The organism is Streptosporangium sp. NPDC006007 (genome assembly GCF_040614315.1).
Lineage (GTDB): Bacteria > Actinomycetota > Actinomycetes > Streptosporangiales > Streptosporangiaceae > Streptosporangium.
Genome location: NZ_JBEXUG010000002.1, coordinates 275,317 through 316,445, shown reverse-complemented (window position 1 = coordinate 316,445; position 41,129 = coordinate 275,317). Strand labels below are relative to the sequence as shown.

Here is a 41,129-nt window from a genome sequence, read left to right as displayed (position 1 = left end):
CGGTCAGATCAGAGGGATAGAAAGGGTCGTCGTGTCATACCCGCACTCCTACCCCACCGCAGGGCGGCCTCACGATCAGCTCTCAAACACCTTCTGAGGGCGCTCCACTGTGGAGGGGCGCTGACGAGGGCTACGACGACAATCGGGCGATCTTCTCCGGGCATCCGTTCTCAGTGCCTCAGGACAATTTCACCATGGGCAAACCCGATTCCCCGAACTATGGCGTGAACTATTGCAAGTACTATTCCCAAAAGGTCTACATGGATTACGGTTATAGAAATGTTCAGTGCGACGAATACCCTTTCGCCTCCACCCAAGAAGGAGCTGCAAAAGACAAGATCAACTACTCTGTCCAGGGAGTTCGAAAAGAACACAACTGGCTGCACGGAGCCGCGCTCAAGGCGTTCTATGGCCATTACCGACTCCTCACTTACGACCCTGTCAACACCATCACCAGGGTCAGCGACAGTCCGTTCTGGGTGAAGATCGTGGATTAACGGCAATTAAATGCGGGGCTGCCGAGTTCAGCCCCGCATTTCCCGTCAGGTGTGAGGATGCAGAGAATGATGAATACGGAGCAGGCGCTTCCCCCGGAGAACCAGTGGGACCTGCTGGTCGAGTACGGGCACTGGCTCGAGCTCGGATTCCACGCGCTCTGGGTGGAAAGCGATGATCAAGAGGAGCTGGCCCGGCTGCTCAGGGTGGATCCGGGCTCGCGCCTGGAGTGCGACCTGGAAACGCTGGCCGGGATGGATGAGAGCCCAGGTGAGAAGGGCGTCTGGATGGGCCCGCACGCGCCCGGCTGGACACACATCTTCGTCTTCGGCATGTACTCGTTCCATCCCGCGATCCGCAATCTGGGAAAGCGGCGCGTCTTCGAGGTCTACTTCGCGGGAGAAGTGGGCGAGGGGATTGAGCCGCTGTACCTCAACTACGACGGGGAACCACTCGGTGATGTCACCCCGCCTTTCGAGGAAGGCGGAAACATGTACCTCTCCGATTACCGGCCCTATACGGCAGGACTGGAACTCGGTATGAAGAGAAACTCTAAGCGAGATATGCATCTCTTCTTCTGCATGCTTGGCCGGATCACGGGACGCTTCGCTGACCGGGAATGGTGGGCGGCGACCCGCACCTTCTACCGCATCCCCGACGGGTCCTGGGAGAACTGAATATGGAGCAGGCGCTTCCCCTGAAGAACCAATGGGACCTGCTGGTCGAGGGCGTGGGCGGCACCGTTCGCGCGCCGTTCAAGCGCCATCGCCACCGTCCGCGGCTGTCGCGCGGGCAGCAGGATGTCACCGCGCCCTCGGCGAGCGCGCCGTCGCGACCCTGAAGATCTGGAAGGTGCTGACCAAGCTGCGCTGCTGCCTATGCCGCACCACCCCGAAGGAGGACGGCGAAGGACAAGGTTCGGGTTGGCTCCTGCCGGTTCAGGTGAGCCTCCGCTGGATCACTGCGGGTGCTGTAAACCGCTGAGCCCAGGCGGCTGTCCTTCTATGGCATGCGTCGTGACGGGCACACAGTCGAGGAGGACATCCACGATGGAGTACCGGTTCAACTCGCCTCCCGGATGGCCGGTTCCGCCCGTGGGCTGGCGGCCTCCTCAAGGGTGGCAGCCGGATCCGGCGTGGCCGCCGGCGCCGCCCGGCTGGCAGTTCTGGGTGCCCGTACAGGCGCCGCCTCCTGCTCCCGTGCCTCAGGTGCCGCCACAACCCGTTCCCGCCCCGGCGCCTGTGCTGCCGGAGCGGAGCGGCGGAGGGTTGTTCGGCGGGAAGAAGAGGCTGGAGGCGGAGAACGCCGAGCTTCGGGCCTGGATCGAGCGGCTGGGCGGCATGGACGCCATGGGCGTCTCCGCGCTGACCGAGGAGTTGCGTGCCGAGCAGGGGCGGTTGCGGGCGGCCGTCGCGGACGCCACACGGCGGCTGCACGAGGTCGAACAGCGGGTCGTGCAGACCGAGGAGACCGTGCTGTTGCAGGAGGCCGGGGTCTACGACTACCGGCATCCGTTGAGCGACGCGGTGGCCTACAAGGAGCGGCTGGCGGAGGTCAAGGCTCGGATCAAGGCGATGGCCAGGGACGGCAAGGCGGTGCTGGGTTCCACGGGCTGGCAGGTCAACGGGTCGGCGGCCGAGGGGCGCCGGATGGTGCGTGACTTCTCCAAGCTGATGTTGCGTGCCTACAACGCCGAGGCCGACAACTGTGTGCGCACGATGCGTCCGTACAAGCTGCAGTCGGCCGTCGACCGGTTGGAGAAGGCCGTGGAGATGATCGTCAAGCTTGGTAAGACGATGGACATCCACGTCGGTGGCGACTATCACCGGCTGCGGGTTTATGAGCTGGAGCTGACCGCCGATTATCTGGCCAAGCAGGAGGAGGAGAAGGAGCGTACCCGTGCCCAGCGCGAGCAGCAGCGTGAGGAGGAGGCCGCGCGGCGGGAGTTCGAGCGGGAGAAGGCCAGGCTCCGTAAGGAGGAGGCCCATTACCGTTCTGCGCTGTCCAAGCTGATTGCCAAGGGCGATGAGGCCGGGGCGGAGGAGCTGAAGACGAAGCTGGAGGAGATCGGCGCCGCGGTCAGTGATGTCGAGGCGCGCGAGGCCAACGTCCGGGCCGGCTACGTGTACGTCATCTCCAATGTGGGCGCGTTCGGTGAGGACGTCGTCAAGATCGGCATGACCCGCCGCCTGGAACCCGAGGATCGGGTGCGGGAGCTGGGGGATGCCTCGGTGCCGTTCAGGTTCGACACGCACGCGCTGATCTTCAGTGACGACGCGGTCGGGCTGGAGGGGCGGTTGCACGCCGCGTTGAACGACCGGCGGGTCAACCGGGTCAACCTGCGGCGGGAGTTCTTCCGTGCCACGCCCGCGGAGGTCAGGGATCTGCTGGAGCAGATCGCGGGCCAGCATTTGCTGGAGTACCGGGACACTCCCGAGGCGCTGGAGTGGCGTCAGTCGGTTCACGCGACGGCGGCAGTGGGGGATGGGGAGTCGCACGTCTGACGGCATGGGGCCCGGGGGCACATTGGGGGAACATGGCGTAGGACGGTGGAGAGCAGCGGCAGAGGGCGGCAGTGTTCTCGCAGGTCAGGGGTGGGCGGGATTAGAACCCGGCCTACAGGCCGAACGGCGAGCTTGCCCTGGAGTACCTGGCCCGCACTCGGCCCGAGAACCGGCGACCGGTGAAGGGCGTCGAGGTCTCCGGACCGCAGGGCGGCGCGATGGCGGTCGGCTATGACCTTGCGGCGATCCAGCGCATCGTCGACCGGATCGCCGAGGTCAAGGCCCGCCGTGCCGAGTGGCAGAAGCGCAAACCGTGACAAGTCCATTCTTGTTGGGCGAGAGTTCGCCGAGGACAGCTTCGGGTTCATAACGATCGGCATGTCTGGCGTAACTTCGGCCTATCTCGGCGCTGATATAACGGTCATGCGCCTCTCCGCATGGTTACGTCGTCGGCGCCTCGGATCCCGCCTTCTCAAGCAGCCACTCTGTCTGGTTGCGGCTGCGGCGCCAGCTAGATGTGGAGGGCTACGCATATCTGTTAACGCTGTCAATTAAAAGTATGTATTCGATTTTCTGAATGTTGTGTACTCTGCTGGAGATAGTAAGGCTTTGCCTAGCTATGGCATGGGGGCCGGCCAATTGTCGATGGATCTCGCTTCCAGCCCAGAACGTGGGGAGAACAAGGGAGTGCCGGTGGACCTGGACCGGGTGGCGAGCCGGTTCCGTCTCCTGGGGGCCATCGGCAAGGGCAACATGGGAGAGGTTCACCGCGCCGAGGATCTGTGGGCGGCAGAAGGCGCCAAGGACCGTGTGGTCGCGGTGAAGCTGATCCTGCGCAGCCGCTCCGGCGCGAGCGCCAACTCGCATGCCGACGTCAAGGCGGTCCAGCGGTTCGACCGCGAGGTGCGCATCATGCGCAGGCTCGATCACCCCAACCTCCCCCGCACCGTCGACGGCGGTGTGGACGACACCGGCCTGCCCTACCTCGCCATGGAGTTTCTCGACGGGGAAACCTTGAGAGACCTGGTGAACGAGCATCCGCAACTGCCCGTCGCCTGGGTCGCGGCGCTGGGCGCGCAGATCGCGAACGGTCTGTCCGCGGCGCACACCGCCGGTGTCATTCACCGCGATCTCAAGCCCTCCAACGCGATGCTGCTGCGTGGAGGAGTGATCAAGGTCCTCGACTTCGGCATGGGGCGGATCGTCGACGACGTCGAGAGCGCCAGGGTGACGAGCACGGGTGTCACAGTCGGCACCGCCCGCTACATGGCCCCCGAACAGTTCCTCGCCGCGACGGTGACTCAGGCGGCCGACCTGTACGCCCTCGGTTGCATGCTGTTCGAACTCCTCACCGGCGTTCCGCCGTTCCACAGCGAGTCCGCGCACGAGCTCGGCCAGAAACACCTCGCAGAACCGGTGCCCCCCGTACGGCTGCTGCGTTCGGACGTCCCCGAACCCCTGGCAAGGCTCGTCGAACAGTTACTCGCCAAGAAGCCGGCCGATCGGCCCGCCGACGCCGTCGCCGTCCGCGAGGCTCTGCTGCCGCTCGCCGTGGGCGAGGAGCGTGTCCCCGGCTGGGAGGAGCTCGATCCCGTACGCCACCTCGCGACCGTGCGCGCCGAGGACCGCGTCCCCCGGCCGGCCGCCGACCTTATGAACACCCCCGGGCCTCGGTCGGCCGGATCCGGCATGGATGTCTTCGGGGTGCACCAGCAGCTCATCAAGGACTACCGGTCGTTCACCGAGGGCGGCACGATCATCCGTGACGAGCGGATCGCGGCTTTCGTCGAAGACGACCTGGACGCCAAGTCCCAGTGGCCCGACCCGTGGTTGTCACTGAACCCGTTCTTCGCCTCGGGCGGCACCGTTCTTGAGCTCGCGACCGAAGGGGTGTTGCACCCGGAGTGCGCACGCATCTTCCAGGCGGGGAAGACCGAGTACGGCACGGTGTGCGACGGCCGTCCGCTCACCCTCCACCGCCACCAGCGCGAGGCGATCGACATCGCCCGGTCCGGCGCCTCCTATGTCCTCACCACCGGCACCGGCTCGGGCAAGTCCCTCTCCTACATCGTGCCGATCGTCGACAAGGTGCTGAGGGACCGTGAGCGGCAGGGACCCACGGCTCGCAAGAGGGTACGCGCGATCATCGTCTATCCGATGAACGCCCTGGCCAACAGCCAGGTCAAGGAACTCGACAAGTATCTGCGCGATGGATACGGCCCCGGCCGCGAGCCGATCACCTACGCCCGGTACACCGGTCAGGAGGACGAGGAGCGGCGCAAGGAGATTCGCGACAACCCGCCGGACATCCTGCTCACCAACTACGTGATGCTGGAGCTGATGCTCACGCGTCCGGAGGACCGGCGCTCTCTCATCAAGATGGCGAGGGGACTGGAGTTCCTCGTCTTCGACGAGCTTCACACCTACCGCGGCCGTCAGGGCGCCGATGTGGCCCTGCTCATCCGCCGAGTCCGTGAGGCCTGCCAGGCCGAGCGCCTGCAGTGCGTCGGCACCTCCGCCACCATGTCCAGCGAGGGCACCGCCGAGGACCGGCGGACGGTCGTCGCCCACGTCGCCACCACCCTCTTCGGCACCCGGGTGGGCCCCGGGCACGTCATCGGTGAGACGCTCGTGCGCGCCACCGAGGAGGCCCCCGACACGGTGCCGGCCGAGCGGCTCCGGGCTCCGGCCGCTCCGCGCGCCTACGCCGATCTGGTGAAGGACCCCCTCGCCCGCTGGATCGAGACGCGCTTCGGTCTTGCCACGGACGAGGCGGGGCGCCTGGTCCGGCAGAAACCCGCCAAGATCGAGGAAGCGGCCGCCGAGCTCGCCGCAGGCAGCGGGCTGACCGAGGCCGAATGCGCACAGGCGATCCGCCGCACCCTGGAGGCCGGCTCCGAGGCCGGAAACCCCGTCACCGAGCGCCCCCTGTTCGCCTTCAGGCTGCACCAGTTCCTCTCCAAGGGCGACACCGTCTACGTCACCCTTGAGGACAGGCTCACCCGCCACCTGACGCGCGACTACCAGCTCGTCCAGCCTCATTCGGGCGGCAAGGTCCTGCTGCCGCTGGCCTTCTGCCGCGAGTGCGGTCAGGAGTACCCGACCGTGTGGCGGACGGAGAAGAACGGCCGAACCGTCTACGAGCCGCGCCGGGACACCGCCGCCACCGGGGGCCGCGCCGGGGACGGCTACCTGTACATCGACTCCGACCGGCCCTGGCCGTCCACGCCCGAAGAGGCCATCGCCGACCGGCGGCTGCCCGAGTCCTGGCTGGAGGTCGATGACAAGGGGCAGGAGGTCGTGCGCGGCTCCTACCGGGTACGGCTGCCCAGCGCCATCACCGTCGACCTCTATGGAACCGAGGGCCAGGGGGAGCTGAAGGCCGCCTTCATCCCCTCGCCGTTCCTCTTCTGCCCGCACTGCGGAGTGAGCTACGAGCAGACCAGGGGCAGGGATTTCGCCAAGCTCGCGACCCTCGACCAGGAGGGCCGCTCCTCGGCGACCTCTCTCGTCTCCGCCTCCATCGTCCGCTCCCTCAAGGCGGTTCCCGCCGAGGCGCTCAAGGAAGCGGCCCGTAAGCTTCTCACCTTCGTCGACAACCGGCAGGACGCCTCCCTGCAGGCCGGTCACTTCAATGACTTCGTGCAGATCACCCAGCTGCGCGGCGCCCTGTACCAGGCGGCCGTCGAGGCGGGCGAGGAGGGAATCAACCACGAGGAGCTCGCCTCCCGTGTCGCGGGCGCCCTGGGTCTGGAGCTCGCCCACTACACCGGCACCGATGACCTGCCTCCCTCGCTGGCGCGCAACGCCGCCAAGACCCTGCGGGACGTCATCGCCTTCCGTCTTTACCTGGATCTCGAACGCGGCTGGCGCATCACCATGCCCAACCTGGAGCAGACCGGCCTGCTGGAGATCCACTACGAGGACCTGGAGTGGCTCGCCGGGCAGCGGGAACGGTGGTCCGGAACTCATGCGGCGCTGCGTGACGCCGACCCAAGGCAGCGCGCCGAGATCATGCGGACGCTTCTCGACGAGATGCGCCGTGCCCTCGCCATCGACGTGCAGTACTTCCGCGAGGACTTCGACACCCTCCAGCGTGCCAGCGAGGAACGCCTCGTCGACCCCTGGGTGCTCTCCACGAGCGACCGCCCCAAGGTCGGCACCGCCTATCCGCGGGGCTCCAAGCCCGGCCTGGACCGTTCGGGCCTGTTCCTGTCCGGGCGCGGCAAGTTCGGCAAATACCTGCGACGTGTGCACTTCGGCAAGGATCTGCCGGTCGACGACACCCAGCTGATCATCGTGGAGCTCCTGAAGGTGCTCGCCAAGGCCAATCTGGTGAAGGAGGTCGCCGCTGCCCCGCAGCGCGCGGGCCGCTTCCGGGGGCCCACAGGTCCGGCCGTCACCGGCTATCGCATCTCCGCCGCGGCCCTCATCTGGCGGGCCGGAACGGGCGAGACCGGCACCCACGACCCGCTGACCCGCACCTACGCCAGCGGCGACGGCCCCCGCGTCAACACCTTCTTCCGCGACCTCTACCGGAGCGCGGCCGGCGCCCTCAGCGGCCTCGTCGCCCGCGAGCACACCGCCCAGGTCACCCCGGATGAGCGCGAGAAGCGCGAAGAGGCCTTCAGTAAGGCCAGGTTGAAGCTGCTCTACTGTTCGCCGACGATGGAGTTGGGCGTCGACATCTCCGAGCTCAACGCGGTCATGATGCGCAACGTGCCGCCCACGCCGGCCAACTACGCGCAGCGCAGCGGGCGGGCGGGCCGGTCCGGGCAGCCCGCGCTCGTCACCACGTACTGCGCCACCGGCAACAGCCACGACCAGTACTACTTCCGCCGTTCCGCGCGCATGGTCGCCGGGGCCGTCGCCCCGCCGCGTCTCGACCTCGCCAACGAGGACCTCGTCCGCTCCCACATCCAGGCCATCTGGCTCGCCGAGGCCGGGCTCAAGCTGGGCCGCGCCATCCCCAACATCATCGACATCGGCTACGTCGAGGACAGCCGTCGCCCCGATCCGGCCCTGTCCCTGGAGGGCCGGATCGTCGAGGCCCTGCGTGACACCGGTGCGCGGGAGCGCGCCGTGACGGCCGCCCGCAGGGTCTTCGGCGGGTTGCTGGCCGACTTCGCGGACACCACCTGGTGGGACGACCGGTGGATCGAGGACAAGGTCCGTATGGCCCCCGAGGGGTTCGACCGGGCGTTCGACCGCTGGCGCGAGCTGTTCAGGGCAGCCCTCGTCGACCAGGCCGAGCAGAACCGCAGGGTCCTGGACCACACTCTCTCCGAGCGCGACCGCAAGCTCGCCGTCGGCCGTCGCCGGGAGGCCGAGACCCAGCTCAACCTTCTCAAGAACGAGAGCGCGGACAGCAAGTCGGTCCTGTCCGACTTCAATCCGTACCGCTACCTCGCCAGCGAGGGCTTCCTGCCCGGCTACTCCTTCCCGCGCCTGCCGCTCGCCGCGTACATCCCCACGGCCGGAAGCCGGTTCGGCGACGGCGACTACCTTCAGCGCCCTCGCTTCCTGGCCATCCGGGAGTTCGGGCCCGGCGCCCTCATCTACCACGAGGGCGCTCGTTACCAGGTCACCCGCATCCAGTTGCCGCCGGACGCGACGGGCGACGTCGTCACCACCGGCGCCCGCAGGTGCGCCGGCTGCGGGTACCACCACGACATCCGCGACCGCGCCGACCGCTGCCAGATGTGCGGGGAGCCGCTGGGCGAGACCACGTACGGCCTGCTCCAGCTGCACACCGTCTACACCAGGCGCCGTGAGCGGATCTCCTCCGACGAGGAGGAGCGCCGCAGGGCGGGCTTCCGGCTGGTGACCTCCTACCGTTTCCACGACCACGGCGTGCGCCCCGGCCGCCGGGACGCCCTCGTCGCCGACGCCGACGGCAGGCTCGCCACCCTGTCGTACGGCGACTCGGCGACCGTCCGCATCACCAACGTCGGCCGCGTGCGCGCCAAGCCGAACGAACCGGACGGCTTCTGGCTCGACCCCGCCGACGGCCGCTGGATGAACGAGCGCGACGCGGGTGAGGCCTCCGGCGACTCCGGCGAGATGCCCGTCATCGACGCCGACGGCAATGAGAAGCGCCGCAAGAAGCGCGTCATCCCGTACGTCGAGGACCGCCGCAACATCCTGGTGCTGAAGCTGGACCAGCCGCTGGACGAGCCGGTCGCGCTCTCGCTCATGTACGCGCTGGAGCGCGGCATCGAGGCCGCCTTCGAGCTGGAGGACTCCGAGCTGAGCGGTGAACTGCTGCCGCCGGACGACGGTCCCCGCGACCGGATGCTGTTCACCGAGGCGGCCGAGGGCGGTGCCGGTGTGCTGCGCCTGATGCAGTCCGAGCCGGGCGCGCTCGCCCGCGCCGCGGCCGAGGCCCTGTCCATCTGCCACTTCGACGCCGACGGCGCCGACCGGGGAGGCCCGCACCCCGACCGTCCCTGCGCCCAGGGCTGCTACGAGTGCCTGCTCACCTACGGCAACCAGCTCAACCACGCCTCCATCGACCGCCACTCGATGCGTGATCTGCTGCTGCGCATCGCGGGTTCGACGGCCCGGACGACCGGCCGGGGCGAGTCCCGGTCTGAGCAACTGGCGCGCCTGACCGCGCAGTCGGACACCGCGCTGGAGGGCCGGCTCATCGGCTGGCTCAAGGAGCGCGGTCTGCGCCTGCCCGACGAGGCACAGACCTTCGTCGCCGAGGCGCTCGCCAGGCCCGACTACGTCTACCGGCTGCCCGGCGTCAACGTCGCGGTCTTCGTCGACGGTCCCGTCCACGGTCACGCCGAGGTCGCCGAGCGCGACCTCCAGGCGGAGGACCGGCTGATCGACATGGGCTGGGACGTGGTCCGCTTCCGCCACGACGCCGACTGGTTCGCCGTCGCGGAGCGGTTCAAGAGCTACTTCGGGACCGGCGCGGGCGCCTGAATCAGAGAACCCACAGCGACAACCACACAAGGACCCCCCTTTTCGATGACGATCGTCCACACCGCCGGTTCCCTGGTCTCCGCCCGTGGCCGCGACTGGGTCGTGCTGCCCGAGAGCGCCCCCGACATGCTCGTCCTGCGCCCTCTGGGGGGAGCGGACGACGACATCGCGGCCGTCTTCCCCGCCTTCGAGGAGGTCGGGAGCGCCGAGTTCGCGCTCCCGTCAGCCGCGGACCTCGGTGACGAACGTGCCGCGGGCCTGCTCCGCTCGGCCCTTCGCATCGGCTTCCGCTCCGGTGCCGGCCCTTTCCGATCGCTCGCCGGAATCGCCGTCGAACCCCGCGCCTACCAGCTCGTACCGCTGATGATGGCGCTGCGCCAGAAGACCGTACGCATGCTGATCTCCGACGACGTCGGCATCGGCAAGACCGTCGAGGCCGGTCTCATCGCGAGCGAACTCCTCGCCCAGGGGGAGGCGAAGGGCCTCGCCGTGCTGTGCTCGCCCGCGCTGGCCGAGCAGTGGCAGGAGGAACTACGCACCAAGTTCGGCATCGACGCCGAGCTGGTCCTCGCCTCCACGGTCCCCAGACTGGAACGCGGCCTGGACCTGGGGCAGTCCCTCTTCGACAGGCACCCCCACGTGGTGGTCTCCACCGACTTCATCAAGTCCACCCGCCACCGCGACGACTTCGTGAAGCACTGTCCCGACCTGGTCATCGTCGACGAGGCCCACACCTGCGTCGCCGCCGACGAGAACACCTCCGCGCAGAACCAGCTGCGCTACGAGCTCCTCCAGCGCGTCGCCGCCGACGCCGACCGCCATCTGCTCCTGGTGACGGCGACCCCGCACAGCGGTAAGCCGACCGCCTTCCTGAACCTCCTCGGCCTGCTGAAGCCCGAGTTCGCCAGGATCGACACCAACGGCAGAGCCGGGCGTGCCCTGCTGGCCCAGCATTTCGTGCAGCGCCGTCGCGCCGACATCCGCAAGTACCTCGACGAGGAGACCGAGTTCCCCGCCGACCGGTACTTCAAGGACGAGACCTACAAGCTCTCCCCGGCCTACCGCGCCCTCCTCGACGACGCCATCGCCTACGCGAGCGAACGGGTCACCGTCGCGGGGGAGCAGGGTAAACGCGAGGCCCGGATCGCCTGGTGGTCGGCGATCGCGCTGCTGCGCTCCCTGGTCTCCTCACCACGCGCCGCCGCCCAGACGCTGCGCACCCGCTCCGCCGCCGCGACGGCCGCGACCGCCGAGGAGGCCGACAGGCTCGGTGCCCCTCTGACCAGAGACTCCTCCGACAACGACACCCTGGAAGGTCTCGACGTCACCCCCGGCGCGGAGACCGGCGAGGCGGGCGCACGGCTCGCCGAACTGGCCGACCGGGCGGCCAGGCTGGAGGGAACGGCCGAGGATCTGAAGCTGAAGGAACTGGTCAGACACCTCAAGGCACTCATCGCCGACGGCTACCACCCGATCGTCTTCTGCCGCTACATCCCGACCGCCGAGTACGTCGCCGAGCACCTGGACGGCAAGCTCGGCAGGAGGGCCGTCATCCGGGCCGTCACCGGGACCCTCTCCCCGCAGCAGCGCCTGCAGCGCATCGAGGAACTCGCCGACGAGGCGGGCGACGACCCCGCCGCCCGCCGCGTCCTGATCGCCACCGACTGCCTCTCCGAGGGCGTCAACCTCCAGCACCACTTCGACGCGGTCGTCCACTACGACCTGGCGTGGAATCCCACCCGCCACGACCAGCGCGAAGGCCGCGTCGACCGCTACGGCCAGAAGAGGGACAGCGTCAAGGTCATCACCCTCTACGGCAGTGACAACGGCATCGACGGCAAGGTCCTCGACGTCCTCATCAAGAAGCACCGCCAGATCCGCAAGGACCTCGGCGTCTCCGTCTCCGTCCCCGACGCGGCCTCCACCGGGGTGACGGACGCGATCGTCGAATGGCTGCTGATGCGCGGCCGGAGCGGCGAGCAGGAAGGTCTCTTCGGCGTCGAGGAGATCGAGGCGATCAGCGACAGGGCCGCCGTACTGGAGGCGGACTGGAACTCCACCGTCGAGCGGGAGAAGGAGTCCCGCTCCCGGTTCGCGCAGAACACCATCCACCCCGAGGAGGTCGCCCGCGAGGTCGAGGCCGTACGCGACGCGCTCGGCGACGTGGGCGAGATCCGGGGCTTCGTACGGCACGCCCTCGGCGAGCTCGACGGCGTCCTGCGCGAGGACGTGAGCGGCTCCGGTGACTTCACCGCGGAGGTGGGCGGCAGCCCCGCCGGTCTCCGTGACGCCCTGGCCCCCGTCCTCGGCGGCGGCATCGTCGAGCTGGGCCGCCCCGTCCCGTTCCGCACCAGGGCGGCCGTCGCACGCGGCGAGGCCGCCCTGGTCCGCACCGACCCGGTGGTCGGCGCGCTCGCCGGTTACATCCTCAACGCCGCCCTGGAGACCCGGTCCGACGGCCCCCGCCCGGCCCGCCGCTGCGGGGTCATCCGTACCAGGGCCGTCGGCAGCCGCACCACGCTGCTCCTGGTCCGCTACCGCTTTCATCTCACCCTGCCCTCCCGGTCGGGCGAGCGGCAGCTCGTCGCCGAGGACGCCCGCCTCCTCGCCTTCGAGGGCTCACCCGCGAACGGCGTGTGGCTGCCCGCGGAGGACGCCCTGAAGCTCCTCGGCGCGACCGCCGACGACAACACCGACCGCGACTTCGGCGAGCGCACCATGAGCCGCGTCCTGGACGGCCTGCCCGCCACGACCGCGCACCTGGAGGCGTACGGCGAGCGGCTCGCCGCCGAACTCCTCGCCTCCCACCGCCGGGTCCGCAGCGCCTCCGGCGAGATCGTCCGCGGTGTGACCGTGACGGCGCAGAAACCCGCCGACATCCTTGGCGCCTACGTCTACCTGCCGACATCCGGCGTCGTCCCCTCCACCGTCACCCCCGCCGTCGCCGGAGGAGCCGCCTGATGTCCGCCACCGTCCGCAACCAGGTCTTCTCCGCTGTCCACACCATCGGCGGCCTCCTCCCCGCCGACATGCTGGTCCGCATCTCCGAGGGCAAGGACGTCAAGGGCTCCCTGCCCGCCGACTACGGCGTCATCGGCTCCCGTTCGGTACGCGACGACGCCGAGCGCCACTGGGAATACCTCAAGTCGGTCTGGCGTGAGTTACGCGAGAGGCTCCCCGCCGCCCCCGAGGTCGAGACCCCGGCCGACCCCACGGGCCTCGCGATCACGCAGTGGCTCGAACCCCTTCTCGCGGAGCTCGGCTTCGGCCGCCTGACGGCGACCGGGGCGACGGGCATCCCGGCGGACGGCGGAGGCAAGACCTTCGCGATCAGCCACCGCTGGAACCACGTCCCGCTGCACCTGGCCGCCTGGAACGCCACGCTGGACAGGCGGCCGGGAGGCGCGGGCACGGTCCCGCCGCAGTCCCTCGTCCAGGAGTGCCTCAACCGCGCCGAGGCCCACCTGTGGGGTGTCCTCACCAACGGCCGCAGGCTACGCCTGCTGCGCGACTCCAGCGCGCTCGCCACCGCCTCGTACGTCGAGTTCGACCTGGAGGCGATCTTCGACGGCGAGCTGTTCAGCGAGTTCGTCCTGCTGTACCGGCTGCTGCACGTCTCGCGCTTCGAGGTGGCGGAGGGCGCGGCCCCGTCGGCGTGCCGGCTGGAGAAATGGCGAACCGAGGCCATCGCGTCCGGCACGCGGGCCCTGGACCACCACCGTGACGGAGTCCAGAAGGCGATCACCGCGCTCGGCACCGGGTTCCTCAACCACTCCGCCAACGCCGGCCTCCGCAAGGACCTGGACGTCCCCGCCTTCCACGCCGCGCTGCTGCGCCTGGCCTACCGGCTGATCTTCCTCTTCGTCACCGAGGACCGGGACGCGCTCCACCCGGCCACGGCGACCGAGGAGACCCGCCGCCGGTACGCGGCGTACTTCTCCTCCGACCGGCTGCGCCGCCAGGCACGCCGTCGCAGGGGCACCGCGCACACCGACCTCTACCAGGTCCTGCGGATCGTGCTCGACGCGCTCGGTGACGAGAACGGCCGCCCTGAGCTGGGCCTGCCGGGCCTCGGTGGTCTCTTCGACGACACCGACGCCGACGCCCCGCTCCGTGGCCTGTCCCTGGCCAATACGTACCTGCTGGAGGCCGTACGCCACCTCGACCGCGTCCGCGACGTGAACTCGGCCCGCTGGCGCCAGGTGGACTACCACAACATGGGCTCGGAGGAACTCGGCTCCATCTACGAGTCGCTCCTTGAGCTCGTCCCCAAGCACAACGCCACCGACAGGACCTTCGAGCTGGTCAACCGCCTCGGCAACGACCGGAAGAAGACCGGCTCGTACTATACGCCGAGCTCCCTGATCGAGACCCTGCTCGACTCCACCCTTGACCCGGTCATCGACGACGCACAGAAGCGCGGCGAGCAGAGGGCGTCGGCCATGGGCGAGCCCGACCCGGCCGAGAGCATCGTCGCCGAGCTGCTCTCCCTCACCGTCTGCGACCCGGCCTGCGGCTCCGGCCACTTCCTCGTGGCCGCCGCCCGCCGGATCGCCAAGCGCGTCGCCGCCGTACGGGAGAGAAACCCCGAACCCACCCTCGACGCCGTACGGCACGCCCTGCACGAGGTCATCGCCCGCTGCGTGTACGGCGTCGACCTCAACCCGATGGCCGTCGAGCTGGCCAAGGTGTCGCTCTGGCTGGAGGCCCTGGAGCCGGGCAAACCGCTCGGCTTCCTCGACGCGCACATCAAGCACGGCAACGGGCTGATCGGGGCGACACCGGTCCTGCTGCGCGACGGCATCCCCGGCAAGGCGTTCAAACCGGTCGAGGGCGACGACGAGAAGTACGCGAAGTTCCTGGAGAAGCAGAACAACGAGGAGCGCGCGGGACAGGGAGGGCTGTTCGACCTGGGCGGGGAGACGAAGGTGGCCAACACCGCCTTCGCGTCCGGCCTGCGCCGCATCGTCGACGCCCCCTCCGACACCCTCGAAGAGGTCCACCGGCAGGCCTCGGATTATCGCGACTGGGAGACCTCCGCCGCGTACGTCAACGCCGTGCACGTGGCCGACGCCTGGTGCGCGGCGTTCATGTGGCACAAGACCAAGGACGCCCCGCCCGCGATCACCCACGATGTCTTCCGCGCGCTCCAGGACCCGGACGCCACGGCCGCCTCCCAGGCGACCCACACCGAGATCGTGCGGCTCAGCCAGGAGTACCGCTTCTTCCACTGGCACCTGGCGTTTCCCGACGTCTTCACCGTCCCGGACGACGGGTCCGGCGCGGGCGTCGACCCGGCCACCGGCTGGGCGGGCGGCTTCTCCTGCGTGCTCGGCAACCCGCCGTGGGACAAGGTCGACTTCGAGGACAAGAAGTACTTCAGCGTCGTCGAGCCGTCCATCGCCAAGATCCCCGGTACGGCGCGGCGTGTTCGTATCGCCGAGTGGTCCGAGGAGAACCCGGGGGCGGGCCGGCAGTACCGGGCCGAGCGCCGCAAGGTGAAGTCCACGTTTCTCTTCGCGGGCGGTTCGGGGATGTACCCGCTGTGCGGCAAGGGCCTCACAGTCAAGGGCGTCACCATGCTCCAGACCGATCAGCTCTTCGCCGAGCGGTTCGCGTCCATCGCCGCGCCCGAAGGCCGTTTCGGGTGCATCATCCCGACGGCCATCGCGACGGGCGCGGGAGCACAGCACTTTTTCAGCGACCTCACCCGGCGCGGCGCCGTCGCCTCCCTGTACGACTTCGAGAACCTCAAGCCACTGTTTGTCGGGGTGGACTCCCGCTACAAGTTCTGCCTGCTCTCGCTGACCGGCCGGGACCTGCGTGAACCGGCCGCGAAGTTCGCTTTCTTTCTAGAAGACACCACTGACCTTGACGATTCTGAGCGTGTCTTCGCTCTCAGTCCCGAAGAGATCGCCCTTATCAGCCCTAACACAGGAAATCTCCCTATTTTTCGATCTCGTCGTGACGCCGATCTCACAGTCGCCATCTATAGCCGAATTCCAGTTCTGTGGGGAGAATCCAAAAAGCGAAACAACCCCTGGAGCATTGATTTTGTTCCGACCCCGTTTCACATGACTGATGACTCCGATCTCTTCCGAAAGCGGGAGCACTTGGAGGCGGAGGGATGGGAACTGCGTGGGAACGTGTTCATGCAGGGTGAGGAGCGAATGCTGCCATTGTACGAGGGGAAGATGGCACACCATTTCGACCACCGCTGGAACTCCTACTACGACACGGGCAACGAAGATCGCCGTCGCCTGACGCTTACCGAGAAACAGAGTCCTTCGGTGGCGGCCGAGCCACGCTATTGGATCGCAGAGAACGGGCTCATCCCAACTGTCAGGAAGAACAAGGACGTCGAGATCCCGGGTGTCACCCTGCGCCTGGACGACGTCGATTGGGGCCGGGACTGGCTCTGTGGCTGGCGTGACGTGTGCCGTACGACCGATGAGCGCACGGCCATCCCCGCCTTCCTCCCGCGTGCAGCTGTCGGCCACACATACCCCCTGATGCTGCCGCGTGTCTCACCCGTCCTCACCGCTGCCCTCATCGCCGCCCAGAGCTCCTTAATCTTCGACTTCGTGAGCCGACAGAAGGTGGGTGGTATTCATATGGCTCTCATGACATGGAAGCAGCTTCCTGTCCCCACGCCCGACGCCCTCACCCCCCACACCTTCTTCCTCACTCCCCGGATCCTCGAACTCGTCTACACCGCCTACGACATGGCTGGGCTCGCACGCGACCTTGACGACACCGGTGCCCCGTTCCGGTGGGACGAGGAGCGCCGCGTCCAGATCCGCGCCGAGCTGGACGCCTACTTCTTCCACCTCTACGGGATCAGCGGCCCTGACGTGGACTACATCCTGGAGACCTTCCAGACCGAGAACGGCGGACTCAAGAACAACGACATCGCCAAGTACGGCACGTACCGCACCAAGGACCTTGTCCTCGCCGAGTACGACCGGATGGCCGCGTCCGGGGTAAGCCTCACCGTCCCGCTCGTCGACGGCGAGAACTACACCTCCACCTTCACCCCACCCCCCGGCCACGGCCCCCGCCACCTTGCGGCGCCTGCCACAGCCGCCAATCGGACGGAGACGGAAGGCGAAGGAGTCTGATGGCCGCCGAGTATCCCGAGTTCCAGATTCGCCTGCCCAACGGAGGCCCCACGGCGCACGGTCGGTTGCTGGATGAGAGGGGACCCAATGGCAGCCTGAAGTTTCTGGTGCGGAGCGGGTCACCCGTCCGGCAGGACACCGTGTCGTCGTTCAAGGAGAAGAAGAAGTCTTCGTACGAATATCGGCAACGACTGATCGACGACGGCGTGATCGTGGAGTCCACATCCTGGCCCGGCTATCTGGAGATAAGCGGGGACTTCACCTTCAACTCCCCATCCGCCGCCGCCGGCGTCCTACTCGGCCGCAGCACCAACGGCTCAATCGATTGGAAGACCCCCGACGGGCGTCCGCTGGCCGACTTCTTAACGCAGGTGAGGACCGTTTCCAACCGCACCTGGTTGGTTCGTGGCTCCAACGTGTCCGGGCTCGACCTCGTCCAGCGTCTCTGGCTGCCCGAGGAGCGGGTGAGCGTCGCGGCCGGTCGCCTGCGCGAGGGCGTCGCGCAGGGGGTGAGCAAGGATCAGTTGCGTGGGTTCGTGGAGGAGGACTATGAGTCCACGGCCACGTACACCCAGAAGCTTCGGCTGGTCGAGGAGTTCCACACCTTCCTGTCGCGGATGAAACCAGGCGACACCGTCTGCTGCGTGCCGCCTGCGAACGGCTCTGCCGACTGCCCGGCGGCGTTCCAGGTGGCATCCCCGGCGACGTACGCGGCAGGCTGCTGCGACTGCGCGTCCGGCTGGCCGACATCACCCTGATCGGCCGCGGTCACGAGCCGCCCGCGTGGCGGCCCACCCGGCTCAACGCCCGCTACCACAAGGCCCTGCGTCTGGCCGAGCTCGTGCTGCGCGGCGCCTCCGTCGAGCACCGGCCCGGTGATGTCACCGTGAACGGTTTCCTCTTCGACATGGCCGGGGTCTTCGAGGACTTCGTCACCGTGGCCCTGCGCGAGGCTCTTACGGGCAGCGGTGGCCACTGCGCTCTCCAGGCCACCCATCATCTCGACGAACGTCACGCGATCCGGATGGTTCCCGACCTCGTGTGGTACGCCGACGACGGCGCCCCCCTCGCCGTGGCCGACGCCAAGTACAAGGCCGGGAAACCCAAGGGCTTCCCGGACGCAGACCTCTACCAGATGCTCGCCTACTGCACCGCGCTCAACCTGCCGGAAGGGCACCTCGTCTACGCCAAGGGGAACGCCCCGCACGCCGCCCACCGCGTCCAGCACGCGCGCATCACCATCCACCAGCACGCGCTCGAACTCGACCAGTCACCGGCCGGGCTGCTCGCCGAGATGGAAGGCCTGGCTCAGCGGCTCGCCGCCGTCGCACCCGTGCAGCGGGTGACCGTCAGCCGAACTCGCCGTCCTTGACACCGCTGATGAAGGCGTTCCATTCGCCCGGGGTGAACGTCAGGACGGGGCCGCCGGGGTTTTTGGAGTCCCGTACGGCCTGGCCTCCGCCGGGGAGCGCAGCGACCTCGACACAATTCTGTCCCTCCGCTGAGCTGAGGGATGCTTTACGCCAATTGAGATCGGGCTGAGTAAGGTTCATGATCTCCGCTCTCAATAGGTTGTCTACTGGTCGAATCCGCCGTTCTTTATATCCCTGATGAAGACAGACCAATCCACACGAGCGAAGACCAGGATTGGCCCGTCAGGGGCTTTCGAGTCACGCACCGCGACGATGCCGGGAAGGTTGCGGGCGACCTCCACGCAGTTGTTGCCGCCCCCCTGGCTGAGGGTGCTCTTACGCCATTCGGCGCCGGACAGGTCCATCGGTGCCTCACAACCGGTCGATCAGTTTGGACAGATACGCGATCGACGCGTCAGCTCCCAGTGCGTCGGCCACGAGGCGCTGCATCATCAGGGTATAGCGTTCGAGATGCTCGGGCTCTTCGAGATAGAGGCCGTCCGTCGGGGTTTCGACGTAGACGACGTTCCGGTCGGCGGGGTTGGGAAATCCGAGAATGACGAACTGACCCCATAGGCCGATGTGCGGCCCGGCTGACATCGGCATGACCTGGATGGTCACGTGTTCAAGCGGATGTGTGTCGATCAACTTGCGGAGTTGGCCGCGCATCACCTCCGCGTCGCCAACCGGCCGTAGAGGAGCCGCCTCGTCGATGACCGCCCAGTAGCGGGGCGGATTTGGACGCCGCAGAATCTCCTGTCGCCGCATCCTCGCCTCCACGTGCTTGTCGATCTCGGCAGGATCGCGGACCAGTGAGGCCCGAGTCAGCTCGGCGGTGTACGCGGGGGTCTGCAACAGGCCGGGGATCACGAGGGGCTCGAAGGTGTTGATCGAGGACGCCTCCGCTTCGAGCCCTACGTAGGCGCCGGTGAAGACGCCTTTGTACTGCTCCCACCATCCTCGCTCGCGGGCGCCTCGGGCGAGGTCCATGACAGCTTCTCGCTGTACCGGTACGGGCGGATCGTCTGAGGAGAGGTCGCCGATCACAGCGCGGTGTGGCCGGCCTCGTTCCCGGCCGCGGGCCCGGATGAGGAGCACGGTCGCGGGCTGGCGATCGTCGCGGCCTACGCCGACCGGTGGGGTGTCGAGCCCGTGCCGGGAGGCAAGATCGTCTGGTTCATCTGCGTGGAGCGGGGGTCTCGGGGAGCGACCCGGTCGTGGGGCGCAGGGCGCCACCGGTGAGGCCGTCGCGCGCCAGCGAGGCGGCACGGTCACTCAGCTCCGTGAGCTCCTTGACGCGCCGTTCGAACTCTTCGAGGGCGCGGAAGGCGGTGCCGTACAGCCGCTGGTCGTCGATGCCCATCAGGGGAACGCGCGAGCCGCGAACGTCGGCGCGGAAACTGCCGCTGGCGCTGGTGGAGCGCCGGGTGTTCGCGGCGCCGCGCAGGAAACCGTGCAGATAGTCGGTGTCGAGCTGGTCGCCGGTGGAGGTGGCCTCCCCGTCGGTGACCTCGACGAGTCCGGCGCGGGCCAGGTCGGTCACCTTGACCGCGGCGCCGTCGAGGGGGCCGGGTCCGGAGGTGAGGGGCGGCAGCAGGCCCAGCAACTCGTGGAGCCGGCTCACCAGGGCCTCGCGCGTGGACATGTACTCCGCCAGATGGTCGGTACGGGATGCCGCCACGTGACGCGCCGGGGTGAGATCCACCGTCTCGTCGAGCAGATCGATCAGCGGTACGTCCACGACCTGGTCCGGAGTGGGCTCGAACGGGCCTTCGGGGTCGTTGGCCGTGAGGTCCACCACGCGGACGGCGGACACCGCGTCGTCGTCGGGGGAGGAGGGACGTCTCAACAGCCACAGATGCACGGACTGGGCATGCGACGCGACCATCCCCGCGGGCAGTGCGACGAGCTGGGTGAGGATGCCGCGCCGTACGAGTTCGGCGCGGATCCGTCGGGCGGCGTTGCGGTAGGCGACGGAGGCGGGCATCACGAAGATCGCCCTGCCGCCGGGTGCGACGTGCGCGTAACAGTGCTGCAGCCAGGCCAGCTCGCTCTCCGCCCGGGTGGGAACGCCGAGTTGCCAGCGGGCGTCGAGCAACAGGTCCTCGCGACCCCAGTCGGGCACGTTCGCGGGCGGGTCGCACACGACGAGTGCCGCACGGAGTTCCGGCCGGCGGTCTTCACGCAGGGAGTCGCCCACCCTGATCGTCATGTCCGTCCGCCCGGCGAGCCTCGCACGAGCCTCGGCGAGCCGGGCGGCCGACGGGTCGGCATCCTGTCCGGCCAGGACGACCTCGGGACAGCTCCCGAACGCGAGGAGCAGGGATCCGATCCCACAGGCGGGGTCGAAGACGATGCCGTTCACCGCGCCCGCGAAGTGCCGCACCGCACGGGTCAGGCGAGGGGTCGACACCTGCTCCGAGCCCGCCCGGCCCGCCGAGTCGATGAAGCGTTCCGCGAGTCCGGCGACGACTTCGGCCGGTGAGCTCTGGGCGGCCAGGTCCTCCACCAGCGGCCGGATTCCGCTGTCCAGGGACTCGGAGGATCCGGTGGTGAACAGTCGGAGACGTCGGCGAGGCCGCGCGTCATGTCGTCGCCGTACGCGCCGCGCAGAGCCTGCCAGACGAGCACCTCGCCGGAGACGTCGTCACCCTTGCGGTGTCGGTCCAGCCAGGTGTGAACCTCGGGCAGGGCGAACAGCGCGTTGCGCGCTCCACCGCTGACCGGCGAGGGGAAGTCGGCGTGCCGCCTGCGCCAGTTGGAGACCGCGGCCCGTGTCACCCCGGCCAGTCTCGCGATCTCCGCAGCTGAGACCAGGGAGTCGATGCTGGACCGGGAATCGGCGTTCATGGGTGCAACAGTACACGCGACAGTAAAGCCTCCCGAGAGGTGAATGCATTGACATCGTCAACAAGGAAGATCGATGCCAATGATGTCACTCAGGATTTGGGTCGCTCAAGCGACTTCACGGCGGGTGGTCTTGGGGCAGTTCTCCTCGTCTTGGCGCTCGAACGAGATCGGGTGTCCGTGCTACGGGGGGAATCTTGGTCGGATCCGCTCCCGGCGGATTGGCGGATCCGGCGTGGGTGGCGGCGGAGAAGACGGTAGCCGGTGTGAAAACGGTGTGGCCGGCTGAGGGCGCGACAATGTGATCAACGATTTTGGATGGTGGAAGCGTCTCCCCCGGGCCTCACCTGTCGTCCGCGACCTGGGCGTGCAGATGCACGTCGTGCCATCCGTCCTGGTGGAGGAGCGCGCTGCGCAGGGTGCCTTCCAGCGGGAAGCCGAGCTTGTCCGCCACCCGGCACGAAGCGGTGTTGGCGACCGAGTGGTGGAGTTCCAACCGGTGAATTCCCATCTCGAAAGCCCAGCGGGAGACCTGCTCGGCGGCGCGGGGAGCGACGCCGAGACCGCGGGAGGCGGGCAGCATCCAGTAGGTGAGCTGGGCGATGCCCGCAGCGAGGCTGATGGCGCGCAGTGAGACACGCCCGAGTACTTCGGCGGCACGGGTGACGGCCCAGCAGGCGTCCCTTTCGGCCTGCCAGCGGTCAGACCACTGGCCGATCCAGGCCAGTGCCTCCCTCTCGGAGGTCATGGCCTGCCGGTGCCAGCGCTGGATGGCCGGATCACTGAAGGCTTGGAGTACGGCGGGGGCGTCGCAGGGAAGCCAGGGCCGCAAGGTCAGTTCGTCGGCCCTGAGGACCGGCTGGGCGTTCCTGTTGATGCGACCGGCGAGGACGACCGGTGAGACAGAAGGAGACACCGTCCCATGATGCCTTGAGATTGATCAAGTCGGCCTCTGGTTCTCCGACAGCGGGATGCCGTAACGGCGAATGGAACGGGCCAGGCGGCCGGTGTTGTCGTGCGGCGGGTTTCCGGGCGGAGGGCGTGCTGCGGTGGGGGCACTTGGGCCTGGCGAGGGTGATGGCGACGGGGCGTCGGCCGGGCGATGGAGGCAGGGGAAGGCGTATGGGTAATTGTGCACATTCGGGGGTTGAACCTTTGGCGCTGAGGCTCCCGTACCCCTGTTCGTCCGCAAGATACTGAGAAACGGGAGAGCATCATGTCCGTCAAGACTCGCGTGGCCACCGCGGCGGCGATCATCGGCGTCACCGGCGCCCTCGGTTTCGGCCTGGCCCCCTCCGCGGGCGCCTCCGCCGCGCAGAACGTGACCGTCACGGTCACCCACAAGGCCAACTACGACGCCACGATCTGCGTCACCGACAACCTCGGCGGCACATGCCGGGAGGTGGCCAGGGGCAAGAGCCGGTCATTCAGCGTGCAGCCGCAGCGCGGCACGCCGGTCAACGTTCGCGTGGTCGCGCGAAACGGCGGCGGCAACGAGGTCTCGGTCGTGACCGGAGGCTCGTCCCTGAGGTTCGAGACGGCCGGCAGCAAGGCCAAGCCGTCCCTCAGGCGCAGGTAACGGGCGGAGAGTTTCGCTACTCCTTGGGCCCGGGGATCGTCGCAACGGTGGGTCCCCGGGACACGGAAGCCCTCTCCGTCAGACTTCTGTGAGACACACGACAGACGAGTGCTTTTGATCTGAAGACAAGGCGAGATGGCAGGGCATGGGCGACAGGCATCCTTGGCCGGTGTGGCAGGGCGCGGGCGAGCGGGACCCCTTAAGCCGGCACGGCAGGGCGCGGGTGGCGGGTTTTTCTGAGCCGTGCGGCAGGGCAATGGGTGTACGGGGCCACGCGGAGCGTGGATCAACCGCCGGATGGGGAATCGGTGGCGCGGTGGAGGTAACCCGTCGGGTGGATGTGTCGGGGCGGTACCGCTTGCCGGGGTGCCGCCCCGGCCGCTTTCTGTGACGGGGGGCGAAGACGGAGGGGGAGATCAGAGGTCCGGAGCCGGTCGAAGCGGCCGGTGAAGGGCCGGTGAAGGGCGGGTGAGAGGGGGGTTTCGCTCTTCACCGGGAGCAGTGGCTCTGCCGGGCCGACCGTGGGGTGTGGTCGGCGGATGCGTTCGGAAGGTGACCGGGAGTGTTCGCGGCCCGCCGATCGGGGCGTTGGCGAGTACACTGGAGATACCGCGGACTTTCCGCACGCTGACGGCCGAGTCGGTGTCGCCCCCGGTTTTTCACCATGACGGCCCCGCATGTGGGCCGAGAGGGGCCGGCGATCATGACGCCGAACCAGTTCCTCATCCCGCGGCCGCCTCTCGCCGCCCCGCCGGTCGAGCCGCCCACCCTATGGCTCCGCCTCGATCGCACGCCGCGCCGCGCCGCCCGCCGTGAGCTGCGCTCGGGCCGAGCCTCGGCCGTTCAGCCGTCCTGACCGATCACTTCCGCGCGACGACTCCGCTCGGCCGCGCAACCCCGACAATTCTCGAACAACGGAGTTTCACCATGAACCCTGCCCCGACTCTGGATATTCGCCCGGGCCTCACCGGCCCGGCGAACTCCGTCGACTCCGCCCCTGACATTCTCGCGCTCGTCGGCGAGATGGACATCGCCACCACGTCCGTCCTGCGTGAACGGCTCAACGCCGCGCTGAGCGCGACCACGGGACCTCATCGGCAGCTGATCATCGACCTTTCCGGGGTGTCCTTCTGTGACGCGTCCGGGCTGGCCCTGCTGGTCGGTACATACCGCCGTGCCCGGATCGCCGGCATCTCCCTCCGGCTGGCAGGCCCTCAGCCCCAGATGATGAAGATCCTGCGCCTCACCGGCCTGGACCGAGGTCTGACCATCTATCCCACCCTCGCCGCGGCCATCGCGTGGCGCCGGCAGGGGAGCGGCAGGTCGCCGCAGCGCGGCGGCTGGGTTGGGCACGCCCGGGTCGCCGGAGATTCGGTGACGGGCGCCATCACCTGGCTCCGAGTCCCGGCCCGAGCCGCCGTACCGGCCCTGCCCGCCGCTTTCGGCCAGGCGAACCCGGTGCCGCCCACTGCTCAGGACCGTCTCGCACCGTGCTGACGGGGTAGGTCCGTTCCGCGGGAAGGTCGCGGACGGTCAGAGGGTTGAGCTGGGCGAAGAATCGATGGCCGGGTGTGGCCGTCGGGGTGGCGTTTACGTGTGGCGGATCGCCCAGGCCGCCGCGTACCAGGCGTGGTCCCGCCGTGGGGCACGAGTTCGGTCTGCCTCGACCTCGCCGGGGCCTTGATCCGGACGTCGCAAGGCCTGCTGCCATCTCTGTCAGACAAGATCCACTGTCATCTCTGTCCGAACCGTGCGGGGATCACCCGGACAGGACGGGGTGGGCCCGGCCGACGCCCCGGGCGGCGACGTGGGACGCCATATACTCTCAGTTGCAAATCATGTGCAATAGAGGGGTGTGGCATGGCGGTGGTGCTCGGGATCGAGACGTCGTGTGACGAGACCGGGGTCGGCATCGTCGCCGACGGCCTGCCGGCCGGGGAGGCGCTCGCCTCCAGCATGGAGGAGCACGCGCGGTTCGGCGGGGTGGTGCCGGAGATCGCCGCGCGGGCCCATCTCGAATCGCTGGTGCCGTGCGTGAGAAAGGCGTTCGCCGACTCCGGGCTGACCCCCTCCGACGTGGACGCGATCGCGGTCACCGCGGGTCCGGGGCTGGCCACCGCGCTGCAGACCGGAGTGGCCGCGGCCAAGGCGTTCGCGCTGGCCTGGAATGTGCCGCTGTACGGTGTGCACCACCTGGCCGGGCACGTCGCGGCCGACACCCTGGAGCACGGCCCGCTGCCCGTCCGGTGCGTCGCGCTGATCGTCTCAGGCGGTCACACCTCGCTGCTGCTCCTGGACGACCTGGCCCGCGACCCCATCGTGCACCTGGGCGACACCCGTGACGACGCGGCGGGGGAGGCGTTCGACAAGGTCGCCCGGCTGCTCGGCCTGCCGTACCCCGGAGGTCCCGCCGTGAGCCGGGTGGCGCTGGAGGGGGATCCGCACGCGATCGCCTTTCCCCGTGCCATGCCCGGCGGCTACGCCTTCTCCTTCTCCGGGCTGAAGTCGGCCGTGGCCCGGCACGTGGAGCGCGGGCCGGTCTCGGTGGCGGACGTGGCGGCGTCCTTCCAGGAGGCGGTGGTGGACGTGCTGACCCGCAAGGCCGTCGCCGCCTGCCGTGACCACGGTGTCGGCACGCTGGTCGTCGTCGGCGGGGTGGCCGCCAACGCCCGCCTGCGCGAGCTGGCCGCCGAACGCTGTGCCCGGGCGGGAGTGGAGCTGAGGATCCCGTCGCCCAGGCTGTGCACCGACAACGGTGCGATGATCGCCGCCGTCGGTGGCCTGCTGTACGAGGCCGGAGAGCCGGCCTGCTCGCTCACCCTGTCCGTGGACCCGTCGGCGCCGCTGCTGCGCGCCGCTCTCCCGCGGAAGGACTGACGCCCGCGTACAGCGGGGGCGTACGGCTCCGGCGGTCTCGCCGCTCACCTGCTCGACACCCGCGCACGGCGCAGGCCGGCGCCAGGCCCGGAGGCAGGCCCGGGCCGACCTGCCCGGCACCCGCGCGCGGCGCGGGCGGGTGGCTCCGGCTCAGCCGCCCTGGGACCAGACACCCTCCCAGCCGGAGCATCTGCCGGTGATCCGGACGGACGTGCCGCGGCAGACCTTGGCCTGGGAGGACAGCATGTATCCGGCGTTCACCCGGAAGGAGAGGGTGGACGACCGGGAGCAGTTCTTGAAGGTGGCCACGCGGTATCCTCCCCGGTCCGTGAGCCATTTGATCTTCAGCCACGAGCAGGTGCGCGCACCTCCGGCGTCGTAGAGGCCGTCGCCGTCGGCAGGCCGAGCCCCAGGGTGGCGGCGATGGTGAGTCCGAGCAGGGGGCGAAGGGCGCCACGCATGATTTTCTCTCCCGAAGGCGGTGCTTTTCGGTGCGCATCTGCACATAGCAGGCTCTCTGTGCACATCAAGAGATAGACCAGCGGGCTTGCAGGCGGCTTGGGATCGCTTGCAACGTGGGATCGTCTGCGACGACCTGACCGCGTGGTCCGGCCTCAGCGGGAGGCGGCCGGGGCGTCCTCTCCGGCGGGACGGCCGCCGAGTCCGGTGGGACGGGGGCCGAGCTTGCCCGCGGGGGCCGGGGGGAGTCCCTCCAGCGCCATCGCGATGGCGGGGATCTGCCCGAGCGCGTCGTGTACGACCGGGTCGGTGGTCATGAGGAACGCCAGGTGGTGGATGGCGTGCGCGACGACGCTCTCGACGCCGAGATCCTTGGGGGAGGGAGTGGCCGGGGTGTCGCCCCTGGCCACCCGGACGGCGGGCAGTTCGATGGCTGCGGTCTGGACGGCGGGGTCGGGGCAGACCGCGTAGGTCAGCACGACCTGCCCCTCGGGCCGGTAGCGCCAGCTGGTGGAGTGGACCACGGTGGACGGCGCTCCGCACGGGATGCCGCAGACCCGGCGGGCGGCCTCGTCCGGGCTCTCCCCCCGCAGGAGCGGGGTGACGAGCCGCCGGTAGGACCAGCCGCCATCCAGATTCACCCGAAGAGGCAGAACCTCTACCGAAATCGGGGCCAGAGGGGCAATCTGGTCTCTCACATCACGTCCCGTTGTGCTCGGATCGGCCTCTCTGTCTGCGAACAGTATGCAGGAGCGTTTCTCTCGCATCAGCGGTATTGCCGCGAAGCCCTTCCCGTGTATGGCTTGAGCCGTCGGGGACACACAACGGAGAGGTGGAACGCGATGCCGGAACGGCCCGGGATGCTGGTGCTGATGGGATCGGGCGAGACGAGCCCGACCATGGTCGAGGTTCACCGCTCGGTCGCCCGGCGGCTCGGCCCCCGGCCCAGGGCGGTACTGCTCGACACCCCCTACGCGTTCCAGGAGAACGTCGCGGACATCTCCTCCCGGGCACGGCGATACTTCGCCCACAGCGTCGGCCTGAGCGTCGAGGTCCGGGCCGAGATCGGCGAGGCGGACTGGGTGTTCTCCGGCCCCGGCAGCCCGACCTTCGCGCTCGACCGCTGGACGGCGACCCCGGTGGCGGGCGCGCTACGAGCCCGCGTCCGCACCGGGGGCGGGGTGACGGTCCTGGCCTCGGCCGCGGCCTGTACGGCGGGCATCGCCGCGATCCCGGTCTACGAGATCTACAAGGTGGGGGCCGCACCGCACTGGCGCGACGGCCTGGACCTGCTCGGCCCCCTCGGCATCAGGGCCGTGGTGATCCCGCACTACGACAACGCCGAGGGCGGCACCCACGACACGCGCTACTGCTATCTCGGGGAGCGGCGGCTGGCCGCCATGGAGCGTGAGCTGCCCACGGGCGCGGCGGTGCTCGGCATCGACGAGCACACGGCCGTCCTGTTCGACCTGCGCACCGGGGCCGTCCAGGTGGCAGGGCGCGGCGGCCTGACGGTGCGCCGCCTGGACCGGCAGACGGTGCTCCCCACAGGGACGGTGTCCAGCCTGGCCGAACTCCGCAGCCTGGCCGAGGGGGGCGACGCCGGATCTCTCCCGGCGCCCTCCCCGGCCGCGACGCCGCCTCTTCCCGGCCGGATGCCGCTCGGCGAGGCCGTCCGTAGGTGTGAGCGACGCTTCGACGCCGCCCTCGGCGAACACGACGGCGCCGCAGCCACGCGGGCCGTACTCGACCTGGAGGCGGAGATCACCGGCTGGGCCGCCGACACCGAGGAGGACGAGGGCGGAGTCGACCAGGCCCGCGAGGCGCTCCGGCATCTGATCATCAGGCTTGGGCGCCTGGCCGACCTCGGGGATCCCCGTGATCGGCTCGTCCCCCTGGTGGAACCCCTGCTCGCGCTCCGCGCTCGCCTGCGGCAACGGGGCGGATACGAGGTCGCCGACGCGCTGCGCCGGGCACTCGCCGCCGGAGGCGTGGCGGTGGAGGACACCCCGCACGGCCACCGCTGGACCGTCCGCCCCCGCTCCGGCACGCGCCCCGCCGGATGACCGCCGCCTGTTCGGCCGTTCCCGGCCCGTCCAGTCCCCATCGAGCGGTCTACGCCCACTCCGCCAGCAGCCTGGCCTCCTTCTCCGGGTCGATGCCGTGCCCGCCGATGCCGTGCTTGCCGAAGGAACGCTCCGCCTCGGGGATGTCGCGGAGCCAGGCCCAGGTGTCGCGGACCGTCTCGGCGACGGGACGCCCACGCAGCCCGGCCGCGTGGGCCTTCGCCGACGAGGGCAGCCAGACGCCGGCGGAGCCGGGGTCGTCGGGAGCCCAGAGCGGCAGCTCGGTCCAGGGCCGGACCTCCCGCTCCAGCAGGAACCGGTCCTTCACCCAGACGAACTCGGCGTCGGAGCCCGTCACGGCGTGGCACTCCGCCAGCCAGTCGCCGTAGGTGGTGTTGCCCCGTACCCCGCTGGTGAAGAACCGGTCGTTCACCCCCGCCTCCGCCTGGGACAGGGTGAAGGCGGCGATGTCGCGCGCGTCGATGATCTGCATCGCCACGTCCGGGCTGCCGGGGGCGAGGACCCGCCCGCCCCTGGCGATCCGGGTGAGCCACCAGGGCAGCCGGCCGACGTTCTCGTGCGGGCCCAGGATGAGACCCGGCTCGATGATCAGGGCGTTGCCGTCGAAGCCCTGTTCCACCGCGCGCTCGCAGCCCGCCTTGAGTGTGCCGTAGTCTCCATCCTCGGGTCCGGCGTCCGGGGCGCACTCGAATCGGGGTGAGCTCTCGTCGGCCGGTGCTCCCGGCCAATCGGCGCAGGCCGAGATGCTGGAGACGAACGCGTAGGTGGGCGCCCTGCCGTTCAGGGCGCGCACCGACGCGCCGACCACCCGGGGGACGTATCCGCAGACGTCGACGACGGCGTCCCACTCCCGGCCGTCGACGAGGCGGGTCAGGTCCTCGGAGACCTCTCGGTCTCCCCTGACCGCCTCGACACCGGGCAGGTCGACGCCGCTCCTGCCCCGGTTGAACGTGGTGACCTCGTGTCCGCGCCGCAGCGCCTCCTCGACGATCGCCCGGCCGAGGAAGACCGAGCCGCCGATAACCAGAGTCCTCATGGAGCCTCATTGTTCGCTCCACCCCCGAGGGGTGCCATGAGCTTTCACCCGTGGCGGAAGCGGTCCGCTCAGAGCGGATCGAGCGTCACCGGTGGTTACCGCAGGACGTGGATCCTGGCGGCGGCGATGTCGAAGTAGAGGCCCACCAACTCCAGGCGTCCCGCACGGACGAGCTGGTCCACCCGCCGGTGGGTCCGCAGGTTCTCCAGCTGCTGGATCACGTTGACCCGGCAGAGGCGATCCAGCCGGCCGTCGTCGGTGCCGTCGCTCTCGGTGGTGACGAAACGCGTCATACTGTGGTGGCCGTGGCGCAGCCACCTGCCGAGCGCGGGCAGATCCGTTTCCTTCTCGTCACCGCTGAGCAGCGCGGCCATGGCCCCGCAGCCGGAGTGACCGCAGACCGTGATGGTCCGGATGTTGAGCGCGCCGGTGGCGTACTCGATCGCGGCCGTCACCGAGTCGTCCGGCGGCACCGAGCCCTGGCGGGGGACCAGGTTGCCGATGTTCCTCACGGTGAACAGGTCTCCGGGGCCGCTGGAGGTGATCAGGTTGGGCACGATCCGGGAGTCCGCGCAGGTGATGAAGAGGTGTGAGGGTTCCTGTTTACGGGCCATCGCGTGCAGGAACGGGCGGACCAGCGGAGCCGTACGCCGGTGGAACTCCCGCGCCCCGGCGAGCAGGTCCGGCACGGTGGGATCATGCTGTTCCGGCACCGGCCGGGCGGGTACGGCGAGGCAGGTGTCCGTCGCCGTGTGGCCGGCCGGCACGGTGGACTCCTCCTCACCCGGCGCGTGCCGGGCCGGGACGTCGGAGTCCAGGACCGCGGAGCCGGGACTACGGAGATCCTGGCCCGGGGGAGCGTGGGCCTGGGGGCCGTGGACCGGCGGAGCCGGGAGCGTCGGCCGTCCCCGCCCCCGGTGGGCCCAGGGCAGCCACCAGCGGTCCGGTGCCCGTGGCGGCGACTTGGCGGGGAACATCCGGGAGCCGCTGGCGGCCATGGCGTACCACTCGTCGTGGAGCTCGTCGATGTCCACGGTGCCGCCGCCTCGCTCGTGGTCGTGCCGCCAGGTGTGGATGGCCTCGAAGGCCGCGTTGTCCATGAAGTCGATGTTCAGATCCAGCTCCACCGCGGCCCCGGCCGGGATGGCGTGCAGTTCCGAGGTGATCCTGGGCACGCCCAGGAAGGTCAGCGAGCCGCCGATCAGCACGTGCCAGCGCCCGTCGGACTCGGGCTTGGCCCGTATGGTCACCCAGGTGAGGCGGCGCAGTGCCGACAGCGCGGCGAGGCCGAGGCCGAGCAGGATGCCCTCGGCGAGTCCCATCAGCACGACCCCGGCCATGGTGACGAGGTAGATCGGTATCTCCCCGTGGCCGCGCAGGTTACGGAGATGTCCCATGTTGACCATCTGGACCCCGATGAAGATCAGCAGGGCGGCCAGAGCCTCCATCGGGATCAGCGCGATCATCCATCCCAGGAAGACGGCGAACACGAGGATCCAGACACCGTGCAGGACCGTGGAATAGCGGCTGCGGGCTCCGGCGCGGATGTTGGTGGTGCTGCGCACGACGACCCCGGCGATCGGCAGCCCGCCCATCGCGCCGCTCACCAGGTTGGCCACGCCCTGGGCGGTGAGCTCCCGATCCAGGTCGGACCTGCGGCCGGCGTGCAGCTTGTCGGTGGCCACCGCGCAGAGCAGCGACTCCACCCCGGCCAGCAGCGCCACGAGCATCACCGACGTGATGATCCCGTGCCAGTCGCCCTGAGGCCAGACCGGCGTGACCCACTCGCCCAGGTCCGTCGGCAGCTCGACCCGGGTGACGTCCCAGCCGAACGCCATGGCGGCCACCGAGGCGACGAGCAGGGCGGCCAGTGGTGCCGGGACGGCCCGGAACGGCTGGGGCAGGCGGGTCCAGCCGATCAGGACCGCGATGGTGAGCAGGCCGGCGAAGACCGCGTGGCTGTGGTTGTCGACGATCTGCCCGGGCAGTTCTACCAGGTTCTCGACCGCGGAGCGCTGTGGTCTGCCGCCGAGCACCACGTGCAGCTGGGCCAGCGCGATCACCACCCCGACCCCGGCCAGCATGCCGTGGACCACGGCCGGGGAGACCGCCAGCGCCGCCCGGGCGACCCGGGCCGCTCCCAGAAGGAGCTGGAGGACCCCCGCCAGCAGGGTTATGGTGCAGGTCGCCCGCCAGCCGTATGTCGCGACCAGCTCGGCGACCACGAGGGAGAGTCCCGCGGCGGGCCCGCTCACCTGCGCCACGGAGCCGCCCAGCAGGCCCGCCACCACGCCGCCGATCACACCCGCGGTGAGCCCGGCCACCAGTGGTGCTCCCGAGGCGACCGCGATGCCCAGTGAGAGGGGCACCGCCACCAGGAAGACCACCAGGGAGGCGGGCAGGTCGTGCCGCAGCACAGACATGATGTTGCTTGTAGTGATCTCTCTGTCGCTCTTCGTGTCCGTCCCCATGAAAGAGACGGTATGTCGTGGAAGCCTCGCCGTTAAGTGATTACCGAACCCTTTTTACAGAGGCCGGTGGGAAATCAGCGGTAATAATCGGGATAGTCCGGATCCTGCGCCCGGTGATGATTGCCCCTGGAGCTCCCGCGTCCCGACCCGTCAGGGGTGGCGGCCACCTCGGGACCGTTGCCGTAGAGGTCGTCGTAGGTCGGCCAGGCCGGGGTGCCGCCCTCCACACCGCCGGAGGCGGGCTCCGGCCAGGCGGCGGGGGAGGCGGGCGTGGCCGGGGCGGGATCGTAGCCGTAGCCCCCGGTGGGCCTGGGAGCCGTCCGCGCGCGCTCGTCACGGGGCGAGACGGTCCTGGAGGGGCCGGTAGGGGTGGAGACCGCCGGGGTCGGGCCGGTGATGTCGTCGTCGATGGTGGCCCAGCCGGAGCTCACCTCGTAGGAGGCGGAGGCGGCGGGCGGCCCGTTGTACACCGGGGTCTGGTACGAGTCGTAGGACGGCGCCGGATCGTCCAGTATGTCGGCGGTGTTCGCCGTCTGCCAGCCTCCGGAGGCGGGGGAGGTGGCCCGGGCCCAGGGGTTGTCGGAGACGGGCTTGGGCGGCTCGGGCGCGGTGCCTGCGCCGTACGGTGCCGCGAGCGGGCCGGCACCCGGTGCGGCGGGAAAGCCGCCGCTGGTGGTGGGGCCCATCGGGGGGAGCGCTCCCGAGCCGGGGGCCGGGGCGGGAGCCCTGCCGGTCGTGCCTCGGGCGGGGCCCCGGGCGGGCGTCGAACCGGTGCCGCGCGGGTAGGAGCCGTTCAGCGGGTCGTTCAGCGGGTCGGGGCGTGCCGAGGGCAGCGGGTCGGGGCGGGAGGGGGCGCCGGTGGCGGGGGGGCGCCCACCACCCCGGCGGGAGCTCGACCGCGGGGTACGGCCCTCGCCGAAGGCGCCGGGCGTGGGTGCCGCGAAGGTGACCGTCTTCTGCTCGGCGAGCGGGGCGGAGGTGGGAGCCGGGTTCGGCTGAACCGGCTCGACCAGGTCGGCCAGGCCCGGGGGCGGCGAGGCGGAGGCCGCGGCCGGAGCGGGCCGGGGCGCCGCGGACGGCGGCACGGGTGCCGAGGCGGGCACGGACCGGGACGGCTGCGGCCTGGTCGGCAGCGGGGCCTGCATGGTCACCGCGTCGGCGTCGGCCTTCGGGGATCGGTCGTTCCGCCCTGTGGGGCGGCTCGCGCCCATCCGGGCTGCCAGGGACCCTCCAAAACCGCCCTCGTCGGCCTGGAGCCGCGTCCAGTAGTCGTCGTCGTAGTCGTCGGCCTCGCCGAACTCGTTCACGCCGCGTTTACCGCGTGAACCCGCGGGCCGGGGCTGCCTGGGCGGCTTGGGCTCGTCGAACGGGGTCAGGTCAGGGCTGAAGTGGTTCATCTTCGGTTCACGCGTCGCGAAGTCGTCGATGGACAGAGCAGGCGTTTGCGCCTCCTTCTCCGCCATCTCGCGCAGGCGTTCCGCGGGGAGTGCGCTCTCCCTGCGGCTCATCGACCGCATTCCCAGTGCCACGACGACGAGCACGAGGAGCACGACGGCGACCAGGCTTACTACGACCGCGATCATTGCACCACCCTCAAGGCCATGGCCTTCCAGCGGCGCCGGTGAGGTCGCGCGGCCATCGACGCGACCTGCCCCCTTGCATCACCTGCGCTCGGACATTGGATCTGATTGTGTCGGACCACTATGAGCGTTGTCACACCCTAAGTGAAGAATCGGTAACCATTACTACCTCCGGTGTTTGGCCTGTCACTGGATGTGGGTCGTATCGAGGCGTCCCCAGGCGATCGTCTTCTCCGCGATGCTCTTCAAGGTCCTGTCGAGGGAGGCGCCCTTGGCGAGGTCGACCTTGGCGTCGAGAGCGTAGACGGTGAAACGATAGTTCTCCCGGGGGCGGCACGGGGGGGCGTATCCCACCTTGCCGCTGGTCGTTCTCCCCTCCACGGCCCCCACGGGGACGCTGCTCTCGGCCACCTCGTTGGTGCGCGGGTCGATGTCGAACACGACCCAGTTCACCTCTCCACCGGTGCGTGAGTTGCCGTCGACCACGATCGCGACCGACTTGGTGCTGCCCGGAACACCCGACCAGCGCAGCGGCGGGTTGCCCACCGACCCCTCACACGAGTAGTCGGACGGCAGGAGGGCCCCGTCTCGCAGCCGGGGGCTCGAAACGCTGATCGGCTCCAGCTGCGGCCGGGCGGCGGATGTGTAGTTGCCCACCATCCCGCAGCCTGAGGATACGACGACGAACGCCGCGGCCAGTGCCGTTCCGACGGCCTGCCGCGGGCGGCGCGTAGACGTGTTCGGCTGCCCCATGCCCGATGATGCTACGCGGGTCTGGAAGATGCGCCGACCGGATCGCAAGGTTCCATGGCGGGGAAATATGTGGGAATCGGACAGAATCGGAAGATGGAGAGAGTGAGGTTGGACACGTAGATCGGTTTCGCGGTCCTCGGCGGTCCGAGGATCCGCGGCCGGGGTGGAGACGCGGAGATCGGCGCCCGCCCATCTCGGCCTGCTGCTTCCCCGCGCCCGCCGGGCCTGTGCCGCCCGCCCGGCCGCCGCATCCGTTGGGGAGGGCACCTCTCGCCCGGCCCTCCGGGGGACCGCCGCGGAGTTCCCCGCGAAACATGTGATTCGCGGGGAACACCCGCTATAAGACTCCAGCGGGTGGAGAGATCGGCGCCCCGGCGGCCTACCCGCCGCCCAGCTCCCGGTAAGGCCTTCTGAGCAGGTCGACGAGCGGGATGTGCCGCACCCTCACCGGCGGCGGTTCCAGCATCCGCAGCAGCAGATCCGACGGGGCCGCCGCGTCCGGCCCTGGCCGCAGCCGGCTCAGCGAGACGCCGGGAGAGTAGAAGTCGGCCGTCCGCTCCTCGAACGGCACGTCCCCGGTCCGGGCCGACTCCACGTCAGCTCACCGCCAGGGGACCGAGCCGCAACAGCTCGCGCAGCCGCTCGGTGGACAGGCCCGCGATCCAGTCCTCGCCGGTGCCGACCACCCTCTCGGCGAGCGACTTCTTCCCCTCGATCATCTCGTCGATCCGCTCCTCCAGCGTGTCCAGGCAGATGAACTTTCTGACCTGGACGTTCTTCGTCTGGCCGATCCGGAAGGCCCGGTCGGTCGCCTGGTCCTCCACCGCGGGATTCCACCACCGGTCCACGTGGATCACGTGGCCCGCGGCGGTCAGGTTGAGACCGGTGCCCGCGGCCTTCAACGACAGCAGGAACAGCATCGGCTCCTCATCACGCTGGAACCGCTCCACCAGCTCCTCACGCCTGCTCTTCGACAGCCCGCCGTGCAGCCACAGCACCGGCCGGTCCAGCAGGGCGGCCAGGTAGGGCTGGAGGAGGGAGCCGAACTCGGTGTACTGGGTGAAGATCAGCGCCTTGTCCCCCTCCTCGACGATCTCCGCGGCCAGCTCCTCCAGCCTGGCCAGCTTCCCCGAGCGGCCGGCCAGTCGCGAGCCGTCCTTGAGCAGGTGGGCGGGGTGGTTGCAGATCTGCTTGAGCCGGGTCATCGTGGCCATCACGTTGCCGCGCCGCTCGATGCCATGGAAGCCGTCGATCCTGTGCAGCATGTCGTTCACCACGGACTCGTACAGTTCGGCCTGCTCCGGGGTGAGCGTGCACCAGACCTTCATCTCCAGCTTCTCCGGAAGGTCGGAGATGATGGATCGGTCGGTCTTGAGCCGCCGCAGCACGAACGGGCCGGTGGCCCGCCTCAGCGCCGCGGTGGCGCCCTCGTCACGCCGGAACTCGATCGGCTCCTGGTGACGCCTCCGGAACCGCACGGCGGAACCGAGCAGCCCGGGATTACAGAACTCCATGATCGACCAGAGGTCGGAGAGGTGGTTCTCCACCGGGGTGCCGGTCAGCGCCAGCCGGGTCCTGGCCGGAATCGACCGCACCGCCCGCGACTGCAGCGTCGCACTGTTCTTGATCGCCTGAGCCTCGTCGCAGACCACCCTCTCCCACTCCAGAGCGGCCAGCGCCCCCAGGTCGCGCAGTACCGTGCCGTAGGTGGTGACGACCAGGTCGGCCCCCCGTACGGCCGAGGCCAGCTCGTCGTCCCGCTTACGGGTGCCGCCGTGGTGGACGTGGACCCGCAGGGAGGGGGCGAACCTGGCCGCCTCCTTCTGCCAGTTGCCGACCAGTGACATCGGGCAGACCAGCAGCGTCGGGCCCGGCCTGCCGCTCTCCCGCTCCGACAGCAGCAGGGAGAGGGTGGAGACGGTCTTCCCCAGTCCCATGTCGTCGGCGAGGACGCCGCCCAGCCCCAGCCCGGACAGGAAACTCAGCCACGACAGGCCGCGCTCCTGGTAGGGGCGGAGCGTCCCCCGCAGATCCCGGGGTACGCGGACCGGGGTGAGGCGGCGGTCGGCCTCGCCGGACAGGAGGTCGCCGAGAAGGCCGTCGGCGTCCACCGTGATCAGCGGCAGCTCCTCGTCGCCCCCCTCCACGACCTCGCGGATCACCTCGCCCACGGTCCTGTCTCCCCCGCCGTGCCGCTCGACGACCGCCAGCGCCGCCTTGAGCTGCCGATCGTCCAGCTCCACCCACCGGCCCTGGACCTGGATCAGTGGAATCCCGAGCCCGGCCAGCCCGGCCAACTCCGCCGGGGTGATCGTGTGATCGCCGACGACCACATCCAGCCGGACGTTCACCCGGTCGTCCAGGCCGAGGTCCTCGCCGCCGGTGACCGCGCGCGTGGTCAGTTTCAGACCCAGCCCCTGGCGTCCTGTCCAGGCGGGCAGCAGCACGCCGTACCCGGCGGCCCTGAGCGCCGGAGCGCCGTTGCGCAGGAAGGAGAACGCCCAGGCCGTCTCGACCGACAGACCGGTCGGCTCGGGGTCGCGCAGCGCGCTGTGCAGGCCGGGGTGGAGGCGCACGGCCCGGGCCAGGTCGGTACGGAGGATTTCCATCGGCCGTTCGGGCAGCCAGGGCGCCCGCTGCCCGGCGCGGATCCGGCCGGCGGGCAGATAGTCGGCCACCACAGAGGCCGAGGGGCACCCGGCGGCGGGAGCAGGCGGGGAGCGGTCCGCGCCTGGAGCGGGCGAGGCCTGACCCGGAACGGAGGTGAGCGAGGGGTGACCCGGGGTGGGGGCGAGCCCGAACTCCACCCTCCAGGGACCGCCGTCCCGGACGGGTTCGATCAGCTGGAAACAGGCCCGCACCGGCCCGTCCAGCTGGTGCGCCGAGGCGGACCAGCCGTCGAGGGCGTCGCCGAGCGCCGCCACCTCGGCGGGCCTGCCGGCCGGAAGCGCGGCGTCCTCACCGGTCAGCGCGTACAGCCAGCGGTCGGGCAGGGGTGCTCCGAGCCCCGGCCACCGGCCCGCGATGAGCCGGCCGGGCAGCGACAGCCGGACCACGCCGTCCACCAGGCCGTTCAGCGCCTCCGTCAGCACCTCCTTTGACGGCCGCTCCTCGGGGACGGCCCTGCAGACCGGTGGCATCGCGGCGGCCACCGCGCGCAACGCGGCCCGGTCGGCGCCGGTGAGCACGGGCCGCCATCGGGCCGCGGGGACGCCCTTCTCCACGACGAGCCCGGGCAGGACGCGGCCACGCCGCACCAGGCTCCGCGCGTGCTCGGCGACCACGGAGAGGTAACGGAGGGACAGACCCGGCCCCCACTCGGGTCCGCCGGTGTTTCCGTACGCCTCGTCGTCGGCATTCGGCCAGGAGCACCCCCTGCCCGTCTCCGCGTTCACGCCCACGCCCACGTCCGTGTCCGGACCGGTTAGGGCGCCGAGCAGGTGGAGCGCGCCCGCCGGGGGGAGCAGCAGCGCGGGGACGCGCCAGGTGAGGATCCTCGGACTCCGGGCACGGCTCGCCAGGCCGGACTCGGGAGAGGGCAGCGGGCCCCCGGCCGAACCGGGCAGCCTGATGGTCAGCTCGCGCTCCTCCGCCCCCGCCACCGGACCGGCCGGGGCCCCCGTGGAACCCGGCCCGTCCGTGCCGGACCCGCGGAGCGCCTCCGCCAGCGTGGTGGCCGGGGCCGCGAACGGATGGGGGCGGAGCGCGGCCCGCGAGGCCGGGACGGCCCCGCGGGCGGTGTCCTCCGCCCAGACTCCCAGCCGCCCGTCCACCCATGCGCCGTGGACCACCAGCACGCGACCACCCCGTTCTCGTCCGTTCCCGCCGTTTTCGTCGGGCCGCCCCGGTCGCGGCCGGACCACGCGAACGTCGCCGTTCCCGCCTTCCAGGCCGTTCACGTCGTCCCGTCGGCCCGCCCCGGTCGTGGCCGAGCCGCGCGGGCCTCGCGGTTTCCGCCCTCCAGATCAGGTTAGATGCGGCTGCGGAACGCGCGGATCGCCAGCGGGGCGAAGACCACGGCGAACCCGGCGGCCCAGAGCAGCGAGATGAGCGAGGCCCCGGCGATCTCGCCGCCGATCAGCAGGCCGCGGATGGCGTCGGCCAGATGGGTGACCGGGTTGACGTTCGACCAGGTCCTCAGCCAGCCGGGGAAGGTGTCGGGACTCACCAGCGCGCTGCTGGTGAACGTCAGCGGCATCATCGCCGAGAAGGCGATCATCTGCACCTTCTCCGGGCTGGACGCCTTCAGACCGATCAGGACCGACATCCACGACATCGCCAGGGCGACCACCACCAGCAGCGCCAGCGCGCCCAGCACGCCGGCCACACTGGTCTGCACCCGGAAACCCAGGATCATGCCGAAACCGACGAGAAGAACGAACGCCCACACCTGCTTGAAGGTGTCGGCGATGATCCGCCCGGACAGCGGCGCGGTCCGGGCGATCGGCAGGCTCCTGAGCCTGTCGAACACGCCCTTGGTGATGTCGGTGTTCAGGCCGATCGCGGTGGACAGCGTGTAGAAAAGGGCGTTCTGCACCAGGAGTCCCGGCAGGGCGAACTGTAGATAGTCACCCGTCGACCCCGAGATCGCCCCGCCGAACACGTAGGTGAACAACAGCAGGAACATAATGGGCTGGATGCTCAGGTCGAGCAGCTCCCACGGGTTGTGCTTGATCTGGACCAGGCTGCGCCAGGCGAGCGTCATGGTCTGCTGCGCCGTGGTCAGCGGGCCGATGCGCCTGGCCGTGACCGGTAGGGCCGTCGAGATGGTCATGCGAACGTCTTCTCCTTCGCCGTGGCTGCGGTGTCCACCACGCCCTCGACGTTCTCTGAGGCGGGCCCGTCCTGCGGCAGATGGCCGGTGATGGCCAGGAACACCTCGTCGAGGCTGGACTTGCGCAGCGCCAGCTCGGTGGCGACGACGCCGAGCTCGTCGAGCCGCCGTACGACGGCGGGCAGGACCGCCGGGTCGCGCACCGGCACCACGGCCTTACCGCCGTTCAGCTCCGGAGAGATGCCGACCACGTCGGAGACGACCTGGACGACCAGCTCCAGATGGTCCGCCTGAAGCGGCCTGACCTCCAGGATCTGCGCTCCCGTGGTCGCCTTCAGCTCGTCGGAGGTGCCCGAGGCGATCACCCTGCCGTGGTCGAAGACCACGATGTCGTCGGCCAGCTGGTCGGCCTCCTCAAGGTATTGGGTGGTCAGCAGGACCGTCACCCCGTCGGCCATCAGGCCGCGCACGACGCTCCACAGCTCGGTACGGCTGCGCGGGTCGAGACCGGTGGTGGGTTCGTCGAGGAAGAGCACCTGAGGCCGCCCGACCAGGCTCGCCGCGAGATCCAGTCGGCGGCGCATACCGCCCGAATAGGTCTTGGCCGCCCGCCCGGCGGCGTCCGAGAGCGCGAACCGCTCCAGCAGCTCGGCGGCCCGCCGTCTGGATTCGGCTCTGGGCATGCCCAGCAGGCGGCCGATCATCACCAGGTTCTCCACCCCGGTGAGCATCTCGTCCACCGAGGCGTACTGCCCGGTGAGGCCGATCAGCGACCGCACCTGGTGGGCTTGCCGGATCACGTCGAACCCGCCGACCGAGGCCGTGCCCCCGTCGGGCCGGAGCAGGGTCGCCAGGATCCGCACGGCGGTGGTCTTGCCCGCGCCGTTTGGCCCGAGCACGCCAAGCAGCCGCCCCTGTGGCACGGCGAGGTCGACCCCGTCGAGCGCGACGGTCTCGCCGTAACGCTTTACCAGGCCCTCTGCCTGGATGGCGTATCGCATGATCAAAGCCCTTTCTATCGTTGTTCCGGCCAGGATGCCGGACCCCACCGACACTTTCGGCGCCGCCGGCATCACAGGGCCGCCCGAGAAGGGCCCGAGGAGTGCCGGAAGGGGCCGGAAGGGGCCGGGAGGGGGCCAAGAAGGGGCCGGAACGACCCGCCGGCGGACCGGCACCGCGTGCTCCGCCCACCTGGGGCAGAGGGCCACGGGTCCGAACCGCCGGTGGCGCGCGCCCCGCGCGCTCCGCCCGTCTGGGGCAGAGCTCGCGCCCCATCCGGAGGGAAACGGATCCCGGCACATGACGGTTCGCCCGGTACGGCGGGGCTTCCGCCCTCCCGGAGGGAAATCGATCCCCGCACACGACAGCCCACCCGCCGGGACAGGACCCTTTAGGCTGACAGCGTGAGAGACCACGCCAACAAGGACGGAAACGCCCCGGACGGGACCACGGCCGTGGGCCGGGTGGGTGATCGGGCCCTTGGGAGGGACCGCGTGCCGCTGCGTGATCCCGCCAACCGAGTCTCCCGCAAGGCCGTCGCGCTCTGGCTGCTGGAGCAGTTGTTCTGGTCCGCCGTCCTGATCGGCGGCTCGTTCTTTCTCGCGCGGTGGATCGACGGCGACCGATGGTCCTGGCTGCCCGGCTGGGTGTCCGGTCACATCTGGTGGCTGCCGGCGCTGATGACGGTGCTCGTGCTCCCGGCCGCGATCGCCGAGCCGTTCTGGCGTTACGCCGTGCACCGCTGGGAGCTCAGCGGGGACGTGGTCTACGCGCGTTCCGGGTGGATCAGCAGGGAGTGGGCGTTCGTTCCGGTCAGCCGGATCCAGACGGTTGACAAGGCGCAGGGCTGGTTCGAGCGGATCCTGGGACTGGCCACGGTCGAGATCCGTACCGCGTCCCACGCGGGATCGTCCACGATCAAGGGTCTCGACTACGAGGTCGCGGCCGCCCTGGCCGAGGGGCTCGCCCGGCGGGCCGAGGAGCTGAGGGACGACGCGACGTGACCGAGCCGGCCCAGCCTCCGCACCTTCCCGCGTCTGCCGGAGACCCGGGTCCCGAGCTGTTTCCGGCAGACTCTCCGCCGTCCTCCGGGCCTCTGCCCGCAGACTCTCCGCCGTCCTCCGGGCCTCTGCCCGCAGACTCTCCGCCGTCCTCCGGGCCTCTGCCCGCAGACTCTCCGCCGTCCTCCGGGCCTCTGC

30 protein-coding genes and 1 pseudogene are annotated in these 41,129 nt (G+C 69.9%); 15 read left to right on the top strand and 16 right to left on the bottom strand.

Annotation, left to right across the window (positions count from 1 at the left end):
* Nucleotides 1–194: 194 nt before the first annotated feature.
* From ABZ194_RS02965 to ABZ194_RS02920, 10 genes and pseudogenes are all read left to right on the top strand, one after another.
* A complete protein-coding gene (locus ABZ194_RS02965; RefSeq protein ID WP_355591457.1) occupies nt 195–497 on the top strand; it encodes a hypothetical protein in 303 nt (100 codons plus the stop codon).
* A gap of 57 nt (nt 498–554) precedes the next feature.
* Nucleotides 555–1,172 carry a hypothetical protein gene (locus ABZ194_RS02960; RefSeq protein WP_355591455.1) on the top strand — a complete coding sequence of 206 codons (618 nt, stop codon included), beginning with the start codon at nt 555–557 and terminating at the stop codon, nt 1,170–1,172.
* 47 nt (nt 1,173–1,219) lie between these two features.
* Nucleotides 1,220–1,479: pseudogene (locus tag ABZ194_RS02955) on the top strand (hypothetical protein); the annotation flags it as partial.
* A gap of 224 nt (nt 1,480–1,703) precedes the next feature.
* The gene (locus ABZ194_RS02950; RefSeq protein WP_355591453.1) at nt 1,704–2,999 is read left to right on the top strand and encodes a DUF4041 domain-containing protein; all 1,296 of its coding nucleotides are present in this window, start codon (nt 1,704–1,706) and stop codon (nt 2,997–2,999) included.
* Nucleotides 3,000–3,178: 179 nt separating this feature from the next.
* Nucleotides 3,179–3,316, top strand: coding sequence for a hypothetical protein (locus ABZ194_RS02945; protein WP_355591451.1), 138 nt, complete (start codon nt 3,179–3,181; stop codon nt 3,314–3,316).
* 376 nt (nt 3,317–3,692) lie between these two features.
* On the top strand, nt 3,693–9,935 hold the full coding sequence (locus ABZ194_RS02940) for a protein kinase (RefSeq protein WP_355591448.1): 6,243 nt from the start codon (nt 3,693–3,695) through the stop codon (nt 9,933–9,935).
* Nucleotides 9,936–9,980: 45 nt separating this feature from the next.
* Entirely contained in the window at nt 9,981–12,896 is a 2,916-nt protein-coding gene (locus ABZ194_RS02935) for a DEAD/DEAH box helicase (RefSeq protein WP_355591446.1), read from the top strand.
* Nucleotides 12,896–17,056: a DNA methyltransferase gene (locus ABZ194_RS02930; RefSeq protein ID WP_355591443.1), complete on the top strand. Its 4,161-nt coding sequence runs from the start codon at nt 12,896–12,898 to the stop codon at nt 17,054–17,056. Before ABZ194_RS02935 ends, ABZ194_RS02930 begins: the two co-directional genes overlap by 1 nt.
* Nucleotides 17,056–17,814, top strand: coding sequence for a DUF4357 domain-containing protein (locus ABZ194_RS02925; protein WP_355591440.1), 759 nt, complete (start codon nt 17,056–17,058; stop codon nt 17,812–17,814). Before ABZ194_RS02930 ends, ABZ194_RS02925 begins: the two co-directional genes overlap by 1 nt.
* On the top strand, nt 17,697–18,428 hold the full coding sequence (locus ABZ194_RS02920) for a hypothetical protein (protein ID WP_355591495.1): 732 nt from the start codon (nt 17,697–17,699) through the stop codon (nt 18,426–18,428). The genes ABZ194_RS02925 and ABZ194_RS02920 overlap by 118 nt, the downstream gene beginning before the upstream one ends.
* Here ABZ194_RS02920 and ABZ194_RS02915 read toward each other — a convergent pair.
* The 6 genes from ABZ194_RS02915 to ABZ194_RS02890 form a co-directional block, all read right to left on the bottom strand.
* Nucleotides 18,406–18,609, bottom strand: a complete 204-nt coding sequence (locus ABZ194_RS02915; protein ID WP_355591492.1) for a DUF397 domain-containing protein — start codon at nt 18,607–18,609, stop codon at nt 18,406–18,408. The genes ABZ194_RS02920 and ABZ194_RS02915 overlap by 23 nt on opposite strands.
* A 23-nt stretch (nt 18,610–18,632) precedes the next feature.
* A complete protein-coding gene (locus ABZ194_RS02910; protein ID WP_355591437.1) occupies nt 18,633–18,833 on the bottom strand; it encodes a DUF397 domain-containing protein in 201 nt (66 codons plus the stop codon).
* 7 nt (nt 18,834–18,840) lie between these two features.
* Nucleotides 18,841–19,458 carry a DUF5753 domain-containing protein gene (locus ABZ194_RS02905; protein WP_355591434.1) on the bottom strand — a complete coding sequence of 206 codons (618 nt, stop codon included), beginning with the start codon at nt 19,456–19,458 and terminating at the stop codon, nt 18,841–18,843.
* Nucleotides 19,459–19,645: 187 nt separating this feature from the next.
* The gene (locus ABZ194_RS02900; protein WP_355591431.1) at nt 19,646–20,977 is read right to left on the bottom strand and encodes an N-6 DNA methylase; all 1,332 of its coding nucleotides are present in this window, start codon (nt 20,975–20,977) and stop codon (nt 19,646–19,648) included.
* A complete protein-coding gene (locus tag ABZ194_RS02895) occupies nt 20,863–21,318 on the bottom strand; it encodes a hypothetical protein (RefSeq protein WP_355591428.1) in 456 nt (151 codons plus the stop codon). Before ABZ194_RS02895 ends, ABZ194_RS02900 begins: the two co-directional genes overlap by 115 nt.
* A gap of 340 nt (nt 21,319–21,658) precedes the next feature.
* Complete coding sequence (locus tag ABZ194_RS02890; protein ID WP_355591425.1) at nt 21,659–22,231, bottom strand: GNAT family N-acetyltransferase; 573 nt, start codon at nt 22,229–22,231, stop codon at nt 21,659–21,661.
* Between the two features lie 300 nt (nt 22,232–22,531).
* Between ABZ194_RS02890 and ABZ194_RS02885 the strand changes: the two genes are divergently transcribed.
* From ABZ194_RS02885 to tsaD, 3 genes are all read left to right on the top strand, one after another.
* Nucleotides 22,532–22,894 (top strand): hypothetical protein, encoded by a 363-nt coding sequence (locus ABZ194_RS02885; protein ID WP_355591422.1) that lies wholly within the window; start codon nt 22,532–22,534, stop codon nt 22,892–22,894.
* 927 nt (nt 22,895–23,821) lie between these two features.
* Nucleotides 23,822–24,391, top strand: coding sequence for an STAS domain-containing protein (locus ABZ194_RS02880; RefSeq protein WP_355591419.1), 570 nt, complete (start codon nt 23,822–23,824; stop codon nt 24,389–24,391).
* A gap of 363 nt (nt 24,392–24,754) precedes the next feature.
* Nucleotides 24,755–25,771 carry a tRNA (adenosine(37)-N6)-threonylcarbamoyltransferase complex transferase subunit TsaD gene (gene tsaD / locus ABZ194_RS02875; RefSeq protein WP_355591416.1) on the top strand — a complete coding sequence of 339 codons (1,017 nt, stop codon included), beginning with the start codon at nt 24,755–24,757 and terminating at the stop codon, nt 25,769–25,771.
* A 150-nt stretch (nt 25,772–25,921) separates the two neighbouring features.
* Here the strand turns inward: tsaD and ABZ194_RS02870 are convergent, their stop codons facing one another.
* On the bottom strand, nt 25,922–26,080 hold the full coding sequence (locus ABZ194_RS02870; RefSeq protein WP_355591413.1) for a hypothetical protein: 159 nt from the start codon (nt 26,078–26,080) through the stop codon (nt 25,922–25,924).
* Between the two features lie 305 nt (nt 26,081–26,385).
* Nucleotides 26,386–26,871 carry a hypothetical protein gene (locus ABZ194_RS02865; RefSeq protein ID WP_355591410.1) on the bottom strand — a complete coding sequence of 162 codons (486 nt, stop codon included), beginning with the start codon at nt 26,869–26,871 and terminating at the stop codon, nt 26,386–26,388.
* 201 nt (nt 26,872–27,072) lie between these two features.
* Between ABZ194_RS02865 and ABZ194_RS02860 the strand changes: the two genes are divergently transcribed.
* The gene (locus ABZ194_RS02860) at nt 27,073–28,296 is read left to right on the top strand and encodes a hypothetical protein (RefSeq protein ID WP_355591407.1); all 1,224 of its coding nucleotides are present in this window, start codon (nt 27,073–27,075) and stop codon (nt 28,294–28,296) included.
* A 49-nt stretch (nt 28,297–28,345) separates the two neighbouring features.
* Here the strand turns inward: ABZ194_RS02860 and ABZ194_RS02855 are convergent, their stop codons facing one another.
* From ABZ194_RS02855 to ABZ194_RS02820, 8 genes are all read right to left on the bottom strand, one after another.
* Entirely contained in the window at nt 28,346–29,353 is a 1,008-nt protein-coding gene (locus ABZ194_RS02855) for an NAD-dependent epimerase/dehydratase family protein (protein WP_355591404.1), read from the bottom strand.
* 95 nt (nt 29,354–29,448) lie between these two features.
* Nucleotides 29,449–31,776 (bottom strand): SulP family inorganic anion transporter, encoded by a 2,328-nt coding sequence (locus tag ABZ194_RS02850; RefSeq protein WP_355591401.1) that lies wholly within the window; start codon nt 31,774–31,776, stop codon nt 29,449–29,451.
* Nucleotides 31,777–31,898: 122 nt separating this feature from the next.
* Complete coding sequence (locus ABZ194_RS02845) at nt 31,899–33,407, bottom strand: hypothetical protein (protein ID WP_355591398.1); 1,509 nt, start codon at nt 33,405–33,407, stop codon at nt 31,899–31,901.
* Nucleotides 33,408–33,590: 183 nt separating this feature from the next.
* Nucleotides 33,591–34,157: a YbhB/YbcL family Raf kinase inhibitor-like protein gene (locus ABZ194_RS02840; RefSeq protein WP_355591395.1), complete on the bottom strand. Its 567-nt coding sequence runs from the start codon at nt 34,155–34,157 to the stop codon at nt 33,591–33,593.
* Between the two features lie 379 nt (nt 34,158–34,536).
* The gene (locus tag ABZ194_RS02835) at nt 34,537–34,752 is read right to left on the bottom strand and encodes a hypothetical protein (protein ID WP_355591392.1); all 216 of its coding nucleotides are present in this window, start codon (nt 34,750–34,752) and stop codon (nt 34,537–34,539) included.
* Nucleotide 34,753: 1 nt separating this feature from the next.
* Entirely contained in the window at nt 34,754–37,954 is a 3,201-nt protein-coding gene (locus tag ABZ194_RS02830) for a DEAD/DEAH box helicase (RefSeq protein WP_355591389.1), read from the bottom strand.
* A gap of 173 nt (nt 37,955–38,127) precedes the next feature.
* Nucleotides 38,128–38,931 carry an ABC transporter permease gene (locus tag ABZ194_RS02825; RefSeq protein ID WP_355591386.1) on the bottom strand — a complete coding sequence of 268 codons (804 nt, stop codon included), beginning with the start codon at nt 38,929–38,931 and terminating at the stop codon, nt 38,128–38,130.
* Nucleotides 38,928–39,932 carry an ATP-binding cassette domain-containing protein gene (locus ABZ194_RS02820; RefSeq protein WP_355591383.1) on the bottom strand — a complete coding sequence of 335 codons (1,005 nt, stop codon included), beginning with the start codon at nt 39,930–39,932 and terminating at the stop codon, nt 38,928–38,930. The genes ABZ194_RS02825 and ABZ194_RS02820 overlap by 4 nt, the downstream gene beginning before the upstream one ends.
* A 402-nt stretch (nt 39,933–40,334) precedes the next feature.
* On the opposite strand from ABZ194_RS02820, the gene ABZ194_RS02815 reads away from it, so the two are divergent.
* A complete protein-coding gene (locus tag ABZ194_RS02815) occupies nt 40,335–40,934 on the top strand; it encodes a PH domain-containing protein (RefSeq protein ID WP_355591380.1) in 600 nt (199 codons plus the stop codon).
* Nucleotides 40,935–41,129 lie beyond the last annotated feature (195 nt).

What these genes read in the sequence shown, in the direction of transcription:
- ABZ194_RS02965 (WP_355591457.1), top strand. Translation starts at nt 195, where the DNA reads ATGGGCAAACCCGATTCCCCGAACTATGGCGTGAACTATTGCAAGTAC.
- ABZ194_RS02960 (WP_355591455.1), top strand. Translation starts at nt 555, where the DNA reads ATGCAGAGAATGATGAATACGGAGCAGGCGCTTCCCCCGGAGAACCAG.
- ABZ194_RS02935 (WP_355591446.1), top strand. Translation starts at nt 9,981, where the DNA reads ATGACGATCGTCCACACCGCCGGTTCCCTGGTCTCCGCCCGTGGCCGC.
- ABZ194_RS02930 (WP_355591443.1), top strand. Translation starts at nt 12,896, where the DNA reads ATGTCCGCCACCGTCCGCAACCAGGTCTTCTCCGCTGTCCACACCATC.
- ABZ194_RS02925 (WP_355591440.1), top strand. Translation starts at nt 17,056, where the DNA reads ATGGCCGCCGAGTATCCCGAGTTCCAGATTCGCCTGCCCAACGGAGGC.
- ABZ194_RS02915 (WP_355591492.1), bottom strand. Translation starts at nt 18,609, where the DNA reads ATGAACCTTACTCAGCCCGATCTCAATTGGCGTAAAGCATCCCTCAGC.
- ABZ194_RS02910 (WP_355591437.1), bottom strand. Translation starts at nt 18,833, where the DNA reads ATGGACCTGTCCGGCGCCGAATGGCGTAAGAGCACCCTCAGCCAGGGG.
- ABZ194_RS02905 (WP_355591434.1), bottom strand. Translation starts at nt 19,458, where the DNA reads ATGGACCTCGCCCGAGGCGCCCGCGAGCGAGGATGGTGGGAGCAGTAC.
- ABZ194_RS02895 (WP_355591428.1), bottom strand. Translation starts at nt 21,318, where the DNA reads ATGAACGCCGATTCCCGGTCCAGCATCGACTCCCTGGTCTCAGCTGCG.
- ABZ194_RS02885 (WP_355591422.1), top strand. Translation starts at nt 22,532, where the DNA reads ATGTCCGTCAAGACTCGCGTGGCCACCGCGGCGGCGATCATCGGCGTC.
- ABZ194_RS02880 (WP_355591419.1), top strand. Translation starts at nt 23,822, where the DNA reads ATGAACCCTGCCCCGACTCTGGATATTCGCCCGGGCCTCACCGGCCCG.
- tsaD (WP_355591416.1), top strand. Translation starts at nt 24,755, where the DNA reads ATGGCGGTGGTGCTCGGGATCGAGACGTCGTGTGACGAGACCGGGGTC.
- ABZ194_RS02860 (WP_355591407.1), top strand. Translation starts at nt 27,073, where the DNA reads ATGCCGGAACGGCCCGGGATGCTGGTGCTGATGGGATCGGGCGAGACG.
- ABZ194_RS02855 (WP_355591404.1), bottom strand. Translation starts at nt 29,353, where the DNA reads ATGAGGACTCTGGTTATCGGCGGCTCGGTCTTCCTCGGCCGGGCGATC.
- ABZ194_RS02850 (WP_355591401.1), bottom strand. Translation starts at nt 31,776, where the DNA reads ATGTCTGTGCTGCGGCACGACCTGCCCGCCTCCCTGGTGGTCTTCCTG.
- ABZ194_RS02845 (WP_355591398.1), bottom strand. Translation starts at nt 33,407, where the DNA reads ATGATCGCGGTCGTAGTAAGCCTGGTCGCCGTCGTGCTCCTCGTGCTC.
- ABZ194_RS02840 (WP_355591395.1), bottom strand. Translation starts at nt 34,157, where the DNA reads ATGGGGCAGCCGAACACGTCTACGCGCCGCCCGCGGCAGGCCGTCGGA.
- ABZ194_RS02825 (WP_355591386.1), bottom strand. Translation starts at nt 38,931, where the DNA reads ATGACCATCTCGACGGCCCTACCGGTCACGGCCAGGCGCATCGGCCCG.
- ABZ194_RS02820 (WP_355591383.1), bottom strand. Translation starts at nt 39,932, where the DNA reads ATGCGATACGCCATCCAGGCAGAGGGCCTGGTAAAGCGTTACGGCGAG.